Genomic DNA, 56,598 nt, shown 5'->3' on the forward strand with positions numbered 1-56,598 from the left:
TTCGCCGCTGGAGCGCCGAGGCAAACGGAATAAGAAGAAACTCGTCTAACTCGCTGCTTAAGGTCTGGAATTAGAATAATAAGCCGAAAAAATTCCAGCCCATGGGCTGGAATTTTTTTTAATCAGGCTCATTTGATGTAGACGCCTCCGAACGGCAGCAGCTCCCGCAGCGTCCTCCGCAGGAAGCCGTCCCGCTGCAGAGGCTCGACAAGGCCCGGATCCAGCGATCCGGTCTGCACCAGCACGGAGCCGCGCCCCTTCAGCTCCCATTGGACGTTCATATGCTGAGTAGCCAGCGGGTTGCCGTAGACGGCGAGCTTCACCTCCGCCGACTCCGGGAAAGCGACGAGCGAGGCCGTATCGACATAGAGCGGCAGCTCCTCGGACAGCTTCATGGAGGCAAGGCCGCCTGCGGTAAGGATGCCGAGTGTACCGGGGCCTGTGAAGCGCATCCGGGTCAGTTCGCGCGTGATCCAAGCGGTCTTGAGCTTGTGGATGCGCGTCTTCATCGCCATGCCGTCGCTGTAGAAGACGATATGCCGGAAATCGAACAGCAGGTCGCTGTCCTCGGGCAGCGCCACCGCTTCCAGGCCGCAGCCGGGCGGCAGGCCGAGCAGGAACTCGCTCGGTCCCTGGATCCGGGAGCGGATCCATTTGCGCTTGCGATAGACGCCGGCGACATCCATGAAGCGGTCCTCGCGGGCACCCGGCGGGCCGCGGAACGCAATGATCGCCTTCGGGTGCAGCACCTGCAGCTTGTCGGCTTCTTCAAGCTCGATCCGGACATGCCCGTGAGGCGGCGGCGCGGTCACGATCATAAGCCGGCTGCCTTTCCTTGGTCGCGCCGCTGGGCGCGGTAGACGCGGTAGCGCCACACCCGTACGGCCGCGATATAGGCCAGCAGGGCGGAAGCTCCAACGAGCACGGCGACCGCGATGCCGTGCTTCAGCGAAGCCTGCTTCTGCCTGGCGGCTGCCATGCTCGCCTCCAGCTGCCGGTTCTGCTCCGCCAGCGCTTCGTTCTGCTTGCGGAAGTCCTCGTTCTGCTGCTGCAGCTCCTGCTGCCTCGCTTCGAACTCCGCCTGCTTCTGCTCGTAATCCTGCTTCAGGCGGTCCTGCTGCTGCTCCAGCCGGGCAATCGATTCCGTATATTGCTTCTGCAGCTCGTCCACCTTGGCCGGCGTGTCATAGATGTCTTTGAGATTGTCCCAGATGCCGGCATGCGCCTGCCCGGGCCAGCCGGCTCCGGCCAAAGCGACGATGAATAGTGCGGCAGCCAGGCTTGTCCGCTTGATCCGTTTTGTCCGCTTGATCCGTTTCGACCTCATATGGACCCATCCCCCCTCGCGGCGCTCTTCACAATCTATTACCCAGTATAGCAAGAGTCGGATGCTGCTGTAAGAGACTGGGGACAATTGTCGGATTATCATGGGCTTTGGAGAGAGCTTATCCGTTTCCTGCTGCTGCGAGATGTCGTTCTAGAGCTCGAAAAGACAACGAATCGAATGGTTTGGCGCCGCTTACGACTGCTGGGCGGCATTGTCTGAACGGAGGAAATGAGGTATATTCACTGACAAAAAGGCCCAGGCCGGAAAAGAGGAGACAAAATGGCAGAAGCATCCACGTCTTATACGCTGTACATAGGCTCTTACGGTGAGGCCAAGGATCCGACCGTCCATGCATGCCGGCTCGACGGCGGCACAGGAGAGCTGTCGGTATTCCAGAAGATCGCCGGCATCGAGCAGGCTTCGTTCCTGGCTGTCCATCCCGCGGGCAGCATGCTCTATGCCGCCAGCGAAACCGGCGAGACGAGAGGGCAGTCCGGCGGCTCCGTCCATGCGCTGGCCATCGATCCGCAGAGCGGCGAGCTCGAGGTGCTTGGCGACCAGCTGACTCACGGGGAGCACCCCTGCCATGTCAGCCTGTCCTTTGACCGTCAAAGCCTGTACGTCTCCAATTACAGCGGAGGCAATGCGGCGGTCTTTCCGCTTGAGGCGGACGGACAGCTGTCGGAGCCGGCTTCGGCGCTCGTATCCGGGGAAGGCGAGCTCGGACCGGCAGCAGACCGGCAGGAGAAGCCTCATATCCACAGCGCCGGACCGGTCCCCGGCACTCCCTTTGTATACATATGCGATCTCGGCACCGACTCGGTCTATATGTACCGGCAGTCCGCCGACGGACGCTCTCTGCTCAAGGCCGGCACCGCCAGACTGGAGCCGGGCACCGGCCCCCGCCATGCAGCGATTTCAGCCGTCCGTCCTTATGTCTACGTAGCCGGAGAGCTGGATTCGTACGTAAACGTGCTTCGGATGGACAAGGAAACGGGCATCCTGGAAAGCGTGCAGCGAATATCCGGCCTCCCGAAGGAATTCGCCGGCACCAGCTGGGCGGCGGATATCCATCTTTCTCCGGACGGCCGGTTTCTGTACATGTCCAACCGGGGCCATGACAGCATCGCCGTGTTCGCCGTCAATACCGACGACGGGACGCTGACGGCGGTGGAGCACTGCCCGACCGGAGGCCGTACGCCGCGCAACTTCGCCATCTCTCCGGACGGCAGCTGGCTGCTCGCCGCCAACCAGGAGAGCGGCACGATCCATTCCTTCCGGAGAAATGCGGACAGCGGCAAGCTGGATCCTGCGCCTGCTTCCTTGCGCATTCCGGCGCCGGTATGCATCTGCTTCGCCTGAGGAGACCGACCTCTCTCTGACGCCGGATGCGCGCCGACCTTGATCAGGCGGCCGCATGCCTGCGTTCCTTCATTTGCTGACGAACACCTCCATACCATCCATCCAAGCGACGAAAGGAAGTCCTGTCCATGTCCGCTTCGCAATCGGCCCGGATCGGCGCTGCCCGCACCGGGACCATCTATGCGATTCTGATCGCCATCAGCGCCGTCCACATGCTCAACGATTCCATGCAATCCGTCATTCCCGCCCTCTATCCGATCTTCCAGGATACGCTCAATATCAGCTACACCCAGATCGGGTGGCTGACGTTCACGCTGCAGATGACTTCATCGGTCATGCAGCCGGTCGTCGGGCTCGTCTCCGACCGCAAGCCGTCGCCGTGGATGCTGCCGGTCGGCATGCTCATGAGCATGATCGGCATGGCCGGCATGGCGTTCGCCCCGAGCTTCGGCATGCTCATCTTCTTCATCGTATTCGTCGGACTCGGCTCGGCCGTCTTCCATCCGGAAGGCTCGCGCGTCGTTTATTTCGCCGCCGGGGGCAGGCGCGGCTTCGCCCAGTCCATCTACCAGGTCGGAGGCAACTTCGGCCAGTCGCTGGCGCCGCTCATGACGATCTTCATCTTCATCCCGCTCGGGCAGCGCGGCGCCGTTTGGGGCACGCTGCTGGCAGCCGCGGCGATCCTCATCCTGCTGAAGGTGGTGCCATGGTACCGCAAGCAGCTGGAGGAGCACGGCAAGCCGGTGAAAAAAGCGGCCGTGCCGAGAGGCGAGCTGTCCATCGACGCGAAGAAGCATAAAAATGTCGTCGCCTTCGCGCTGTCGGTGCTGATTCTGCTCGTGTTCGCCCGCTCCTGGTACGGTGCGGCGATCGGCACCTTCTACCAGTTCTATCTCATCCACGACTACGGCCTCAGCAAGCAGGCCGCCCAGGTGCCGCTGCTGCTGTTCATGATCGCCGGAGTCGTCGGAACGTTTTTCGGCGGGATGGTTTCGGACCGGATCGGGGCCAAGCGCACGATGCTGCTGTCCATCCTGGGAGCGGCGCCGTTCACGCTGCTGCTGCCGCATCTGCCGCTCGTCTGGATGTATCCCGTCGCCGCGCTCATCGGCCTGATCATCCAGGCGAGCTTCTCGGTCAGCGTCGTCTACGCGCAGGAGCTGATGCCGGGCCGGGTCGGCATGGCATCCGGACTCATCACCGGCTTCGCCTTCGGGATGGGCGCGCTCGGCGCCGTCGTGCTGGGCAAGCTTGGCGACATCTACGGCCTGCAGAGCGTCATGTACTGGACCAGCGTGCTGCCGGTCGCAGGCGCGCTCGCCTTCCTGCTCCCCCGCGACCGGAAGGAAGCGGCGGCATAACAGAGCAACAAAAAAAGGACTGTCCCCGTACCGTTGCTGAAACGGCGGGGCAGTCCTTTTTCAGGTTCAGCGGGCGGCGGCGCTCCGGCGGTCCCATGCCGCTAGGCATAGCGCCAGCAGCAGGGCGATGAGGGAGAATGCCGATGCCGTCCACGGCAGCACGCCGTAGTCATACGCTCCGGGAGCTGTCTCGAAAAACAGCACGATCCAGCCGCCGAAAAAGGCGCCGAAGGCGTTGCCGAAGTTCAGGACAGCGTGATTGGATGTCGAAGCCAGAGCGGGCGCATCCTTGGCCAGATTCATGATGCGGACCTGCAGCCCCGGCATCGCGGAGAAGCTAGCAGCCCCCCACAGGAAGATGAGGGCAAGCGTAGCGGGCAAGGAAACGTCCGCGAAGCCGAGCACCGCCAGAATGACCGCTTGGGCCAGGAAGGAGACGATGACCGTCGGCATCAGCTTGAGGTCGGCCAGCTTGCCTCCCAGGATGTTGCCGATCGTGACGCCGCAGCCGAACAGGACGAGAATCCAGGGCACGATGCCCTCGGCGACGCCGGTTACGCCGGTGAGCAGCGGCTTGATGTAGCTGAACAGGCTGAACAGGCTGCAGCAGCCGAAGGCGCCCGTGATCAGCACGAGAAACAGCTTGGGCTGCAGGAGAGCCTTGATCTGCCTAGCTGCGTTGGTGTCGTCCGTCTGCTTGATCGAAGGAATCATGGCGATCAGGCCGACCAGCGTGACGGCGCCCATCGCCGCGACGACGAAGAACGACATCCGCCATCCAAGCTCCTGCCCGATGAAGGTTCCGAACGGCACGCCGAGAATGTTGGCGATCGTCAGGCCGGCCATCATGACCGACACCGCTCCGGCTCGGCGTCTGGGCGAGACGAGGCTCGCCGCAAGCACGGCCCCGATGCCGAAGAAGGTGCCGTGGGCAAGCGAAGTGAAGATGCGGGCCGCCAGCAGGAGGCCGTAATTCGGAGCCAGGGCGGCCCCCAGGTTGCCGATGATGAACAGCACCATCAGCAGGGAAAGAAGCAGCTTCTTGGGGAAGCGGGCCGTTGCCAGCGCAAGCACGGGAGCGCCGATGCCGACTCCGAGCGCGTAGCCGGTAATAAGGTTGCCCGCCTTCGGCACGCTTACGCCGAGGTCCGCGGCTACTTCGGGAAGCAGGCCCATGATGACGAATTCCGTCAAGCCGATCGCGAAGGCTCCGACCGTGAGGGAGTAGAGAGAGAGCGGGTATCGTTCCTTGTCGGTTAACGAGGATGCAATCGACGGTTGATCTTGATGCATGAATGTCTGACCTTCTTTCTGAAAGCGCTGACTGTAAATAGCAGGAAATGACTTACCTTTGGAAATCAACTTCCGCCAGTATAGCAGATTTTGCGCTTCGCGAAAGAGGAAATTCACGCCTTAATCGTAATAGACCGGCATGCCCGGCTGCCGTCCGTACTGGAACATCATGCGCAGCTGGCTTTCCGTGTTGCGGCTGAGCGACAGGGGAGGCAGCTCGTCCTCGCCGAAAAACTCGACCTCGCTTGTCTCCACGCCGCCGGAAGCCTGCCCGCCCGTGATCTCGCAGTGGAAAAAAAGCTTATAGATATGATGCGCATCGGGAGGATGCCCATGCCGGATTTTGTCCATGACGGCAAGCAGCCTGACCGTCCTGGCTTCGAAGCCCGTCTCTTCCCTGATCTCCTTGATCACGCATTGACTCGGGGTCAGGCCGATATCCGCCCAGCCGCCGGGAAGGCACCAGGCGCCGTCCGATCTTTCCCGGACGAGCAGGATGCGGCCTTCCCGGAAAACGGCTCCCCGCACGTCCACCTTCGGCGTAGCATAGCCGGAATCGCCGGCGAAAGCGAGCCGGATCTCTTCCTTGCCTGCGGAGGTATGCGTCTCCATGATCTCGACGCTCAGCTCCCGCAGAGCTTCAAAGCGTTCGATGTCATAGACGTCGCGCCCGTAGGCAAGCCCGGTCTGGGCGATAGCTTGGATTTGCTTTGCCCATTCGAGCCACTTCGGTTCCATTTCCGTTCCTCCTCGCTGGAATGGCAGGTATGTGCATGAATACGGCGGTTGAAGCCGGCCGCAGGGACCATTTCTCGGTCAGCGCACCGGAATCCTGTTTCGCCCCGCGTCCAAGCGGGTAAAAATCCGTATTGTTGTTCGAGCTTCCGCGTTCCTTGCGGAAACCGGCAGCGCCGCAGGGGCATGACCGCTCTGCGGCCGGCTGCCGGTTTGTCGTCTTTAGGGACCGGCTTCAAAATGTGGACGAGGACGGGAAGGGATTTGCTTCAAAAAGTGGAATAGATTAGATAAAAGATCCGTTAAACGTTTATCGCTTTATTTCATCCATTTGACCTGAAGGGAGAGACAGGGCATGGTTGTCGAAGTCGGAAGGGGAGGCACAGTCTATGTGCCGGATACAGGGATGACGGGGGACGGAAGTCCTCGCATGGGCATCTTGACAGGGAGGCAGATCGCTGCCGGGCGAGTCAAGCCTCGGCCTGCAAGAGGCGCCGTGCTGCTTGGAGACGGCTCAGGCGCCTCTTATCATCCCTTGCAGGCCGTTCAGGAAACGATTCTCGGCGCCTTGAAGGATGATTTCGACGCGGAAGCGACGGAGGATTACAGCGTTCTCGAAAGCCCCGCTTCCGGAACAGGCCTGATAGCCGCGTATACCGACCGCTGGAAAGATCCCGTCACACCGGAGCAAGCCAAGGGCATCATCAATTTTGTCGGCCAAGGAGGAGGACTCGTTCTGATCCATTCCGGCATTTCTCTTGCAGCCGACCCCCGGCTTGAGGAAATGATCGGAGCGCGGTTTCTCGGACATCCCCCTTATCAGACCCTTTCCTTCGAACCGGTCGTAGGCAAGGGCGGAGCGCATCCGATCGTACAGAATATCGAGCCCTTCGATTCCCCCGACGAGCCTTACCGCTACTCCTTCAGCAGGTCGAAGGACCGAGAGGTCATCCTGGAGTACTGGCTGGACGGGTGCTGCTACCCCGCAGCCTGGGTGCAGCGCTACGGCGAAGGCCGAATCGCCGTCCTGATGCCGGGCCATGACCGGGCTTCGTTCGAGAGCGGGCAGGTGCAGCGGCTGATCCGATCGGCCAGTCTGTGGGCAGCGGGGCGGATATAAGCCATCTTTAGAACGATGCGGGTCTGCGGACCCGCTTTTTGTTTTCGATTTTTTGATTTTGGCCCTAAATCTCCGTCTGGAAAATGTCGATGTGTACTTACGACATGTTGTCATTTAGTTGGCATCGATATTGAAGACGGGGGAAATCAGATGGCATTCAGACAGCCGGAATCGATTCAAGCGAAAGAACAGGGCAGCCGCTCCCTGAACAGCAAGGACACGGAGGCCGACGGAAAGAATCCAAAGCAGGAGATGCCTGCAGGCCGGCCTTCCGCGGACCGGCAAAGCCTCGCCTACTCCGATCGCAGAAGGCGCAGTACGGCCGTCCTGGCCGTCCTGTCGATCTATTACGCCCTTGTTGCCGGCATGATGACTTCATTCGATACGGAAGCGGCTTACACGAAGGCTTTGTTGATTCCTGCGGGCATCGTCTTGGTCTTGTTATGGGCGGGGCATGTCCTGCGCAGGCTGGAGCCGATCATTCCGTACATGACCGTCGCGCTAGTCGGCTACATGACCATTACCTCCGTACAATACGACAGCCGGAGCGTGCTGTCCGCGCTGCCCGCATTCTTCCTCCTGGCGCTCGGCGTCATGTACAACAGCCGAATCACGCTCTTGTACGGCACTCTCAGCGGGGCGGGACTAGTCGTCTATAAGTTCGCGATGTATCCCGGCAGCAACGAAGTCGACTATGATCTCGTTTACTTCCTGTTCTACTTCTTGATCGTGTCCGGCCTGCTGATCAGCCAATCCGAGATCGGCCGCTCCATCCTGAAGCGGGTAAGCCGGTTCCAGCTCGAGGCGGAGCGCACTCTGGAGCGCGAACGGCAGCGGGACAAGGTCATGCGGGTGTCCGTGCGGACCCTCTCCGAGGGGATGGAAGGAATACGCCAGAACGGCCATGACAATGCGGCCTCCTTCCAGGAAATGAATACCGCTTTCCAGGAAATGTCCTCGGGCGTGAACAGCCAGGCCGAATCCATCTCCGACATCGCGTCCAAAGTATCGGATTCCACCAGCCAGCTCGCGACCATGATGGGTACGCTGGGAGAGATGATCGGCAACATCGAGCGGACAAGAGAGGCGTCCGTGAGCGGCAGAGAAGTCATGGAACGGCTGACGGATACGATCCAGCGCTTCCAGGACAGCTTGAAGGAGTCAAAGAGCGATTTTGAGAAGCTGAGCGAGACGATACGGGATGTCCTTCCTATGACCGCCTCCATCCAGGAGGTCGCCAGGCAGACGAACCTGCTTTCCCTCAATGCGAGCATCGAGGCTGCGCGGGCCGGGGAGCACGGTGCCGGCTTCGGCGTCGTCGCCTCCGAGATCCGCAAGCTTGCCGTAACCGCCGGCGAAGCCGCGGAGCGCATAACGGCCAGCCTCGACCTGGCGGCTGTGCGCACGGAAAGCTCGGCCTCCTCCATGGACGCCAATGTGCAGAGGATGGAGGAGAGCTTCGCGCTCGTCGACCTGACGCGCAGCGCGTTCGCCGGCATCGGGCAATCCGTCCAGCGGCTGCACGAGGACGCGAGGACGGTCGGCGGAGAGATGGACAATGTCGGCGCCTCCAGCAGGGAAGTGGAGGAGCAGGTGGAGAATTTCGCCGCTGTCATGCAGCAATCGTCGGCTACTCTGGAGGAGCTGCTGGCTACGGTCGAGACGCTGACGAGGCAGAATGCGCAGCTGCAGGAGCGCATCGAGCAATCGGAGGAAGCCTTGCGCGAGCTGGCGGCTGAGAAAGAGTCCGCTTAGCCCTCAAGGTCCGATTCCAGCCATGATGCCGGCAGGCATGGCGCCGATTGCGGCCGCATGCAAGCAGATGCCGGTTGCAGCCATATCCCGGTCAGCCGAAAGAAAAAGCGGCGGTCCGTCCGGCATTCCATGCCGGGCTGACCGCCGCTTTGCTCTGTTTCAGTATCCGTCTGTCTTGTGTCCGGAGCGCTCCGCCTTCTCGGCTCCCTCGCGCATGCCGGACGATCCGACATGCTCCATGTCGGCCTTCGCCTTGGCGAGCCCTTCCGCTACGCGGCGGCCGTAGTCGGCATCCGCCTCGGTGAAGTGGGCGATCATGTTCTGCTGAATGACGGGCGCGCTGATCTTGAGCGCATCGACGAGATTGGAGATGAGCTCCTCGCGCTCCCACTCCTCGAACTTCCGGTACGTCTCTCCGGCTTGCTGGAAGTCGTTCGGCCGGGATATCTTCTCCCGCACCAGAGCGGCATTGTACATCGGCTCATGCTCCTTGCCCGCAGGGGCCGCTTCCTTCAGTCCGCCAAGCGAGGAGGGCTCATAGTTGACATGGGGATTCTGATGCTGTCCCTTGTCGACATTGAAGGCCATCTGGCCGTCCCGCTGATTCGTCGCCACCGTCGTTTTCGGCGCGTTGATCGGCAGCTGCAAGTAGTTCGTGCCGACCCGGTAGCGCTGCGTGTCGGAATACGAGAATGTCCGGCCCTGCAGCAGCTTGTCGTCGGAGAAGTCGAGGCCGTCGACGAGCACGCCGGTTCCGAAGGCCGCCTGCTCCACCTCGGCGAAGTAGTTGTCCGGGTTGCGGTTCAGCACCATTTTGCCGACCGGAAGGAAGGGGAACTTGTCCTGGTCCCATAGCTTGGTCGGGTCGAGCGGATCGAAGTCGAGCTCGGGATGCTCGTCGTCGCTCAGAATCTGCACGTTCAGCTCCCATTCCGGATAGTCGCCGCGCTGTATCGCCTCGTACAGATCCTGGGTCGCATGGCTCGTATTTTTGGCTTGGATTTCGTCGGCTTCCTTCTGGGTAAGGTTTTTGATGCCGACCTTCAGAGGCTCCCAGTGGTACTTGACGAGATAACCCGTCCCTTCCTTGTTGACCCATTTGTAGGTATTGACGCCGGAGCCTTGCATTTGCCTGTAATTGGCCGGAATACCCCACGGAGAGAAGAGAAAGGTAATCATATGCGTCGCTTCCGGGGAATTGGAGACGAAGTCGAACATTCGCTCCGGGTTGCCCAGGCTCGTGACCGGATCGGGCTTGAACGCATGCACCATGTCCGGGAATTTGAGCGGATCGCGGATGAAGAAGATTTTCAGGTTGTTGCCGACGAGATCCCAGTTGCCGTCCTCGGTATAGAATTTGACGGCGAAGCCGCGAGGGTCGCGGAACGTCTCCGGGGAATGGCCGCCGTGCACGACAGTCGAGAAGCGGACGAATACGGGCGTCTGCTTTCCCGCCTCCTGGAACAGCTTGGCGCGGGTATACTTGGATACGGCTTCGCTGCCCGCCTTGCCATACGCTTCGAAATACCCGTGGGCACCGGCGCCTCGGGCATGCACGATCCGTTCCGGTATCTTTTCCCGGTCGAAGTGGGAAATCTTTTCAATGAAATGATAATTCTCCAGCGTGGACGGTCCGCGGTTTCCGACGGTGCGGATGTTTTGGTTGTCCGTGACGGGATGGCCTTGCCTGTTGGTCAAGATATCCTTCGGATCGTTGTTTTCGGTAGGGGAACTCATTATGTAGGACTTCCTTCCTGTGTTCATCTATTCGTTCCCGCTTACCTTTTCCATCTGACCTCTTTCTATACCAGATAAGGGAAACGTTGATCCGCCTAAAAAAAGATGAGACCAATTGCTTCTGGACATTAAAGCGTTTTTTCGATAAATTAATAATCTCTTCCCAACATGAAAAGCTGGAGGCAAATCATCCATGAGAAAGTCATCAAGCAACTCCCCCGGCGGCTCCTTGAAAAAGGCGGAGCGCTTCTCCTCGTCAGGGTTCATTCTGGCAGCGATCGGCAGCTCGGTCGGGCTGGGCAATATGTGGAAGTTTCCGTACATTACCGGAGAGCATGGAGGGGCGGCTTTCTTCCTTCTGTTCATCGTCTGCCTGATTGCGGTCGGCTTGCCTGTCCTGCTGGCGGAGATGACGATCGGACGCGGCGGCCGGGGCAACGCGGCGACGTCGCTGTTCAATCTGACCGGCAACAAGTATTGGAAATGGTTCGGCGCCCTGTCCGTTCTGACAGCGTTCCTGATTATGTCCTATTATGCCGTCGTGGCAGGCTGGACGTTCCAATATACGCTCGATTCCCTTACCGGCGGCCTTTCGCACAAGGGAATGGACTACGAAGCGCATTTCAACGATTTCGCCGGCGGCCTCATGCCGATCTTCTGGCAAGCCGCCGTCATGCTCATCTCCGGGTATGTCGTCGCCAGAGGCATCTCCGGCGGCATCGAGAAATTCAACAAAATACTGATCCCGGGCTTTCTGATCATCCTGCTGATTCTGATGGTCCGTTCGCTTACGCTGCCGGGAGCCTCCGCAGGCGTGGAGTTCTTCCTGAAGCCGGACTTCGCCAAGCTGGACAGCGAATCCGTGCTGGTCGCTCTCGGACATGCTTTCTTCTCCCTGTCTCTGGGCATGGGATGCATGCTGACCTACGGCTCTTATGTGAAAAAAGAGCAGTCCCTCGGCAAGGCGACGATCGCGATCGGCATCGGCGATCTCGGGTACGCCTTCATCGCCGGCCTGATCATCTTCCCGACCGTCTTTTCATACGGACTGCAGCCGGACAAGGGGGTCGGCCTCGCATTCATGGCGCTGCCGGCCGCCTTCTCGCAAATGCCTTTCGGCGCCTTCTTCGGGGGCTTGTTCTTCATCCTGCTGGCCATCGCGGCGCTGACGTCGGCGGTGTCCATCCTTGAAGTGCCTGTGGCCTTCGCCATGACCCAGTGGAAATGGTCCCGCCGGAAGGCCGCTGCGATCGTGGCTTCCGTCTGCTTCGTGCTCGGCATTCCGGCGGCGCTGTCCGTGACGGGCTCCCTGAGCGGCTTCCTGATCTTCGGCAAGACCGTGTTCGACTGGTTCGACTTCTCCACCGCATATCTGCTCATGCCGATCGGGGGACTCGTCGTCACCTTGTTCACCGGGTATGCCTGGAAGCGGGCCGGGGAAGAAGCCGGCCTTACGGGCTTCTGGTACAAGGCGTGGATGGTCACGCTGCGCTATGTCGCTCCTCTCCTCATCCTGGTGGTGCTGCTCTACTCGCTGTTCGTCAAGCCGGTGTAACGGCAATGAAAAAAAAGAGGCTGCGCCCTTCGTCATTCCATCGACGCAGGGCGCAGCCTCTTTATATGGGTTGGAGCTTCAGGAAAAGCAGGAGCTTGATCATCGGGAAACCAGGTGTTCATCGGGCATGAAGTTCGCTCACATGGAAGGAAGAAGCTGGGCCTTGCCGGCTTTGACCCGGTCCAAAAAGGCGCTCGCGGCCAAGTGCGCCGCTCCTCTCACCGCCGACGCATCGCCAAGCTCCGCGAACAGGACGCGCAGGCGGCTGCGGTGGTAAGGGAGCGCGCGGCTCTCCAGCTCCCGGGCGAGCGGGCCTTCGAGCCAGCGCTTGGCCCGGCTCAGCCTGTTCCCGATGAGCACGGCTTCCGGATTGAAGACATTGGCGATGGTCGCGATGCCCACTCCAAGCATGGCTCCCGTGCGCTCCAGGACGTCGACGATCGCCTTGTCGCCTGCGTTGGCCCGTTCCAGGATCCCATCCAGCGTGCGGCAGCCAAGAGGAAGAGCGTTGTCCAGCAGCGCCTGCTCGGAGGCGTACAGCTCCCAGCAGCCCCGGTTGCCGCAGCGGCAAGGCGGGCCGGCATAATCGACGGAGAGATGCCCGAGCTCGCCGGAGTGACCGGTGGAGCCGCGGTACAGCTTGCCGTCGAGCACGAGGCCCGTTCCGATGCCGATGCCCGCGCTGACGTAGACCAGATGGCGGATGCCCGAGCCCGCTCCGAACACCTGCTCGCCGAGGGCGCCGAAGTTGGCTTCGTTGTCGACCCGCACCGGCACGCCGAAGGCGGCTTCCGTCAGCCGGGCCACTTCGGTAGGCTCCCAGTCCATATTCGGGGCGAACAGGAGGGATCCCGTCTCGTCCACGATGCCGGGAAGGCCGATCCCGATGCCTACGAGGCCGTAAGGGCTGGCTTCGGCTGCAGCTGCCAGCTCCTCGATAAGCCCGAACAGCAGCTTCATGATGGATGCCGCCGACCGGGCTTCATGAGGGCGTCTGATTTCCTTGAGGACAGCGCCCTCCAGATCGGTCAGCACGCCGAGGATGTAGTTCGTCCCGACGTCGACGCCGACCGTATGTCCGGCCCGGTTGTTGAATACAAGCATGACCGGCTTGCGGCCGCCGCTCGATTGTCCCTGCCCGGTTTCGAGGACGAGCTGCTGGTCCAGCAGATCCTGCACGAGGGAGGACACCGTCGCTTTGTTGAGGCCGGTCTTCTCGGATATCGCCGCTCTGGACAAGGGGGCGTGCCTCAGAACGGCTTCAAGCGCGATGCCCGTGTTGATGCGCCGGATCATCGCCGGATCTCCGGTGGCGGTAGTCGGTTTCATAGGTGCAGCTCTCCTTCTATGTTGCGGCCTGCGGCCGGTTGCTGGTCAAGACAAGTATATATCGGATGAGAAAGGAAACAAAACCTGCCCGGATGCGAATCCGCTTAAGTATACCAAAAATAACTTAGTTTGTTTAGTAGACAAACTAAGTTGAACGATGGTAAATTAGATTCCGTAGAGCGTTTACATTTCCGCATTCGGGGAGGCAATCATTCATGGGATATTTTGATGGGATCGGCAGCATTCGCTACGAAGGCAGGGACACGGACAATCCGCTCGCTTTCCGGCATTACAACGCAAATGAAGTCGTGCTGGGCAAAACGATGGCCGAGCATCTGCGCTTCGCCGTCGCTTACTGGCATACGTACGTAGCCGACGGATCCGATCCGTTCGGCTCCGGCACGGCGGTTCGTCCATGGGACAAATTCGCCGGCCTGGACCGCGCCAAGGCGCGCGCGGAAGCGAACTTCGAGTTCATGGACAAGCTGGATCTGCCTTTCTTCTGCTTCCACGACCGGGATATCGCTCCGGAAGGCGACACGCTCCAGGAAACGAACAAAAACCTCGACGTCATCGTCGCCCTGCTGAAGGACGGCATGAAATCGAGCGGCCGCAAGCTGCTCTGGAACACCGCGAACATGTTCACCAATCCGCGCTTCACGCATGGCGCCGGCACGGCTCCGAACGCCCAGGTATATGCCTATGCGGGAGCTCAGCTGAAGAAAAGCCTGGAGATCGGCAAAGAGCTCGGAGCCCAGAACTACGTGTTCTGGGGCGGCCGCGAAGGGTACGAGACGCTCCTCAATACGGATGTGGAGCTTGAGCTCGACAACCTCGCCCGCCTGTACCAGATGGCGATCGCCTACGCCGACGAGATCGGCTTCGACGCCCAGTTCCTGATCGAGCCGAAGCCGAAGGAGCCTTCCAAGCACCAGTACGACTTCGATGCCGCCACGACGCTCTCGTTCCTGCAGAAGTACGGCCTGAAGGACCGCTTCAAGCTGAATCTGGAGGCGAACCATGCGACTCTGGCCGGCCATACGTTCGAGCATGAGGTCCGCGTCGCGGCGATCAACGGCGCGCTCGGCTCGCTGGACGCCAACCAGGGCGACCTGCTGCTCGGCTGGGACACGGACGAATTCCCGACGGATCTGTACAGCACGACGCTGACGATGTACGAGGTGCTGAAGGCAGGCGGACTCGGACGCGGCGGCGTCAACTTCGACGCCAAGGTGCGCCGCGGCTCCTTCGAGCTGGACGATCTGTTCCTCGGCCATATCGCCGGCATGGACAGCTTCGCATGGGGGCTGAAGGCGGCCGCCAAGCTGATCGAGGACAAGGTTCTCGACAAGGTCGTGGAGGATCGTTACGCCAGCTTCGGAGAAGGCATCGGCGCCGAGATCGTATCGGGGCGGGCGACGCTGGCCTCGCTGGAGCAGTACGCGCTCCAGAACAACCCGATCGTCAACGCCTCCGGACGTCTGGAAGCGATCAAAGCGAAGCTGAACGAAGCGATCTTCCGTGTCTGAGTACGTCATCGGCATCGATCTGGGAACCAGCAGCGTCAAGGCGCTGCTGGTCGACCGGGAAGGAAATGTAGCGGCAGAGGCTTCTCGCGAATATCCGCTGCACAGCCCGAAGGCCGGCTGGAGCGAGCAGGATCCGGAGCAATGGGTCGAGGGAACGCTGGCTGTGCTGGGCGAGCTCGGAGCTTCCGATGCTTTGAAGACAGGAGTTGTCGATGGCATCAGCTTCTCCGGACAGATGCACGGCCTTGTGCTGCTGGACAAGGACAATCGCCCGCTGCGGCCGGCCATTCTGTGGAACGACACGCGCACGACGGCGCAATGCCGGGAGATCGAGGCCAGGCTCGGCGGCAAGCTGCTGGACATTGCCCGCAATCCGGCCCTGGAAGGCTTCACGCTGCCCAAGATTCTGTGGGTGCGCGAGCAGGAGCCGGAAATCTTCGGGCAGGCGGCGTTGTTCCTGCTGCCGAAGGATTACGTCCGCTACCGGCTGTGCGGAACGATCCGCATGGATTACTCCGACGCCGCCGGAACGCTGCTGCTGAACGTGCCGGAGCGCGCATGGAGCGCGGAGATTCTGGAAGCATTCGGTCTGGACGCATCGCTATGCCCGCCGCTTGCGGAGTCTGCCGAGCAGACGGGAGTGCTGCTGCCGAAGCTGGCCGAAGAGGCAGGGCTTCGAGGGCCGCTGGCGATATTCGCCGGCGGCGCGGACAATGCCTGCGGCGCCATCGGCGCAGGCATTCTGCAGGAAGGGGAGGCCTTGTGCAGCATCGGCACTTCCGGCGTCATGCTGTCCTACGAATCGGATCGCGGACGCGATTACGGCGGCAAGGTCCACTTCTTCAACCATGGCGAGAAGGACGCTTATTATTCTATGGGCGTAACGCTTGCCGCCGGTTATTCCATGAGCTGGTTCCGTCGGCTGATGGGCGGCTTGCCTTACGAGGAGCTGCTCGAGGGCGCGGATCAGGTGCCGGCGGGCGCTGGCGGACTGCTGTTCGCGCCTTATCTGGCCGGCGAGCGGACCCCGCATGCGGATGCGGCCATCCGGGCCAGCTTCATCGGGCTGGACGGCTCGCATGGCCGCTCCCATATGGCGCGGGCCGTCATGGAGGGAATCACGTTCTCCTTGAACGAGACGCTTCATATGTACCGCGAGGCGGGGAAAGAGATGAGCGCCGTCATCTCCATCGGCGGAGGCGCCCGCAATCCGCTGTGGCTGCAGATCCAGGCGGACATCTTCCAGGTGCCGGTAACGGCGCTGGCCAATGAGCAGGGGCCCGGCATGGGAGCTGCGATGCTGGCTGCGGCCGGCTGCGGCTGGTACGGCGATCTGCGGGAATGCGCCGCGGCTTTCGTACGCCGAGGCCGGACATACGAGCCGAATGCCGCTGCAGCCGAAGTTTATGAGCGGCTGTTCCCGGTATACCAGCAGGTGTACGGAGCGACCCGGTCCTTGAGCGAGGCGCTCATGACGTTCAGAAGCTGAACGCGCTGGATGCGCCTATAGCCGCCGCTCTGGAAGATGCGATCTTCCAGAGCGGCGGCTTTTTGCTGCGGATCGGTATCGGGGCGAATAGCAGGCTGAACGGCCCGAGGGACCGGCCGGGCGGAGAGCTGTCCCGGCAGCATTCATATTTTCATCGCCAATTGGTTATCGTAATGCTGCCCGGCAACAACCCAAAAGGAGACCCGATCCCGATGACCGAACGCCATGACCATTCCCTGCTCTTCCGCTTCACGGATCCAGCCTCTGCTTCCGTCGCCGTATCGACGCTTCGCGAGCTTGGATACGACGCCGTCGCTGCGGACAACGCGGAACTCCGCCTGTCTCTCCACGGCAACGACCTGACGTCCGCTCTTGAGATCGCCTTCGCCCATGGAGGCGAGCTGGACGTCCCGGAAGACACGATCACCATTCCGGCGCATATGGTCAATGAAGATCTGGTCGCTTGGGAGGAGGGCTTCTCCCTGAGCTCCTCCTTGCCCGGCGGCAGCGCCGATTCCGGCCTCCGCAACCGAGACGAAGCGGCGGAAGGCGAGGAGGCATTTCCTGAACAGGACGCCTCGCTCAGCTATTTTTCGGGGGATGTCCACATCTGAGCGGATGAAGGATTCCCTGGATTAGACTTCACGTCAGGCGCAGTCAGCAAAGGCCGTCACCGATCTCTGCCCGCGAATGCGGCGGAGAGCGGAACGGCCTTTTTGGCGATTCAAGACCATCAGCGCTGCCGCAGCACCGCTTCCGCCGCGCTGCGGCCGGCATGGTACCCGGTCGTGAAGGCGGCGGTGATGTTGTAGCCTCCGGTGAAGCCATGGATGTCGAGCACTTCTCCGCAAAAGTAAAGGCCTTGCTGCAGCTTGGACTCCATCGTGGCGGGGCTGATTTCCTTCACATGGACTCCGCCGCCGGTGACGAAGGCTTCCTCGATCGAGAGCGTGCCGTCCACCATGACGGGCAGCTGCTTGAGCAGCCTCGCGAACTCCAGCCACGCCGCTCTGTTCAGGTTGTCGTAGGTCGTCATGGGATTGATGTCCGCGCAGGCAAGGGCATATTCCGCCATCCGGTCCTGCATGACGGCGGGCAGCACGTTTTTGACCGCCTTCTTCGGCTCGCTTGCCGCCAGGCCGAGCAGCTCGCCGTAAAGGGCGTCGGCGGACCGGTCCGGATACAGGTCCAGAGTCACCTTGACCGGCTGACCGGACGTTTTTTTCCTTTCCTTGACGACATACTGGCTGCAGCGGAGGGCCGCAGGACCCGACAGGCCGAAATGGGTGAAGATCATGTCGCCCTCCTGCTCGGTCAGCCGCTTGCCCTTGGCGCTCCACACCGTCATGACAATTCCGCGAAGCGAGAGCCCTTGCAGCTCCCGGCTGCGGATGAACGGCTCGGACGAGGTGAGGGGCACCTCGGTCGGATACAGCTCCGTCACGGTATGCCCGGCATCCTCTGCCCATGGATACGCGTCTCCCGTCGATCCCGTATGGGGAACGGATTTGCCCCCGGCGGCGACGATGACGGCTCTCGACCGGATGATCCGGCCATCCGTCAGCTTGACGCCCTTGACCTTGCCGTCCTTGAACAGCAGCCCGGCGACCTTCTCGTTCATGCGGACGGCGACCCCGCCTTCGCCTACATGGCGGATCAGGGCGTCGACCACCGATTTGGCTTTGTCGGATACCGGAAACATCCGGCCTCTGTCCTCTTCCTTCAGACGGATGCCGAGCCCCTCGAACATGGCAGCGATTTCCCGGCTGCCGAAGCTGGAGAGAGCGCTGTGGAGGAATTTTCCGTTGCCCGGAATATAGCGGATCAGCTCCTCCGGCTCCTTGTTGTTCGTCACGTTGCACCGGCCTCCGCCGGATATGCCGAGCTTGCGTCCGAGCTTGCTTCCCTTGTCGAGCAGCAGCGTGCCGGCTCCCGCGTGTCCGGCCGCCGCCGCGGCCATCAGTCCGGAAGGACCGCCCCCGATGACGATGACTTCATAAAATTCCTGGCTGGACATGGCTTGATGAAAGCTCCTTCTTCTCTGCCGCATGCGGACAGGGTATTCAATCTGTTCGCAGATTCTCACTGATTCTAACAGATTCCCCGATCAGTTGGAAAACAGCCCAGGGGCAGGACGGCAGTTCCTATGAAATAAGCTCCATTTTGCCTCAAATAAATGAAGCCGATGCTTCAAATCGACGGCATGAGCCAGAATCTTACAATCGTCGATTGTCAAATATCGCCACCTGTGCTTTAATCGGAGTTATCGAAGGTGCGGAAGGGGGAAACTCGTGCTCTGATGTGGGACAAACTAATTTTGCAAGCATTCGTTTCCTTGCTGCCGATATTTGTCTACCAGCTGTGGATGTACCGGATCAATCACGAACGGAAGTCTGCCGCTTACTTCTGCGCAGCCTACGGCTTGTCCCTTGCCGGATGTTTTGCCCTGTCCATCCGCACCGAATACGGATTTGACCTCGACTTGCGCTTGCTCCCTCTGTTTCTGGGATCGCTGTATGGCGGCTATCCCGCCGTCGCGGTGCTGAGCGTGATTTATGGCAGCTTGCAGATCCCCATTCTGGACAGCCCGTACGAAACGACCAGCTTCATCCTGTTCATCGGCTTGTTCATCCCGGTCATTCTCCTCACGGTCCGCCCGTTCCAGCGAGCGCGGATGAAGGACAAGCTGCGCATCGCCTTTACATTGATGGCGCTGGCTTTTCTTTATTATGCCGGCACATACATAGGGTATTTGCGGACATACGACCCGGACGGGCTGAGCAGCGGGCTCGCGACTCTCGCCGGAATCGCCTGCATATACGTCATCGTGACGGCGATGACGCTGTATACGATCAGCAGCATCGTGGAGCATCATCAGCTGCAGATCCAGCTGAGGCGGATGTCCTCCAATTATAGGAACGAAGTCCATAAGCTCCAGCAATTCGTCGACCAGATGTCCATGGGAACCGTCATCGTAGATCGTGACGGCAGGCTTTCGCATCTCAATGATGCGGCAATACGTTTCAGCGGGCAAGCAATGAAGGGCAGGGACAAGCTGGAGTTTGCGGGAATCAGCTATGAATCCTTTTTCCGCGATCACGACAGCTGCCGCAGCCTCTTCGATTCGGCTCTGGACGGAACCCCGGTTCCTTCCCAGATTCACCAGGAGAGCGAACGCGTCTACCTGCTGACAGCCTTCCCCATCCTGGACCTGCAGGCGGGAGACGCTCCGGGCGCAGCGATGATGATTCAGGACATCTCCGAGCTCAACCAGCTGCGCAACGAGCTCAGCAAGATGGAGCGGCTCAGCCTTGTCGGACAGATGGCCGCGAGCATCACGCATGAAATCCGCAATCCGATGGCCGTCATACGCGGATTCGTCCAGCTGATGCGCGAGCGCAGCCCCGACAGCCAGCAGGAATACTTCCGGATCATCATCGAGGAGCTTGACCGGGCCAATTCCATCATCAACGACTTCCTCTCGCTTGCCCAGAACCGGGTCATCGCCAAGGAGGTCGGTTCCCTGCATCATGTCATCAACGAGCTTCTTCCTCTCTTGTGGGCGGACGCCAATCTGAGGGGCCAGTCCATCGAGCTGGATTTTGCCGAGACGATTCCGCCGCTGGAGCTCAATGACAAGGAGATCAAGCAGCTGATCCTGAATCTGGCCCGCAACGGCATGGAGGCGATGGGCGAGAAAGGGGTCCTGACGCAGACGCTGAGCACCCGGCAGAGCGGCAGCAACATCGAGCTGCGGGTCGAGGATACCGGCGAAGGCATTCCGGAGGACAAGAGAGAGCGGCTGTTCGAGCCGTTCTATACGACCAAGGCCCGCGGCACCGGACTCGGTCTTCCGCTGTGCCTCAGCATCGCGGAGCGCCACAACGGCAGGATCGAGGTCCACTCCGTGCCGGGGCAAGGCACTTCCTTCATCATCACCTTCGAAATTCCCGAATCCGTCCACAGCGGCGGGGCTACGGCATAACACGGCATGCTTTGATGCATCATAAGCCGAAGGCGGCCGGCCTGAGGCGAGCTGCCCATCATGAGACGGGAGCTGAGATGCCATGAGCAAGAACGAGAACGAATCCAAGGAAAAGCTGCAGCAGGAGAGCGCTGCGGCAAAGAACCGCTCCAGCAAGTCCCCGGAAGCGGCCGGCTACGATAAAAAGCTGGACGGGCCGAACCGTCCTTCCATTTGATGCCATGACAGGCAAGGACCGGCCGGAGCTCGATCCTTACGAGCTGGAGTTCCGTCCCGAATTCAAGAGCGGCCGCGGACCTCGGGAGCCGTTCGTCAACGAGCACGGAGTCGTGATCGGGGACCACGAGTACGTGTCGGCCGCTTCTCCTCTCGAACAATGGTCGGAGGAGACGGACCCGTCCGTGATGGCGGGGGACGAATGGGTGCATCCGTTCAAGGACGTCGGTTTCCTGACGGAGGAGAACCGGGACTATTTCGAGCGGGGCATCGAGCCGCGTCCGGGCAGCTTCGGGCACCCGGAGCACAACGTTCGGAGCGGCATCGACGAGGATGCCGGCAAGGAACAATAACGCCGGAGTCCGGGATTGCCCGCCGCTTCGGAGCTGTGAGCATGGAGGCCGCCGAAGCGGCCTTTTCCTATTGGCGCCGGCAGACGCAGGCCAAGGAGCGGGTTTTCCCAATCGGCGCAGGATGCGCTATAATAGCGGAGAAGGTTATTATTCTCCGAAAGGTGGTAAACAAAGATGTCAATGTCTTTTGAAAGATACATGTTCGATATGGTTCAACCGATGCGCGACGAGCTGACCCGTCTGGGAATCCAGGAGCTGCGCACGCCCGAGGAAGTGGAGGAGAAGCTTCCGGATGCCAAGGGCACCACGCTTGTCGTCATCAACTCCGTCTGCGGCTGCGCGGCCGGACAATGCCGTCCAGGCGTTGCCGACGCTCTGAATCATGACATCACTCCGGACCACCTGTACACAGTGTTCGCCGGGCAGGACAAGGAAGCGACAGCCAAGGCCCGCGAGTACTTCGCGCCTTACCCGCCGTCCTCTCCTTCCATCGCCCTCCTCAAGGACGGCGAGCTCGTGCACTTCATCGAACGGCATCAGATCGAGAACCGCTCCGCCGCTGAAATTTCCGCGGATCTCGCCAGCGCGTTCGACCGTTTCTGCCGCTAATCCATTTCCCTTACGCCAGGAGGAATTCCCGTGAGTCTTCAGCAGGAAATCATTGCCAAGCTGGGCGTCAAGCCAAGCATCGATCCGGAACAGGAAATCCGCCGCAGGGTTGACTTTCTGAAGGATTACGTGAAAAAAGCGGGCGCTTCGGGACTGCTGATCGCCATCAGCGGCGGCATCGACAGCGCCGTCGCGGCGGGACTGTGCAAAAGAGCGACCGACGAGCTGTCGCAGGAATCCGGCCGGGAGTACATCACTCTCGGCGTGTTCCAGCCTTACGGCGAGCAAGCCGACATTTCGCACAGCTATGAGGTCGCGGATGCCTTCCAGCTCACTCACCGCATGGAGACCAACATCCAGGAAGCGGTCGACGAGATCGCGCTTGAGGTGGAGCACGGGCTCAAATCCATCGGCATGTCCCGGCATGTGAACCGCGGCGTCAAAGGCAACATCAAGGCGCGCACGCGCATGGTGGCCCAGTATGCGCTGGCGGGAGAGCTGAACCTGCTCGTCGTCGGCACGGACCATGCTTCCGAAGCGATTACCGGCTTCTATACCAAGTGGGGCGACGGAGCGGTCGACATCACGCCGCTCAGCACGCTGAACAAGCATCAGGTACGCCAGGTTGCGGCCGCGCTCGGCGTTCCGGCCAGCGTCCAGGAGAAGGCTCCTACAGCCGGACTGTGGGAAGGCCAGACGGACGAAGACGAGCTCGGCATCAAATACGACGACAACAGCGCTTACCTCGAAGGCCGGGAAGTGGCTCCCGAAGTCCGCGAGCTGCTGGAGAAGCAGTATTTGAAGACCGAGCATAAGCGCACGACGATTCCGGGAATCTAGGGACAGGCTCTGCCTCCATGATCATCGGAATCGGCCACGACCTATGCGATGTCGACCGGATCGAGGCTCTTTTGAACGGAGCGTCCGGAAGGCGCTTCGAGGAGCGGATTCTCGCTCCTGCCGAGCGGAAGCTGGCGGCGGAGCTGGCGGGCCGCAGACGCGCCGAGTTCGTCGCCGGCCGCTTCGCCGCCAAGGAAGCTGTCTCCAAGGCGCTTGGCTGCGGCATCGGCGGCATTTGCGGCTTCCGCGACATCTCCGTGCTGCGTTCCTCCGCGGGCAGGCCCGTCTGCGAGCTGTCGCCGCATACGCTGCAGGCGCTCGGACTTCAGGCACAGCCGCTGCTGCATGCGAGCATCACCCATGAGCGGGGGCTCGCCTCCGCCGTTGCCGTATTGGAGAGTGCCCAGCTTCTCCTCCGTCCTGCGTTTTAGACCGCAAACGCCTGCCGCCCCGATCGGGACGGCAGGCGTTTTTTCTCTTGCCTCATTTCTTGTCTTTCAGCCATTGGGTCAAGCTGTCGATCTGCTCCGGGGTAAGCTTGTCCTTGAAGGGGGGCATCAGGCTTCCGCCGCTGCCGATCTGCTCCGCAATCCTCTCCGGCGCAAGGCGGCTTCCCGCGTCATGAATATCCGTCTCGGGACCCATCCTGCCCTTGAGATCCGCTCCGTGGCAGGAAAGGCAATGCGACTTGTACAGCGTGATGGTCTCTTTGGGGCCCTGCAGAGCGGTGCCCGAGCTGCCGCTTCCGGAGCTCCCGCATCCGGACAACAGCAGCAGCGCGGCGGCTATGGCCGCCAGGCCGGTCAGGCGCATGGCGCATTCCTCCTTATCGGTTCCATTATAACGTCTCGAAGCACGGCCAGCCATCGCTGTCAGACGTTTCCTTTCCCAGAATGATTCCACTCCAAGGAAGATTTCCGTATAATTAGAAATGGAACAGCTTCATGGACCTGACGGCCCAACACGAGTTCCGGGAGCATCAGCAATGGACAAACCAATGAATCTAATCCTTCAAACCCGGCTTCGGCAAATGCAGGTCATCTACGCCATGGCTGCGCGAAGCGAATGGAAGCCCGGGAGCGTCATAGAAAATTCGAGCCAGGGGCATCACTGCCTTGCGTTGCCGATTACCGGCTCCGTGAGCTTGAATGCGTCCGATGGGCACTTCCAGGCCGGTCCCGGACGCATGTACTGCATCCCTCCGGGAAGCAAGCATACTTATACCGTCGACAAAGGCGGCCCATTCCGCTGTTACTGGGTGAGATTCGAGCTGGATGCCGGCAGCACGGAGTTTTTCAAGTCGCTGCAGCTTCCCTTGTCGGCAGCGGTGGACGAGCCCGATCAGCTCGAAGCGCGATACCGGCGCCTGATCTCCTTGTCCGGGAACATCACGGACGAGCTGAGGGCGAGAGCCATCATTATGGAGCTCGTCGCCGCTTATCTGCAAAGAGGGCTGGAAGGGCATTCAAGCGCCTCCGTCGCCACCGAGCTGAGCCTATTCTCCGAAATTCTCGATTATATCGAGCGGCATCCGGCCGACAATCTGTCGGTCGACGACCTCGCCAGGCAGATGTATCTGCATCCGAACTACTTCATTTCCTTGTTCCGCAGCTTCACCGGCTGCACGCCGATTCAATACGTGAACCAGCGCAAGATGGAGCATGCCCGCAGACTGCTGGACGAGAGCGCGCTGCCGGTGCGGGACATCGCCGGCGAGGTCGGCCTGACAGGCCCTTATTTCTCCCGCATGTTCAAGCAGCTGATCGGGACCTCGCCGCGGCGCTACAGGCAGCTGATGGAGGAAACCCGGATGCTGAGGATGGAAAAACCGGATGGAAACAACCAAACGGGTTGTTCCATCAAGATGGAAAACCCGGGAGAGGACAACCACACGGGTTGTTCCATCAAGATGGAAAACCCGGATGGAAACAACCAAACGGGTTGTTCCATCAAGATGGAAAACCCGGTAGAGGACAACCAAACGGGTTCTTCCATCAAGATGGAAAACCCGGATGGAAACAAGCACACGGGATCTTCCATCAAGATGGAAAACCCGGATGGAAACAGCCAAACGGGTTGTTCCATCAAGAAAGAAAACCCGAAAAGCGGACCCGTATCGGGCTGCTTCCCTTCCCTCAATGAAGAGTTCGGATGGCTGGAGGACGCGGTCGGATACGGGAGGACGGCAGCCGCCTATTCCATTTTTGACCGAAAAAGCGGAAACAGCTTCAAATAAGGAGAGACAAATCAAGAATGACAGAATACGAAGCCGCCCTCCAGGACGGAAGCGGGGCAAGTCCATCCGCCTATTTCAGCAGGGAGCTGCTGATCTGGTACCGCCAAAATCGAAGGGTGCTGCCATGGCGGCGCAATCGGGATCCCTATCGGATCTGGGTGTCGGAAATAATGCTGCAGCAGACGAGAGTGGATACGGTCATTCCGTATTACGAGAGGTTCATGAGCCGGTTCCCGACGCTTGCCGATTTGGCGGAGGCGCCGGAAGCGGATGTGCTCAAGCACTGGGAAGGCCTCGGCTACTATTCCAGAGCCCGCAATCTGCAAGCCGGGGCCAAGGAAGTCATGACCGTTCACGGAGGCTCGATTCCCGATGACAAGACAGCCGTTTCTTCGCTCAAGGGTGTAGGACCCTATACGTCCGGGGCGATCATGAGCATCGCCTTCAACCGTCCGGAGCCTGCTGTCGACGGCAATGTCATGCGCGTGCTGTCCCGCTACTTCAACCGCGACGAGGATATCGCCAAGCCTGCTACCCGTGTTGGAATGGAAAAGCTGGCCGCTTCTCTCATCCCGGATGGAGCCGCGGGCGATTTCAATCAGGGCTTGATGGAGCTGGGCGCGCTCGTATGCACCCCGAGAACGCCTGGCTGCCTGACCTGTCCCGTCATGGTCCACTGCGCGGGCCGCATCGCCGGGCGAGAGCTGGAGCTGCCGGTCAAGACGAAGGCCAAGCCGCCCAAGCCTCAAGTACGGCTGACCGCCGTCATTGAAGGCACCGGCGAGCATGCCGGCCGCGTCCTCATCCGCCAGCGCCCGGATACCGGCCTTCTTGCGAGCCTCTGGGAGCTGCCGCATGTGCTGCTGGACGAGCCCGGAGCCGGTCCCGCCAAGCGAGGCCGCAAGCCGGACCTGCTCGCGGAGCCTCCGGTGGAGCGCCAGGCGGCCGATGCCGGCGACCTGCGGCGCCTGCTGCGCGAGGAGAGCGGGCTGACGGCCGTTCCCCGCCGCTGGTGGGGAGCGGAGGAGCATACGTTCAGCCATCTTCATTGGACAATGCGCGTATATCTGGCCGAGCTGGACTCTTCCGGAAGCGCGGCGTGGCCTCGGGCAGCAAGCGCCGCCGCCGAGACGGGAGAAGCCTATGCGGCTTCCGTGGAGACGGCAGCGGCGTCGCAGAGCGCGACGGCCGGCGCGAATGCGGCAGCTGCAGGCAATTCACCTGAGCTGCCCCCGGAATACCGCTGGATCGGCCCTGGCGACATGCGCCATTATGCCTTTCCGAATTTATTTGCCAAGATCCTGTACGACTACTGGGACAAAGCCGAAGACGGGGAAAGGGCGTAAATCCGATGGCCAAGCTGCTTGATGTGCTGCTGGAGGAAAAAATCGTCGCGATATTCCGGGGTATCGGAGCGCAGGAAGCGGATGCTGCGGCAGGAGCGCTCATCCGCGGCGGCATCTCCTTGATGGAGGTTACGCTTAATACCGACGAAGCTTTGCCGATCCTTTCCCGCTGGCGAGAGCTTTATGACGGACAGGCCTATATTGGCGCCGGAACGGTACTGGATCTCAAGCAGGCGAGGGAAGCGGCTTCCGCCGGCGCGCAGTTCATCATCTCGCCGAACCTCGACGAGGAAGTGGTCGCCTTCGGCGCTGCCGAAGGCATATCCGTATGGCCGGGAGTCATGACGCCGACCGAGATCGTCCGAGCCTGGAAGGCGGGGGCGGAAGCGGTCAAAATATTCCCGATGGCCTCCCTCGGCCATCGTTACCTGCAGGAGCTGAAAGCTCCGTTGAATCTTATTCCCATGATGGCGACCGGCGGCGTCGATCTGGACAACATCGGGGATTATTTGCGGGCGGGAGCGGATGCCGTAGGCTTGGGAAGCAAGATTGTCAATCTGCAATGGGCTCGCGAGGGCCGGTTCGACCTCATGGAGGATCGGGCACGGCAGTTCGCGGAAGCGGTGCGGGCACAGCGGAGTTAACAAGGATAAAAAAAGGCAACGGATGAGGCGCATGCCCCCGCTGCCTTTTTTTTCGCTTTTATCGGAGCTTCATCCTCGACATCGCGAAGGGTCGAATCAAATCGCCCGGACTCCGAGCAGCGTTTTCAGGACGCGCTTCGGAGGGGCGCAAAGCCGGCGGCGATCATGCCGGAATGGCCCAGGCAGTTGAACGATGGATTGGGACAAGAAGCCTGCCGCTTCAAGGGGACGAAGGAGAAAAGCCTCGGCAAAAAAAAGAGGCCCGCGATTGCTCGCGGGCCCAGAGAGAATATATGAATAAGGGGGGTCTGATAGTAGTATAAAACCGGTTACTGAAACCTAGCTGAAGGAATTATTACATTTGTATTACAAGCAGAGAGGGATCGTTCTCGGCTGATACCGGAGTTCAGAGCTTGCGAAAGGCGAAGAAATAGAGGCGGAGAGAGAATGGAACGATTGAGATGCAGAATTTGTAAAATATGGTTCTATCCTGAAACAAAGCCGAGTTGAAGGCTGTTTTATATATAGATCGGCAAAATGGCCGTTTTCTTGCGAAATCTTTGGTGAAATCCAATCCGTTCGTGGAGGAGCGAAGCAATGTGAAAAAGAAGGCATTTCTTTTCTCAGGCATCGTGTTGATCCTGGCTGCAGGAGCTGGGGCTGCGTATGGGACTTACCCGGATAAAGTTCAGGGATCGCTCAAAGTTTTCGATGGCGTGATCTTCTCTGAAACCGATCAGGCAGCCCAAAAAGACATCATTGATTCCATCGATCCCGTGTCTGGTAAAGCCGCTAAAGAACATCCGTCCAAAGCTGCAAAGCTAACGGAGGCCGGCATCGAGGTGGACAAAAATAAAAAGGAGAAGACAATCGACTTTGATTTCGATGGTAAAAAGACCAAGCTGAAATTCTCTTCCGTTGCAAATGGGAAGAAAGAAGTCGTGCTGCCGAATAGCGAAGAAGGCTACCAGCTCACCCCGATCGCAAATCAAAGCGGATATGTGCTGGATTACAATGGCTCCTTGTATGGACTGGATATCGCGGAGGGCAAGATTGCGAAGATGCTGTCCGACACTGTCGGTGAGTATGACAGGGAAACCTTGGAAAAGAAACAGATCGAGAATCTCCCTCTCGTTTGGGGCGGTCGCGCTCGTGTCAACCCCAAGGGAGAATTCATGATTTTCTTCTCCAACCGCGAAGCCGTTGAAAATGGCCGGGGCGATGGACAGCTTTGGGTGAAAAACTTTAAGACTCAAGAACAATTCCCGGCATTCTCCGGCGGTTATGAATTCATTGGATGGGGGGAAGGCAATCAGGCCTTTATCCGTTCTCAGGACACCATCTTCGGCATCGATCTCGAAAATCGCAAGCAGTCCATTGTCCAAGACCACGTAAGCCCAGAGAGCGTAGTTTCCTATCCGTACCTGGTCATTCCTGAGCTTAAGAGCGTCAAAGTAGCCAGTCTTACTTCGAAGAAAGAGCTGTCGCTGGTTGAAGGCATAGGCAGGGTCGATATGATTCTGGCCGATATTGCGTCCCCTAAATTTGCGATGCTGAATTTCCCCGATCCGACCTCTTTCAATACGAACATTATTGTTGTCACCGATCCCGAGAATGCCGCAACCAAGGTTATTTCCCCTGACGCAGGATCTGTTATCGAGACCTTCTCCTGGATCGATTCAGAGAATCTCCTGGTTGTTGCCTTGAAAAAGGGCACGACTGCTCAAGTATCCTACGTTGTAAACATCAATAAATTACATCCTCCGGATTAAACGTGTCCATGGTATGACGTGCCGTCAAGACATCTATAATGTAATAGCAAGTTATCGTTAAAAAGAGAGGAGCCCAATCTGGGCTTCTCTCTTTTGCTATCTTGCTAAGGATTGCTTTCTTTCCTATCCCATTTTACAACAGCAATTCTTTCAACACAGAAACAACCATGGAGTGATCTTCCTCGCCAGGCAGTCCCGATACCGTTATGGTGCCAACGATTCCTTCCTTTTCCAAGCGCAGCGGGAAGGCGCCGCCTTCAGCCTTGTAATCATCCGGATTGAGACCGTAGGCTTTCACCGTTGAACCGGTCGATTTCATCAGGATGTGCATATAGTAGGAACTATGGCCGAAATGATGGACAACGTTATTTTTCCATGACACCCATTCATCGTTATGAGAAGATGTGCCTTCCATTCTGCTGTAAAATAACAGCTCGCCGTTTTTTCGAATATCGACGACGATCGATTTGTTCTCCAGCAACGCTTTTTCTATCATGCTGGTTCCAACCTTGTATGCGGTTTCGTTCGTGAAAAGGGAGAACTGAAGGTCCGTCTCTTCTTGCAGCAATGGTTGTAATAAAGCGTCGTGTCGGTTCACAGGGAGCACTCCCGTTTCTTGTGAATTAGTATTTCTTGGTCGTTATTATACATGCTTGCGATGGTTTTATCGAGGCGTACAGAGCAGTAGGCGAATGAATCAGTAACACCAGCGGAGCTTTTTTCATACGTATATGTCATGAACGTTTGTCGGCATAGGACCAGTTGGATTGTTCTCCTTTCATTTCCTTTTTTGTGCGTGCCGATGATCTTCACATGAACATATAACGGAGGCTACTAAGATGAATGAATTTAAGAACGATCTTCAAAATTTGAATATGGATGCGTTCAAAGCGAGCGGCATAACTCCGAATGCGGGTCAAGGTCAAGTGGATCCTAATAATGCTCGTCTTTGTATCGGCGTTTGCATCGGCTTTTGTATCGGTTTTTGCGGCGGCTGCGGTGGATGCGGCGGCTGCGGAGGCTGCGCAGGATGTGCCCGCTGTGCCCGCTGCGGAGGCTGCGCCCGCTGCGGAGGCTGCGCCCGTTGCCGGTAATAAGGCGGCTATAGCGTTAAATGAAGGTTCAAGACATCTCTGCAAACGCTTTTGGGTTGCAGGGGTGTCTTATTTCTATGCATGTGCTGGCATGACGGACAAATAGCCTTACATACCCTTATAAAGGACCTCATTTCTTATGAAAAGTTGGATTTCATCCTAAGGAGGAATGAAATTTGGATCCTTCTACGCGCCTTAAAGTGAGAGGAGATACTTTTTTTCTCCCCAGCTCGGACGGAAGCGTCTATTTCCGCAACAATATCGGTTCATTTCGGATGGAAGGCAGCACGATTGGTCAATGGATTGAAAAATTGATGCCTGTATTCAACGGTGAGCATACGATGCATGATTTAACGGACGGATTGCCGGAACAATACCGCAATCATGTTTATGAGATTGCAAAAGTATTGTATGCGAACGGTTATGTCCAAGATGTAAGTCAGGATCGCCCCCATCAGCTGGAAGAGCGTATTGTGAAGAACTATGGTTCTCAAATTGAATTTTTGGACAGCTTTGACGGGTCAGGCGCATATCGATTTCAATTGTATCGTCAGTCCAGCGTGCTTGTTGTTGGAGCTGGCACTTTTTTGGTTTCGCTTGTCAAATCATTATTCGAGTCCGGATTGCCGCAATTCGGCTTGCTGAGCCTGAACTCGGAAACGGCGGACCGAAAACGGATTTTGGAGCTGGAGCAGCATTATCGCAAGTTGGATTCAGAGGTCAAGGTGGACGAGATCAGCTTGCCGAAGGACGGGGGGGTGGATTGGTCTTCGATTGTAGAGCCTTATGATGCGGTATTGTTCGTCTCGGATCAAGAAGGAGAGCCGGAGCTGAGATTGCTTAATGAAAGTTGCAGACAAAAAAACAAGGTGCTGCTGCCGGCTGTTATTTTTGGGCAGGCTGGTCTGGCGGTTCCGCTCTCGTATTCGAATTCGGAGGGTGATTGGGAATCGGCATGGCGCAGAGTCCATCATTCTGCCGTTTATAAGGATGCAAATATTCACGCTGCTTCGTCCATTGCGGAATCGCTGCTCGCTAACGTTATCGTCTTCGAATGGTTGAAAACAGCAGCAGAAGTAACAAAACCGGAGAAAAACAATAAGCTGTTTCTACTTAATCTAGAAACGCTGGAAGGGAATTGGCATTCGTTTCTTCCTCATCCATTGGCTGATGGTCGACGATTCATCGAGAGGATCGAAGCTGTCGAGCTGCAAGCAGGAGCGGATCCAGAGAAACGGGGTTCTAGTGAACTGCTGCCTTTCTTCAGTCAGCTGACATCAACGGAAACAGGCCTCTTCCATCTATGGGAGGAAGGGGAGCTGAGGCAGCTTCCGCTATCGCAGTGCCGTGTACAGCCTGTCGATCCGCTGTCCGTCGGCCCTGCGCTTCTTCTTCCTGAAAAGATTTGTAACGGTTATACGCATGAAGAGGCTCGCAGGGAAGCGGGTCTCAGCGGAATCGAAGCTTATGTGTCGCGTATGGCGGCGAATGTGCAGACCGATCAGGCTTATGAGGAAAGCGGACTATCCGACGTTCCAGGCTTCGATAAGATCACAAGCGTAGGTGCCGGCGAGACGATGGAGGAGGGCGTTTGCCGCGCCTTGCAAAAGTATTTGATGAATGCCCGGATCAAGGCATACGAAGCTCGCACACCGTCTATAAAGCTGGTGAAGCTGAGCCAGGTAGAGGATGAGCGATGCCGTTACTATATCAACGCCTTGACTGCGATGCAAGAATCGCCAACGTTCGGACTGGGCGAGGCAGTATCCGGTTTTCCTGTTGTGTGGCTGCAAGCCAACGGCCGCTGGTACGATGCCGCTGATCTCAATGTAACCCGGGCGCTGCGGAGCGTGCTGATGACTGCCCTGCTGGATGCTCAAAACAAAGCGGATCCATTGGCGGGGAAAGGGCATCATATGTCTTCCATACATGTAAAGGAAGCTGCAATGGACTCGATTTCAATCCCTGCCTGCGACCCATTGAAGCATCGGGAGGTTTTGCAGGCTGCTGTGCGGCATTTGAACCGCAGCCGCAAGCTTCTGCTCGTATTTGACTTGACTCCAGAGCCTTTTTTGAAAGAGAAGCTGGCCGGAGTATACGGCATCTCGCTTCGAGAGGAGGTTGAAGCGTGAGCGCTACTGTGGCGGTTGTTGGCGCGGGTCAGCTTGCGGACTATGTAAACGATCTATTGTCTGCAAGCTGTCAGCTTGCAAGAGTGAACAATATGGATTCCGAGCTGCCCGAAACGGCTGATCTTGCGCTCGTGCTTAGCGACGGCTGCGATTCAGCCTCGCATCTTAAGGCAGAGGAACTATTCAAGCAATCCGGTATACCGTGGCTGCGCGGTTTTGTAGCCTTTGGCGAAGGCGTCATCGGCCCGCTTGTCGTTCCTGGGAAAGCAGGCTGCTCGCAATGCGCTGATTTGCGGCTTTTAATGGCTGGGAACGATCGGAAGGACATGTGGGAGCTGCAGCACTTTATTAGGCAAGGGGAAGTTTTCTCCGATATATGGTCTTCTCGCAGCGGGCTATGGCATATGGCTCATCTGATTGCAGCAGAAGTCCATACCTTTCTTGCCTCAAATACGGCTCAAGTTGAGAATCATATCAAGCTCGTCCATTTGCAATCGCTCCATAGCTCAGCTCATTTTTATTTGCCGGATCCGCTGTGTGCCGTATGCGGGGGAATACCGGATGACTCTGCCACAGCTTCGCGAATAAAGCTGCAGTCCAGCCCGAAAATCAGCGGGAACAGCTACCGCACCCGTTCGATGGAGGAATTGAAGGCCGTGCTTTCCCATGATTATCTGGACAATCGCAGCGGTTTTTTGAATGCAAAAATGATCGACCTCATCTCGCCATTTGCTGACGCCAGCATTGTTTTACCAATGTTTTCAGGGGATGAAGGCTGCGCAGGGCGCACACATTCTTTTGCGGACAGTGAAATGACGGCGATATTGGAAGGTTTGGAACGTTATTGCGGCATATCGCCGCGAGGAAAGAAGACGGCGGTTCATGACAGCTTCAATCAGTTAACAGAGTCGGCGCTGAACCCCGCTCGAGTAGGATTCCATGACGCGGCGCAGTATGAGCGGCCCGATTTTCCGTTTCAACCCTTCGATCCAGACCGGAAGATCGACTGGGTGTGGGGATATTCGTTCCTTCAGGAGAAGCCTATTCTCGTGCCGGAACGGCTCGCTTATTACAGCTCCGGCTGCGGCCACGGATTTGTATATGAAACCTCCAACGGCTGCGCTTTGGGAGGAAGCTTGGAGGAAGCCATCTTTTACGGCATCCTGGAGGTTATCGAGCGGGATTCGTTTCTGATGACGTGGTACGCGCAGCTGCCGCTCGTTCCGCTGGATCCCTGTTCCACAGGGGATTTGGAAATGAATCTGATGGTGGAGCGGCTGCGCGATGTTTTCGGGTATGAGGTGCATCTGTTCGATTCGACGATGGAGCACGGCATTCCAAGCGTGTGGGCGCTTGCCAAAAACAGGACGGATCAAGGCGTAAATATGATTTGCGCCGCCGGCGCGCATCCTGATCCTGTGAGGGCGGCAAAGGGCGCCATTCATGAGATTGCGGGCATGCTGCTTGCTTTCAACGAAAAGCTGGAGGCGAACCGCGAGCAGTACGAGCAAATGCTGCATGATCCTTTTCTCGTTCGGCAAATGGAAGACCACTCCATGCTGTACAGCTTGAAGGAAGCAGAAGAACGTCTGAATTTCCTGCTCGATCCTGATCGTCCCGTGATCTCCTTCCAAGAAGCGTTTAAACCAAAAGCATGGCATGCAGATTTGACCGATGAATTGAATCTTATTCTGCAAACATTCAGCGAGCTGAATCTCGAGGTGATCGTTGTCGATCAAACGACGCCGGAAACGCTGAGAAACGGACTTCATTGTGTGAAGGTGCTCATTCCCGGCATGCTTCCCATGACGTTCGGCCATCATCTTGTCCGCTTGACTGGCCTGGAACGGGTGCTGCGAATACCGGCAGAGCTCGGTTATGTAAAGGAACCGCTTCAGCAGGAGCAGCTTAATGGTTATCCGCATCCGTTTCCATAAGAAGCTTCTTCTCGTATGCGTTGGTTTCCTCGTGCTGGGAATTAGGAGGAGGAGAAATGAGCCTGAAGGCATTTTTGCACCAATTGCAATGCGAGCCTGACAAAACCAAGCCGCAGGATGCGGAGGTTGATTGGGAGAACGCGCCTCTGCCGTATAAGCTGTATCGTCATTTGCCCGTATTTCCGCTCGCTTCGAATGTGCCGCTGAGGCTAACGGGCAACCAAGGCGATGGGAAGCCGACAATGCGGGATATCGGGTGTCTTCTATGGTATACCTTCGGTCTGGCACAGCTTAGTCAATCTGTTGTTGAGCAATATACGGGGGAACAATGGGAAAGCTCCTTGCAGCTTTGCAGACGGTTTGTCCCTTCAGGCGGAGGGCTGTATCCGAGCGAAATTTACCTGTATTTGAAGCTGGAGGAAATTCCGGACGGTATTTATCATTATGATGCGGCTCATCATCGGTTGATTTTATTGCGTGAAGGTCGATTTGATTCCTATGTAGGCAACGCTCTAGGCGATCGTTGCGACGTAACGGGCTGCTTCGCAGCTGTTTTTGTATCGACTTTATTTTGGAAAAACTTTTATAAATACGATAATTTCTCGTATCGTCTGCAGGGACTGGACGCAGGTCTGGTAATAGGCCAGCTGCTCGAGGTGGCGAAGCGCTTCGACTTTGAGACGGGAGTGTATTTTCAGTTTCTTGACCGTGCCGTCAACCATTTGCTTGGACTGTCGGAGGCAGAGGAGAGTGTATACGCTGTAATTCCGCTTGCGGCAGATTCAACCATGGAATGGTTCCGCCATGACATCAGCACTAATAATCGGATGTCTTCAGCCGAATTATGCAGCGAGCTTCCCATCCTTAAGCACGATCACTATGTACGTTCAAAAAAAGTATCGGACTATCCCATGCTGACCAAGCTGAACGAAGCATCCATAATGGATTCCGCCCTTTTGTTCAAACAGCTGGGAAGAGAGCAACAGGCCGTCCATCAAGACGAGGGTCATTTTTTGCCTCAAGCAGATAGGCTCACGTATGATTTGGCAGAGGCTTGCAGGCAGCGTTACTCGCCGGAAAATGAATTTGTATTGAAACCAGTGAGTCAGTCTGATTTGGCGGCACTATTGCAAGAGACCATGAGCTCCTATCGCTATCGAAACGATCTGGACGGTTCAATCCAGAGTCCGATGTCCCGCGTACAGCTGTATGGCTGCTTTTATGGCGTTGAAGGAATTCGCGATGGTTCCTATCATTATGATGGCATGACGCATGCGTTGCAGCTTGTTAAGGCTGGAGATCAAAGGCCGCGGCTTCAGGATGCGATGTCTTTGGATAACGTGAACTTATTCCAGGTTCCGCTGAGCTTTCATGTGGCGGGCGATCGGGGACATCTTCATGCCGAGCTTGGCTATCGCGGCTATCGGATTCTGCAAATGGAAGCGGGAATGCTGGTTCAGCGCTTGCTGCTCGCTGCTTGTGCATCCGGAATGGAGGGGCGTCCGCTGCTAGGGTTTGATGTCAATTCCATGAATGAGCTTTATGGATTGGCCCCGCTCGGACAAACGAGCCTGATCCAAATCCCGATCGGCCCATGCAGGAGCCGTTCGAGGCTTGAGGGCAGTCTGGCACCATAATGGATGTTGAGATAAAAAGGGCAGATTGAATGTCATTGCCAGTCAAACTGCCTTTTTTAGTTTAACTTAGGGTTGTTGATAGGCCGCCTTCTTCTGCGATTCGCCAGCCGGTTGGCAAGGAACGGGGACACAGAAGTGATGAGGATGAGGATGTATATACGTCATAGGATGCAGCCAAGCATGATGATAATCGTAGGATTCGAACTCCCATCCATCGTAAAGAGGATGGTAGTAATCGTGGAACATATGCTCATCCCACATTTCATCCATCATCGGGTGGTAATCATGCATCGGGTGGCATCCGTCCATCATCGGGTGGTAATCATACATCGGGTGGCATCCGTCCATCATGGGGTAATAGCCATCCATCATGGGGTGACAGCCATACATCGGGTGGAAATCATGCATGGGGTGATAGTCGTGCATGTGGTGATAGTCGTGCATGTAAGGAAGGGATTGAATTTGACCAGAATCAACGCTGTTATGATAGGGGGAAGGAGCAGGCTGCTCATAAGCTTGAGGTCCCAAATTAGCCTGGCTCGGGCTTGATTGCATCTGTTGGTAATGCTCAGGCATAACAGCCGATTGTGGCATATAAGATTGATTGTGTAGCATGGTGTGCCTCCTTTTTGTCATACTCTACAATATGCTTTGAATGATAAAAGGGCACCTGTCCATATAAAATAGGCTGCAGTCTCCTTGTCGTCGACATGATCGCGTGATTTGAAAGCCAAATCCCCCAACCAGCCTAAAAAGAACTAAACAAGCTGGGATGGAATGGGGGCGCTTCGGGATTCGAGTCCCAAGGGCAGTTGCGTTCGCTCCCTGGCAGCCGTATTTATAAATCTACTAGACCCACCCTAGCATCAGCACAAATATACTACCCGTCCAAACATCTCAACGATTAGATTCATAAAGTAGGGTAGAATCAACGAGAGGGGGTATGAACAATGTCTGAAGCTGGATATGGCGATGCATTCAAAAGCCCAGCTGCCGTTTTGGTCCTGTTCATTCTGCTGGTCATCATCACAAAATCTTTCTGGTCCTAATTTAAGGTTATCCACGCAAAGAAAGATGCGGAACGATAGGTTCGCATCTTTTTCCTTCTTACTGGGGGAAAACGGAAAATCCGTTGACGCCGGCTGCATGCCGCGTATAAGATAATTTCAACCGCATAGGCGATGGAGTTCGCCTTTAAACGCCCAAGGGCTGATGACTCCTACCAGCGCTGCTTGCTGGTAGGGGTCTATTTTATTGCACTCGTTCAACATCTGGTCGACGAAAGAAGGAGAAGATCGAGATGATTTATATGCTGATGGGCATAGGAGGCACGCTTGGAGCGCTGCTGCGTTATAGCCTGGGCCAATGGGTCGGAACGGGGGGCAGCTCCCTCTTCCCATTCGGCACGTTGGCCGTGAATTTCGCGGGATGTTTCGTGCTCGCCTTCTTTTATACGGCGACGACGACCCGGTTCATCGTCCATCCGCATTTCCGTTCTTCGTTCGGAACCGGGTTTATCGGCTCCTTCACGACGTTCTCCGCCTTTTCCCGGGAAATGACGGAGCTGATGGGAACAGGACATTTGTGGACCGCCGCCTTGTATGCGGGTGGGAGTCTGCTGGGAGGCTTCCTGGTGACGATGGCCGGGGTGAAGCTGGGAACGTTCGAAAGAAATCAAGCGGGAGAGGAGCGAGGCCAATGACGTGGATGTATATCGGAATCGGAGGTTTCGCGGGAGCGATTCTGCGATTCGTACTGATCGAGCTTGTCCGCAAGAGGAGCTCGTCCGGCTTTCCTTACGGAACGCTGCTGGTCAATCTGTCCGGCTCGTTTCTGATCGGCCTGCTGTACGGCGCTACCTCGGACTCGCGTCTGATCCTGCTGCTGGGCACCGGCTTCCTGGGAGCCTATACGACCTTCTCTACGTTCCAGTATGAGCTGGCCGGTTATGGGCGGATGAAGCAGTGGATGCCGCTGTTCGGGTATTTGGCCGTCAGCGTCGCGCTCGGCTTGCTGCTCGCCGCAGCCGGCCATTCGGCCGGCATGCTGCTGCGGTAGCCAGGCTGCGGGGGGGACAAGAAAAGCGGAGAAATGGCGGAAAGCGGAGAAGGGATTGACCTTCCCCCGGCGGCAATGTTTTAGAATGGATGTCGAGGCTCCCTATTGAATGGAGGTCAAAGCCATGCTTACGATCAGGCAGATGGCCGGCATCTTCGACGTGTCGGCAAAGACGCTTCGCCATTACGATTCCATCGGCTTGTTCAGTCCGCTTGCCGTCGGAGAGGACAACCGCTACCGCTATTACGGGTTCGAGCAGCTCGGCATGCTGCGGCGGATCATGTGGCTGCGCTCGCTCGGGGTCGGCCTGGACACGATTCAAGCTCTCAAAGACAGCGGAGACCTGCATGAAGATGAGTCCTTGGAGCCGCTGCTGAAGGAGCGTGAAGCAGCTATCCGAGGGCAAATGGAAGAGCTCGGCAAGCTGCTGGGCAAAGTCGAGGCGATGAGTGAAAGACTGCAGCAGAGCCGTAAACTCCGGGACGGGCCGAGAATCGTCGTCAAGGATGCCTTTACGGTCGTGGGGCTGGATTGGGATGCCCGGCAGCTGACGGAAGAGAATGGAATTCCACAGCTTTGGGAGCGCTTTTTGCGGCGTGCCCACGAGATTGCGGGCAGGGTGAATCCGAACGAGCTGATCGGATCCGGCGGCCCGCGCGAATCCGGGGTGTTCGGGTATATCGCGGGATTTGAGACCGCGGATGCCGGAGCGGTTCCGCAGGGGTTGACGGCTGTGGCCGTTCCGGCCTGTACCTACGCGGTATTTGAACTGGAGGATCTCGGGAAGATCTGGGAGATGAGGGAAGCGATCTATACCAGGCTGCTGCCCGGACTCGGCCTCTCGCCGGCGAATGGAATCATGTACGAGAAGTACGACGACCGGTTCGGCGGAGCGGACGGGCAAATCGAGTTGATGATCCCTCTGCATGCGGCGGGGGAGAAAAAGGATGGGGCGGAATGACTGGAATGCTGCAACGGATTGAATGGCGCCAAACCACTCCGGAATGGGACGAGCTGCTTCTCGATCCGGCCGGAACTCAGCCGTTCCCGATGGAATCCGGATTCGAGGCCGAGGTGGCAGGAGTCGCGCGGGGGAGCTTGCGATATGTCGTGAAGACGTGGAGCAAGCATGCCAGGCCAGACGCCGGTGTCCAATATCGGCTGCTGGAGTGGATGAAGGGACTCGGAATGTCCGTTCCAACGCCGGTAGCCTGGGGGCAGAGCGAAGGGGAGGGAGAAGGAAGGGATTGGCCCGTACTGGTGACCGTCCACGGAGGGGAGGCCATCGTCAAGGCGGACGCGGAGACGGTGGCCGCAAGCGCCAGGCTGATGGCCGGCTTTCACCGGGCTTCCGCAGCTGCGGACATGCCCGATTTCATTCCCAGGCCGGAGCTGGAGAATCATGCGTATTTCTATGCCGGCATCAGGGACGAGCCTGAGCTTCACGACCTGCTCCGGGTGCTCGTTGAATCCGCGGGGGTTTGCAATGAATGCGTCATTCATATGGACCTGCATCTGGCCAATATCGTCGTGCGGGAGGGGCGTTATATGGCGTTGGATTGGACCAACGGCCAGCTTGGAGACCGGAGGATCGACTATGCCCGGACGCTGGTCTACTACAGCACTTTCTTCGCCGACCCATGGAGAGCCTCGGCATTCCGTTCCGCCTACTTGAGCGAGTATCCGATGACCGAAAAAGAGGAGAGCCTGTTCGAGGCGATTGTTCTCGTCGGCCTGCTGCTTCAGGAGCGGCGCGGGCAGCCGCTGAGCTTGCGTGCGCGCAGACTCGTTCGGCGGAACGAAGCGCTGCGGGAAGCGGGACTGGGAACGGCACCGAGAAGCTCAAAGAGGAGAAAAATAGACGAGGTGCCTGGGACAGCGAAAGTACAGGCACAGGCTTCTAAAATAGGCGGAATGAATTTGACTGCCGCATTCGGTGATTTTCCTTGGCTCGGCGGAAGCTCAGTGGAGCTGGCCAAGATCGAGCCCTTCCATGCGGAAGCGCTTCATGCCCTCATCAACCGGGACCGCAGGCAAAGCCTGAACGCGGTACGCAACATCGTCGGGCATTTGGAACGGGACTACTACAAGCGGAAAAGCGTATCGTGGGGAATCGTCGCCCCGGATGAACCGGAAGCTCTTGCCGGATGGATGACGGTGCATTTCGATAAAAAAACGCGGACCGCGCTGCTTGCCGCCGTCTTGCCGGATCGGCCGGAGGAGCGGGAAGCGGCGGCGGCATGGATGGCTCTGACGGGCGGCGCTGTTCGGGCGTTGGGAGCGTATTTGTTCCATCATGTCCACGTGGAGGAAATTCGAGCGGAGCTGCCTCTGGCAAAGGAAGGGGCCATCGGCCTGTTGTCGGATTGCGGCTTCAGGATGATCGAGACCGTTCGGCGGGAGAGCGTCTGGCAGAACGGGGTCAAAGAGCCGGCCGACATGGCTGTTCTGGCGTGGCGGAACCCTGGCGAATGATGCGGGCCGCAACCTTGTGCAGCGGCAACAAGTGAAACCGTCAAGCTGAATCGATGGATTTCTTCCCTTTCCCTTTTCAGCTGAATGGCAATTTAGCTGAATGGCAATTTAAGCGATCCTGCATATGCAGGACCGCTTTTTTATTTGTCTACCTGCCAGGAACCTAAAAAGGATTAGGACCATGAGCACTTATTTCTTTTCCAAACTAGCTCTTTATCTTCATTTTCATGACGAATAGCACTAAATAAGAAGGAATTGGATAAAAAATCGTCGAAAGCCAGATGATCAGTATCGAAAGTAATTATTGAAATTCAAATAAATGTATATGATAGCAATAATACACATTTTATAGAGACTTTAATTAGGTAAGTAGAGATTTCAATCCAGGAAAAAAATAACGGTTTAAGTCGTTTTAACTAGTTCTAGAGCGGTTATAGGTAAATAATCACATATTTGTTTTTCTGCTTTAAAGGATTTCTTTCCAAACATAGCTGATTGCATATAACGAAAGAAATGCGGCGAGAACGAAGGGCGCGAATGGGACCGAAACGATCCGGCGTTTCATTCCGACTCGGACCAGAGCCGCGCAGGCAAGCGCCAAAAGACAGGCGGCCAGGAATACATACAGATTCAGCAGCCATCCTGCAGCTGCGCCCGTCGCGGCCAGCAGCTTGATGTCGCCTGCGCCGACGCGCCCCAGCCAGGAGCGCAGCAGCAGCAGCGGCAAGGAAGGCAGCAGGATGCCAGGCAAGGATTCCAGAGGCGTTCCGGACAGGAACTGGCGGCCTATGCCTGCCAGAAGCAGCAAGAGAAGCCATTTGTTTGGAATCCGCCTCCATCTGATATCCGCTACGGAACATAGAAGAAGCAGCAATAGGATGAATCCATCCATGAATACATAAGGCATGCCTTTGCCACCTTCAGGTCTAGAAATATTGAAGCTTGCTTTGGAAAAGAACGGCGCTATTCTCTCATATTGGCTGGTCAAGGTCAATGATAGAGATTTGCATAAAGATAGAATTCTATGACGCCAGGTGATTCGATTGAAAGTATTGCTCGTATCCGGTCTCTCGCACCGGTTTGCCGCGGCCTACGCGCCGAAACCCAAAGATATTCTCAACGTCGAAGAGCTCTTGCTGGGCAGCGTCCTGAATGGCCTCGAAGAAGCGAGACCTGACGTCGACGGCCTGTTGGTGACAGACGACGCCTTGACCGGAGATTCCGGCACAGACCGCCATCATCTGGAAAGAATCGCCGCCTGGATGTCCCGCAACCGGCCATCGGGGTTCCGATTGGTGCTTTTGCTCCGTCATGAGAGGCGGCTGAAGGGGATGGAACATCTTCTCCGCGCGTATTCAGGGCAGATCGTCACGCTCTCATGCCCATATCCCCGCATCCCGGCTTATATGTACCGGCAGGCTTTCGAGGCGCTCTCGGACATCAGGAACAACAAAGAAGCCGCCCGATCCGATCGGGAGCCTGCCGCTCAGCGGCGCCGGGAAGCCGAGTCGGAGCCCGACCGCAAAAAATCATTCCTGGACCGGTTCCGGCCCAAACCGAGGGAAGAGGCGCCGCTTGAAGCGACGGATCCTCTCGCCAGAGCGTTCGACGGCATCGGGAGAGGCATCAGCCGGGCTGTCGCTGTGACCGGACACCGCGGCAGCGGAGTGACGAGTACCGCTGTCAATCTCGTCTCCGAGGCGGAGAAGCGGGGACTAAGCGCCTTCCTGATCGACCTCGATCTGGAGTACCGCAGCTCAAACATGTATTTCAGCCGCTTCCACGACGAGACCAAGAGGGACGAGGAACTTAATGCATCTTTGATCCGAACTCTCGCGAGGCCTCAGGATTACATGACGACCGCCTTTCCGGTCAAGGACAACCTCTGGCTGGCGGCGCTCGGTTATTCGTTCCAGGACCGCAAGCTGATCGAGCAGTTCTGCACCAGCTCCAAGCTGGTCGGATTGCTGTCGATGCTGCGGAACCGGTTCAATCTCATCGTGCTGGATCTGCCGATGGATCTGCTGCCCGCGTTCCGGGATGCGATGATTCATGTCGATGCCTTCGGGCTGTGCGTGCCCAACAATATCCACGCCGTGCTCAGCACGGCGCGCAATGCGGAGGTCGCGCTGAGCCGGGATGACGCGCTGTATATGAACGCCAAGTCCAAGGTCATCGTCACGAAATACAACGACCGCTCCAGGCTGCAGGGGGAGCCGTTCACGCCGGACAAGACGGCCGAGCTTCTCTCCTCCGGGCTCAGCGAAAGCTTCGGCTATGAGATGAAGACGGCCGGCTGCATTCCTTTCAGCCATGAGTTCGACACCCAGATTGAAACCGATATAACGGCGGTCCATTCCGGCAAGGAATACGAGAGAGCGTTCGGAGACCTGCTGCTGCGACTGATGGAGGGAGCCAAGTAAGATGGATTTGAGCACGATCAAGAGCGTTTCGCCCAACCGCAATACGTTCAAGAAAATCATGGCGCTGCTGTTCAGCCTCGCTGTCATCGCCGATTCGTTCGTCGTCATCACCAATGCCAACAAGGCTGCCAAGGATACGGTCGACGTGCTGCGGGTCAGCGATAGCGGAGGCATTCCGGCCCATACCGTCCTGACGGAAAAGCAGCTGCAGAAATATGCGATCATCCGCAAGGAGTATACCGACGATATGGTGCTGGCTGAGCATATGGACGAGGCTGTCGGCAAATTCAGCAAGTATTACCTGCGCGGCAACGGCGTTCTCTACAAGGATCAGCTGGCCGCCGAGGTGCCGAAGAAAAACGAATGGCTGTACAAGCTGGACGACAAGCAGGAGGTGCTGACGCTCCCCTACAACTTTCTCGAAGCCGGCGGCGACATCCTGATGCCGGGCGACCGCGTCCGGATCCGGGTATCCTATGAGGTCGACAAGCCTGCGGCCAGCAATCCCAACGACATCTACAGCGTGTCCCAGGGCAAGACGACCAAGACCGAGGTGCTGTTCGACAGCATTGTCGTCAAGGATATGCTGAACGGCAACAGCCACTCCATTTACGAAGTGTACAAGGAAGTGCTGAAGCTGAGCGAGGACAAGCGCCAGACCGTCATGAAAAGCGAGGATTTCCTCAAGAACATCCAGCCGAGAGCCTTGCTCCTGGAAGGCTCCAGCGACCAGATCAACTACTATGCGAAGTTCAAGAGCATGGAGAACAAGTCCCTGCTGATCACGATCCTCAGCCGCAGCGACAGCCAGGCGATCGTAGACCAGCTGCCGACGCTGCAGAACGAGGTGGAGTCGTGGATCGACAAGCAGAACGGAAATTAGGAGGCATCTTTCAAAAGCTCAGCCCGACCGATCTCGTCGGAGCGGAGCTGCAGGACAGCCGGCTGATCTACAGCGTCGTCGGCTTCATGCCGGCGAGCGATTTTACGGACAACGCGCTGCTCATCAGCAATCTGGCTTATCTGCTGTCGCAGAAGGGGCTCAATACCTGCGTGGTCGATCTCAAGGTGTTCTATCCGAATCTCTATCAATACTTCGATGTCAAGCCGAACAAGCGGGGCGGCGGGCTGATCCGGGTGCTCAAGAGCGACAAGGCCGACTTCCGCGACGAGCTGATCCAGACCAGGCACGAGCGGCTGTACCTGCTGTCGCCCAGCCCTTACGACCTGATCGAAGAATATTTCGACTTCGAGTTCGAGCATCTGGAGCGGGTCATCGAGACGCTTAAGGGAATGTTCGACATCATCCTGCTGGATATCCCGAACATCCCGGCTCTGGAGCTCAGCGTGGGCGCGATGAAGTATTGCCATGTCGGCTTCTTCACCGGCTCGGAGCGGGTCGACGTCGCGGGCAACATCATGAAGATGCTCGACTATGTCTCCTCGATCGGCATCAGCACGGCCAAGTTCACAAGCGTGATCCTCATGAACCTGCAGAACCTGCCGTTCGATCACAAAGTGCTGGGCGACTTCGGGCTCAAGATCGCAGCGGCGCTGCCGCTCGTCAAAGGCGCTGCCGGCGGGGTGCTGGAGGGCAAGCTGTACGTGAAGGATACGACACTGATGAACAAATATTTCCTGCGCGAGATGCGCAAGCTGGCCGATCTGCTCGGAAGCCAATAGAGGGGGAGGAAAGTCATGCTTACGCGGGCCAAGGTCAGCGAGCTGCAGCAGAGAGTGTCCCATCAGGCGCAGAGCGCCGAGGATATGGAGGACCTGAAAAGCAAGTATACGACGATCACCTTCGACGAGGTGCTCGAGCTGTGCCAGAAGTACATCACCAAGATCGCGACGCATGCTTTCCGCCGCGAGAGCGATCCCGGGCGCAAGCGGGAGATGACGAAGTCCTACATCAACGAGTTCGTCGATTCCCAGCGTCCAACGGTCGAGGGCCACTACGATCTGCTTTCGCTCAAGCAGGCGCTTGTCGACGAGATCACCCACTATGGGCCGATCACCAAGGCGATGGAGGATCCGGCGATCGACGAGATCCGGGCGAACGGCCCGGAGCAGATCTTTGTCGAGAGCGGAGGCAAGTCGCTCGCCTGGGATCAGCATTTCAGCGACCGGGAGCATATGGAGCGGATCATATCCAAGCTGATCGGCGTCTCCAAGGTGAGGCTGACTCCGAAGATTCCGATGGTCAACGCCCGCACGATCGAGGGTTACCGGGTCAACGCGACCCATGCGGAAATCTCGCCTTACGACATGCCGGCCTTTGTCATCCGGAAGTTCAGCAAGAAGTCGGTCACGCCGGAGATGATGATCCAGAACGAATCGTTCTCGGCCAACATGTTCAAGCTGCTGTCGCTCATCCCCAAGGCGGATCTCTCCTGGATCACGGTCGGGCCGACAGGCAGCGGCAAGACGACTCTGAACGAGGTGCTGATCAAGGAGATCAATCCGCTGTCGCGCATCATTACGATCGAGAATCCTTCGGAGATGAGGCTGCTGCGCAGAGAAGGCGGCACCGATCACGGACGTGTCATCAACGACGTGCTCCAGTACGAATCGGTGCCGGACGAGGATGACTCCAGCCCGGCGACGATGGAGAATCTGCTCATCAACGCGATGCGGCAGTCGCCGCACTGGATCGGTCCGGGCGAGCTGCGGACGCCGGGCGAGTTCGCGACTGCGCTGCGTGCCGCGCAGACGGGACACTACTTCTTCACCACGCTGCATGCCGAGGGCGACAGGGAAGCGATCTACCGGTTCCTGACCGCTTACCTCATGGCCTCCAACGAGCCGGCGGAGCTGGCGCTGAGGAATATATGCACGGCGGTCAAGTTTGTCATCTTCCAAGAGAAGCTGGCCGACGGCACGCGCAAGGTGACCTCCATATCCGAGATTCTCGGCTCCGAGGGTCTGGAGCCGATCGTGAACCCGATCTACAAGTTCATCTCGGAGGATGTGCTGGAGGAGAAGGGCACGCACCGGGTGCTCAAGATCGTCGGCAAGCATAAGCGCGTCGGCATGCTGTCGGAGAAGGTGCAGCAGTCCATGCTCAAGGCGGGCATCAAGCGCAGCCGCTTCGACTTCCTGACCCGGATGCCGGACGACAACGAGACAGAGAGGTATGTGCCGGATGAATACGACGCTTCTCGTTAGCCTGTTTCTCGGCATCGGCGCCTTCGTGCTCTTCAATGCGGTGTTCGAGGTCCGCTTCTTCCAGGGTGCCGGCCGGTTCATCCTGAATCTGGTCGACACGCTGGCGGAGCATCTCGGCCGCTACAACACCAGGCGTTATGTGGAGCGGATCAAGCGGGAGCGGATCGTGCGGCGCAAGGAGAACGTGTTCACCAAATACAACCGGCTGGCAGAGGAGCTGATCCTCGACTTCCGGCTGCCGCTGACGCTGGAGAGCTTCACCTCCCTCCTCTGCATCCTGTTCGCCCTGACGGCGCTCCTGATCGTGTTCTTCATGCAGAATGTGACGCTGTCGGTCGTCGTCACGATCTCGATCTTCATCGGGCTGCTGACCTACTTCGTCATGCAGTCCAAGTCGATCAAGGCGGAGCGGCTGGAGGCGATCATGGACGCCGAGGACATCATCTGTCCGCTGGCGCGCGACGGGGTGCTGGTCGCGATCAAGAAGGTGATGGCGACGGAAGAATACATACGCCCTGCTCTCCGGCCTTACTTCCAGCAGTTCATCGACAACTGCGAGAACAACGGCTATTCGTTCAAGCAGGCCATCCTGCTGCTGAACCGGCAGCTTGGCCCCAAGTTCGACAACTTCACGAAGAAGGCCATCACATTCGAGTACAACGAGCGCAAGGGGATGGCGGATATCTTCCTCGACATCGTCGACGAAAACGCCGTGCTGCGCGAGATCAACGTCCGCAAGGATCGAATCTTCCGCAAGATGAACCGCGATTTCCTGCTCAAGACGCTGATCATCGTCCTGTTCTTCTTTTACGCTCTGTCGGTGCCCGACTTCCGGGAATTCATGCTCCATACGACAGCAGGCAAAGTGATCAACTCCCTGCTCGTCAGCGTCATCTGCATCAGCTTCGCCCGCTGCCAGGCGCTGCAGGGCAATCTCGGGCCGGGAGGCGGTGGGGCCAAATGATCGCAATCGCCAAAATAAGCGCGCTGATCTCGGTGCTGTACATTGTCAAAGCGTTCTTGTATCCGATGTTCCGGCCGGTCAACCGGCGGCAGAAGCAGCGCGCCCGCCGGCTGCTCAAGGAACGGCGGAGCGAGGCGAGGCGCGCCCGGTTCCAGCAGTTCAAGAGCGGAACGGCCGCCAGATATGCCGACCGTCTGATGGGCTCGCCGGAGCGGCTGCGGCTGCAGAAGCTGATCGATCGGCTCGATCTGGCGAAGAAGCCGGCGGAGATCCGGGTGGAGCAGCTGCTGTATTCGGGTGGAGCGGTGCTGATTACGCTGCTGGCGCTGAGCGCCAACCGGCTGATCGGGTGCGTGGCGGCCGTGCTGATCTTCCTCGGCTGGCTGTACCCGGCCTCCGAGCTGGAAAAGAAGATCGAGCGCAAGAACCGCAACATCGCGCTCGATTTCCCGGGATTCTACAGCATGGCGTATTACCAGTACGCCAAGTCCGTCAACATTTATCTCGCGGACGTCATCCGGGACTATCTGCCGAGCGCCAATCCGGATATGGCCGAGGAGCTTGGAGTCATGCTCGACAATATCGAGTACGGCGAGGAATACGCGCTCAAGCAGTTCAAGAAGCGGGTGCCGCTGCACTACATCATCAAGTTCTGCGACATCATGGAGACCCGGCTCAAAGGGTACGACAACATCTCGCAGATGGAGTACCTCAAGAACGAGGTCGACGAGTTCCGCGTCGTCGCGCTGGAAGACGATCTAAAGCGGCGCGAGCGGAGCAATTCCCGCCTGCAGCTGGTGCTGATCGCGGTGCTGATCGTGTACATCGCCATATACTATCTGTTCACGGTTCTGGATTCGATCAAGATGTTCCAGTAATTCAGGAGTCCATCATATAAACATTCCACCTGCGCGAGGCCGCTTATTGGCTGCATTCGCGGAGCATTGTTCCAATCGCTGTTGTCCCCGAATTTCTGCCTCCACCTGAGCAGCGGTCTTTGTACAATTTTCAAGCTCATCTATTACATCATTCATTTCACTGGGGGAAACGGTCATGGATAAGAAACCGGTCAAGAAACAATCGTTCTGGAGCGAGGAGTCGGGTGACTTCGGCATCAAGGGCATTGCGATCACAGTGGCGGTCATCGTCATCATCGGCGCCGTCGTCGCCATCATCAACCAGAACCTGAACACCTGGGTGACGGACGTGTGGGACATGTTCATCAAGAAGATCGATGATCTGATCAAATAAAGGCGGGTGAGTCCATGCGCGGCATAGCCAAAGCCCTGCTGGCGACGATGCTGGTGTCGGTGGCCATCATGCTGTTCACGAATCTCGTCTTCTTCTTTCCCTGGTATACGACGCTCATCGTAGAGACGTTCAATCTGTCCCAGGTGGCGGCAGGCGACAACTATGTCAAGCGCAGCTATTACGACGATGCTCTCGACCGGCTCAAGAACAGGCCGATCTACAGAGAAAAGGCGAACGACATCAAGCTGACAGTCGTCAACGCGGACGACTACGACGCCGTCGGCTCCGACGACGAGGCCAGCTACGAGAACGCGACCGAGATTCAGAAGCCGTACAGGCAGAGAGGCAAGCCGGTCAAGGTGACGCTGAGCGCCGTCTACCCGCTGAGCATCACGGTTTGGGGCAGGAAGATCGAGGAGGAGGTGCCGGTGAGCTTCTCGCTTACGACAGTCGGCCTCAAGCATTACAAGGACTTGACCTACTATTTCGATTAGACGGGACTGAGGGGAATGCGTACGATCGCGATCGGACTGCTGCTGGTTATCCTCGCATCCATCCTGATCGAGCCGTTGGTGGAGATCAGCCTCGTGATGAAGGACAAGATTGCTCTGGGCACCTCGCTCAGCAATGCAGCCCGGTCCGCCAAGGACCGCAGCCTGCAGTACGAGGCGATGCGCGGCCTGGACGCCAAGGTCGATCCCGAACGGTTCAAGGATTACTTCTCGGAGGCATTCGGCGCGGCGATGAACGCCTCGCTCGATTCCAGATCCGGAGACACGCTCCGCTTCCGCTCCAACAACGGCAAGTGGAACGATATCGTCGTCACTCTGGACATCGCGGAGAACGAGGATCCCTCGACGGAGCGGACGGTGACGAAGGTGGAGGTATCGGCCGAATCGGATTACCGGTTCAAAACGAAGTACCTGAGAGCGGCAAGCGGGGCAGGAACGACTTCTCCCTTCCGGATGAAGATGGACCGCGAGCTGCTGCTGTCGGTGAAGAATTGACGGAAAGGAAGCTTCTGCATGGACTACATCATGGTGACCTTCCAGGCGGATAGGCGCCCTGCCGTGGATCTGAAGATCCCGGCCTTCGTTACGGCCGGCGAGCTGCTCGCCATGCTGGACGAAGCGCTGAATCTGGAGCTGGATGCCGGGCAGGGAGGCAGGCTGCAGGCGGAGCCGCTGGGGCGCATTCTGGACGGGCGCCGCACGCTGGAGGAAGAAGGAGTCGGACACGGAGCTCTGCTCACGCTGATATAGGGAGGTGACGAGGTGCAGGGAAATCTGGCGAATGGAGGACTCGTCCTGCAGGCGGGGAACGGAGTCTGGATCAGCGATGTCGACCGCTACTCAGGGACGCTCTGCCTCGATCCGTCCGGCGGCGTCTCCCGGATCGACGGCCTGCTCTGGTTCATGAACGCCGGAGCGGATGCCGTGTACGGCAGCGACCAGCTGCGCGGCGGCGCGTTATGCGCGTACGATCCCGCGAGCGGCCGCGGCCGGCTGCTGTCCGAGACTCCCTGCAGCGGTCTGACGCTGCGGGGGGAATGGCTTTATTACTTAAGCGAGAAGGATCTGCGGCTGTACCGCTGCCATACCGACGGCAGCGGAGAAACACGGCTGACGGACGAGCAGGCGCGCGGCTTCCTTGTGGACGAGGACCGGATCTACTTCAGTGCGGATGCAGGAATCCATGTCATCCGGACGGGCGGGAAGCAGCGGGAGCGGCTGTCGGCTTGCCGCTGCGGGGCGATCGTTCCGATCGGCGGCTGGCTTGCGTTCGGCGATCCCGACAACCGCGGTACGCTGACGCTGATCGATAAGGAAAGCGGAGCCGTGGCGGAGGCTTTCGAGGATATCGAAGCGGGCAGCATCGTCGCCGACGGACGTTATCTGTATGTCGCCAATCTTCGCAACGGCGGCACGATCTATCGGATCGATCCCATCCAGGGCCGGACCATCCGCATCTGCGGCGAACGGGCCGAGAGCCTGCATATAATCGGAGGCGATCTGTTCTTCCGGGACGGCTCCGGCTGGAGCCGGATGTCGCTGCTCGGGGGACAAGCCTCTCGGGTCGAGCTGCAGGATGGAGGGATGGCATGATGAAGACCAGCCAGCATGCCTTCAGCCGCCAGCCTCGTTTCATGCCTGACATGCCGGGTGGAGAGGTCGCCATTCCCGATCCGCCGTATTCCCAGGAGAAGCCCGACATCGCCTGGTTCACGATTCTCGCGCCGCCGGCGGTCATGCTCGTCATCACGTTCATGCTGGCGCTGACGTCGCAGTCGATGTTCCTGCTGATCTCGATCGCGACGACCGCCATTACGCTCGTCACCTCGCTGACGGGGGCCGCATCGCAGATCCGCCGGTACAAGAACCGCAAGAAGGAGCGCGAGAGCAAGTACCTGCAGTTCATCGCGGACCGGCGCAGCGAGCTGGCGATCGCCCGCGAGCAGCAGGCCAAGGCGATGAACGAGCTCCATCCGGAGCCGGCCGTCTGCCTCCAGCGGATCGCCAGCCTGGACGGCAAGCTGTGGGAGAGGACGTCCTCGTACCCGGACTTTCTGGCTCTGCGCCTCGGCCTCGGCAACGTGCCGCTCTCGATGACGATCAAGCACAGCCCGCAGGCAATCCTGCTTGAGAGCGATCCGCTGCAGATGGAGCCGCAGCGGCTGGCGCTCGAATTCGAGCGTGTTCCGGACGTGCCGGTGGCGGTCGATCTTGCCGGCTCGGAGATTTGCGGAATCGCAGGCGAGGATGGCAAGACGGCGGAGCTGGCGAGGCTCATGCTGCTGCAGCTCATCACCCATCACGGCTACGACGACGTCCGCGTCGTCGTGCTGGCCGCCGACGACGGCGCCGCCAAGTGGGATTGGCTGAAGTTTCTGCCGCATCTGTGGGATGACGCCATGGAGACGAGATATCTGCTGTGCGGCAAGGCGGTCGCCCATCAGGCGCTCGGCGACCTGTACGCCGTCCTGAAGGACCGGGAGTTCCGCACGGTAGGCGGTTCGACGCTGCCGCATTATGTCTTCGTTGTTGAGGACGCATCCCTCCTCGATTACGAGCCGATCAACAAATACGTGTTCAACCGCTGCGGGCACCTGGGCGTCTCCTCGGTGTTCCTTGCCGGCAACCAGGCTTACCTGCCGATGAACTGCCGGACCGTCATTACGCTGCAGGGCAAGACCGGCGAGCTGGCGGACCGGGAGAGCGGCGGCAAGATTCTGTTCCGCCCGGACAAGCTCGACTTCAAGAGCCTGCAGCAGACAGTCAGGCGGCTCGGACCGCTGCGGCTGCGGGAGAACGGCGCGAGCTTCTCCCTGCCCGCCTCCGTCACGCTGCTCGATCTGCTCCGTGTCCGTACGGTCGGCGAGGTCGAGCTGGCGGAGCGCTGGAGCCGCAACCGCACGTTCAAGGGCATCAGCGTGCCGATCGGCGTGAAAGGCGGCGGCTCGCTGTTCAGCCTCGATCTGCATGAGACGGGGCACGGTCCGCACGGCCTCGTCGCCGGCACGACGGGATCGGGCAAGAGCGAGCTGCTGCAGAGCATCATCATCTCGCTGGCGGTGAACTATCATCCCCATGACATTGTCTTCGTCCTGATCGACTACAAGGGCGGCGGCATGGCGGATGTATTCAAGGGCATGCCGCATCTTGTCGGCACGATCACGAACCTTGGAGGCAATCAGACGACGCGGGCGCTGCTATCGATCAAGAGCGAGCTGCAGCGGCGGCAGCGGCTCTTCTCCCGGTACGGAGTCAACAATATCGACCGCTACCAGAAGCTCTATTACAGCCTCGACGACCGGGGAGACATGCCTCCGATTCCGCATCTGGTCATGATCGCCGACGAGTTCGCCGAGCTGAAGCAGGACCAGCCTGAGTTCATGAAGGAGCTCGTCAGCGCGGCTCGCGTCGGCCGAAGCCTCGGGGTCCATTTGATTCTGGCCACCCAGAAGCCGGCCGGCGTCGTGGACGACCAGATCTGGAGCAACTCGAAGTTCAAGATCTGCCTCAAGGTCCAGGACGAGGCCGACAGCAAGGATGTCATCAAGCGTCCGGATGCGGCCCTGATCAAGGAGCCGGGCCGGGCTTACATCCAGGTCGGCAACGACGAGATCTTCGAGCTCTTCCAGTCTGCCTACTCCGGAGCCGACTATGATCCCGAGGGCGAGATGCTGCGCAGCGAGAACCGCGTCAAGCGGATCTACGAGCTGGGGCCGGGAGGCAGGGCGGAGCAGATCTATCCCGCGGAGGAAGAGAAGATCGCGGCGAGGGAGCTGCCGAGCCAGCTCAAGGCGATGGTCGATCATATCGCGTCGACGGCAAGGGACGGCGGCATCCTGCCGCTGGAAGGTCCGTGGATGCCGCCGCTGCCGGAGCAGCTCGACCTGAAGGGCATGCTGCCGGAGGCGGCGCTGGCTTCCTGCGAGAGCGGCATCTGGCCGGCGGACAAGCCGATCTTCGCCGTCTCCGCCGGCATGCTCGACGATCCGCGCGGCCAGCTGCAGGAGCCGCTTGTCATCGATTTTGCCGCTGAAGGCAATCTGTTCGTGTACGGGGCGCCGGGAACGGGCAAGACGGTGCTGCTGAGGACGCTCTGCCTGTCGATCGCCATGTCCTATTCGCCGGACGAAGCCCGGATTTACGTCATGGACTTCGGCGGTTCTTCCTTCAAGGCGATGGAGAAGCTTCCCCATTGCGGCGGCGTGATGACGCTGGAGCAGGAGAGCCGGATCAGCCAGTTCATGCTCTACATCTTCCGCCTGATGGAAGAGCGCAAGCGGCTCTTCGAGCAATCCGGCAGCGACGGCTTCGCCGACTACCGCGGCAAGGGCGGCAGGCTGCCCGCCGTCGCCGTCGTCATCGACAATTACTTCGCGCTGTCGGAAACCTATGAGGCGGTGGACGACAAAATGATCGTGCTCGCCCGGGAAGGCTTCAAGTACGGCATCTACATGGTCGTCACCGCGACCAACTCGGCGCTCGTCCGGTACAAGTTCGCCGTCAACTTCAAGATGGCCGTCAGCCTGCAGCTGACGGACAAAAGCGAGTATGACGGCATCGTCGGCCGGACGGAAGGGCTCGTGCCTGCCCGCGTGCCGGGACGGGCGCTCGTGCGCGGAACGCCGCCTCTGGAATTCCAGACGGCGCTTCCGGAATGGGACGGGCTTGGCAGCGATGTCCTGATCGGCAAGTTCAGCAGGCTTGCCGAGGACGGCCTGATCAGCCGGGCGGAGCCGATTCCGATGATGCCGGAGCGGATCTTCATCGACGAGCTCAATGACGGCGGAGCCGATGTCCCGGCAGGCGGCCGGATCGCGATCGGCCTCGCCGACCGCGATCTGCAGCCGGTGAGCCTAGAGCTGGCCGCGACCCCGGTCGTCATGGTCGCCGGAGATCCGATGGCGGGCAAGAGCACGCTGCTCGTGTCCTGGGTCGAGATGCTCCGCCGCCGCCTCGGAGATGACGGCATGCAAGTGTATGTGCAGGATTCCAGCTCGATGGGATTGTACCCGCTGCTCGTCAAGCCGGGGGCGGAAGATTTGTCCAGGATCGAGGATATGTATGCGTTCACGGAGGAGCTCAAGGAGGAGCTGGCCGCACGCAGGTCCCAGCTGCTAGCCGTCCGCCGCTCCGGCGGAGATGCGGACGCTCTCATGGCTTCATGGAAGCAGCTGGTCTTCGTCATCGACCGCCTCTCGGAGTTCACGGCAGGCGATCAATACGCGCTCAAGGAGCTGCTGGAGCGGATCGTCAAGCAGGAGCGCGGCATGAAGGTCGCCGTGCTCGCCGCCGATACGACCTCGGAGCTCGCGAACAACTGGGACAGCCTCGGCAAGGCGATCCGAGAGGAGCAGACGGGCATTCTGCTCGGCAGCCTCAAGGATCAGAACCTCTACAACGCAAGACTTCCTTACGGCAGCCAGGAGAAGGAATTCGAGCAGGGCGACGGGTATCTGGTCGTGAAAAACAAATTCACCGGACTCAGGACGGCGATCCTGTCCGGGAGGTAAAGGAGGCGCCGCACATGCCCACACCGTCGGAAATCCGCGGCAACGCCGCTGCCGTGAATGCGGCCGCGGACGAAATCAGGCGGGCTGAAGCCCGCTACAGAACGGAGGTATCCGCCGCAGCCTCGTGGTGGCAGGGGGAAGCGGGCAAGGCATTCGCGGATTCCTACAAGGAAATCCAGGCGGATATCAACCGTCTGCTGTCCAAGATGGACGGCCTGGAGAGCAGCCTCAAAGGGCTGGCCGGAGATGTCCAGCGCGCCGACGACGAGCGCCGCCGCAAGCTCGAGGAGGAGCGGCGACGGGCTCAGGAGCAGGAGCAGCGGCGCCGCGAGGAAGAAGCGCGCAAGTCGGCGGGACGCCGCTAGAAGCCCACCGGCACAGCCCCGGCTGCTGATCTGAGGAAGGCACGGCATTTCTTTTGAAAGGAGGTGAATCCAAATGGCAAACCAGACATTCAGCCCCGAACAGGCGAGAAGCGTAGCAAGCTCCATCAAGAACAAGGGCCAGAACGCGAAAAGCGTCGTTGATCAGCTCGACCGCGAGATCAAATCCGTGGAAGGCTGGTGGCAGGGCGAATCCGCCAAGGCCTTCGTCGACGAATTCAACCAGTTGAAGCCAAGCCTCGACAAGCTCGTCGAGTGTGTGAACAACATCAGCACTTCCCTGCAGAAGGTCGCGGATATCAAGGAACAAAGCGACCGCGATATCGCCAGCCAGCTTCGCAAGTAATCATGCTCTTCATCGGCGTGCTGAGGGAGCCCGTCTCCCTCCAACACGCTTTTCCTCCGAAAACGACAGAACGGAGCCATGACGGCGAATTCGATCACATATAGATATGTCAGCTTGTGGAAAGGAGTGCAGGCTTGTGATTCTGAAGGTGAATCCCGACAGCGTATCCAAATTGGCCGCAGGCATGAAAAGCCTGGAGAAGCCGTTCGAGCCGGTAGCGGCAGGCTTGTCCCGGTCCGTCGGCGGCATGATCGCCAGCACGAAGTCGGCGTATCCCGAATCCTATGTCCAGTCTGGCGCCAGAAGCGCGGAATCGGCTCTGGCGGAGATCGGCCGTATGGCCAGCTCTATCGGCGATCGGCTGACAGACAAGATGAATACGCTCAGGGAGATCGCGGCCGAATACAAAAAGGCCGAGGAGCGGTCGAAGGGATACGCGACGGCGAAGGAAACCGTGAAGATGTACAAGAACGCCTGGGGATTGTTCGACAAAGTCGTCATCGGCGCATACTCCGTCATGCAGGGCTACCATTTTCAGATCAAGGGCGATTATGTGCATGTATACGGCTCTAAAACTCCCAAAGGGTTCTTGGGCAGCCAATACATCAAATGGCGCAAAAAAGACAATCTGATGGGGACCCGATACCGCTATGACAATGGCAAAGTCGGAAAGTATATGGACCCTAAAACAGCCATTAAAGGCGATTTGTCGAGCAGCTACAATATCTTGAAGAAAAGCGCCTGGAAAAACTCCCTTAAAGGCGGAGGCATCCTTGGAGCCGCCTTCACTGTCGGAGGAAGCGTCTACAGCTACGGCTGGGGCGAGAACAAGAACCACGGTCTGGCCAGCACCGAGTTCGCTTCCGATCTCGTCGTGGAGTCGGCGGTCATGGTCGGAACGACCGCGCTTAGCGCCGCGGCGGGCGCAGGAGCCGGCGCTCTGGCCGGCGCGGCCTTCGGCAGCGTTGTTCCTGGACTTGGGACCGCAGTCGGCTTCTTCGTCGGATTGGGCGTCGGCGTATTCATGAGCTCCGATACGGGCAAGGCGATCAAGGATTGGACCAAAGACAAGCTCAATAAGGGCATCGAAGGAACCGTCGCAGGCGTGAAGGCAGCCGGAAAAGCGTTGAAGCAAGGCGCGGAGTTCACCGGGAAAGCGATCAGCGCCGCTGCAGGTGCCGTCCACAGCACGATTGAGACAGGCGTCAAAAAAGCGAAGCAGGCCGCCGACGAGATTCTTGAAAAAGGTTCTCAAGCGGCTGATCTGATCGGGAAGGCGGCCGGCTCGCTCGTCGGCGGACTCAAATCACTCTTTTAGCAAGGAGGCGTATCGATGCCGCGCGAAGCTAGGCCTGCCCGAAGCTCAAATGCCTTGTACGCTGCTTTTTTTGTGCCTCTTGTCGGCGCCGTGCTCATGTCCGTCATTCCGGCCTGGTCGCCACGGACGGCCTGGTTCGCCATTACGGCAGGCGTGCTGAACATGGCGTTTGTTTTGATCATGAGGAGAACACGGACGCTGGAGAAATCCCGCAAGCGGAAAGTGATTTTCGGCATCTCCCAATTCAATCTCTTTGTCCTTTTCATGCTGGGGATCGTCTGGAGGGTTTGGGACGGGGGGCTGCTGCTGGCAGCGGGACTTTTGCTGCTGAACGTCGTTTGCGCTTTTGTCGGCTTGAGATTCCGGAGGTTCATTTTTCAGGAAGCCGCGAATCCTCAGACAAAAACCGGCAGAATCATTTATACGATCGGGCTCGCAGGCGCAGGCGCCGCAGGCATTCTCGGCTATTCGCTGGGAAATCTTCTGGGAGAGAGGTTCGCCGGCAAGCTGCCTCTCTTTCTCACCCTCGCCTTTGTTCCCGTTTCCATGTATGTGCTGCTGGTGATTTATTCCGCTTGGAGCAAGGTAGATGATCCCGACTGGGATCCGATGGATGCGAAGGGCAGCTTCAGGTCAGGCGCCTAGCATCCCATGATGACGACAGGAGCGTGAAGAAATGACGGCTACACCGCAGACATCCATTCCCATTGATTTGAACGATCCCATGGAAATGGAAGCATTCTCGAACAAGCTGTTGATCGAATATGGGGACGGAGGCTCCAGCCTGAAGCCGGAGC

55 protein-coding genes and 1 riboswitch (1 of these 56 only partly in view) are annotated in these 56,598 nt (G+C 58.5%); of the genes, 44 read left to right on the forward strand and 11 right to left on the reverse strand.

The window, feature by feature from the left end:
* Window positions 1-128 precede the first annotated feature (128 nt).
* Window positions 129-818, reverse strand: a complete 690-nt coding sequence (locus PHU01S_RS13555) for an AIM24 family protein (protein WP_127508014.1) — start codon at window positions 816-818, stop codon at window positions 129-131.
* Window positions 815-1,327, reverse strand: coding sequence for an SH3 domain-containing protein (locus PHU01S_RS13560; RefSeq protein WP_048749855.1), 513 nt, complete (start codon window positions 1,325-1,327; stop codon window positions 815-817). The genes PHU01S_RS13555 and PHU01S_RS13560 overlap by 4 nt, the downstream gene beginning before the upstream one ends.
* A gap of 279 nt (window positions 1,328-1,606) precedes the next feature.
* On the opposite strand from PHU01S_RS13560, the gene PHU01S_RS13565 reads away from it, so the two are divergent.
* Together PHU01S_RS13565 and PHU01S_RS13570 are read left to right on the forward strand one after the other, a co-directional pair.
* Window positions 1,607-2,689, forward strand: coding sequence for a lactonase family protein (locus tag PHU01S_RS13565; protein WP_021878810.1), 1,083 nt, complete (start codon window positions 1,607-1,609; stop codon window positions 2,687-2,689).
* 128 nt (window positions 2,690-2,817) lie between these two features.
* Window positions 2,818-4,050, forward strand: coding sequence for an MFS transporter (locus PHU01S_RS13570; RefSeq protein ID WP_049869128.1), 1,233 nt, complete (start codon window positions 2,818-2,820; stop codon window positions 4,048-4,050).
* Window positions 4,051-4,116: 66 nt separating this feature from the next.
* On the opposite strand, the gene PHU01S_RS13575 is transcribed toward PHU01S_RS13570, so the two are convergent.
* Window positions 4,117-5,343 (reverse strand): MFS transporter, encoded by a 1,227-nt coding sequence (locus tag PHU01S_RS13575; RefSeq protein WP_048749487.1) that lies wholly within the window; start codon window positions 5,341-5,343, stop codon window positions 4,117-4,119.
* Window positions 5,344-5,463: 120 nt separating this feature from the next.
* Window positions 5,464-6,081 (reverse strand): NUDIX hydrolase, encoded by a 618-nt coding sequence (locus PHU01S_RS13580; protein WP_048749484.1) that lies wholly within the window; start codon window positions 6,079-6,081, stop codon window positions 5,464-5,466.
* A gap of 352 nt (window positions 6,082-6,433) precedes the next feature.
* On the opposite strand from PHU01S_RS13580, the gene PHU01S_RS13585 reads away from it, so the two are divergent.
* Together PHU01S_RS13585 and PHU01S_RS13590 are read left to right on the forward strand one after the other, a co-directional pair.
* Window positions 6,434-7,198: a ThuA domain-containing protein gene (locus tag PHU01S_RS13585; protein WP_021878806.1), complete on the forward strand. Its 765-nt coding sequence runs from the start codon at window positions 6,434-6,436 to the stop codon at window positions 7,196-7,198.
* A gap of 150 nt (window positions 7,199-7,348) precedes the next feature.
* Window positions 7,349-8,953 carry a methyl-accepting chemotaxis protein gene (locus PHU01S_RS13590; protein WP_164763067.1) on the forward strand — a complete coding sequence of 535 codons (1,605 nt, stop codon included), beginning with the start codon at window positions 7,349-7,351 and terminating at the stop codon, window positions 8,951-8,953.
* A 159-nt stretch (window positions 8,954-9,112) separates the two neighbouring features.
* On the opposite strand, the gene PHU01S_RS13595 is transcribed toward PHU01S_RS13590, so the two are convergent.
* Window positions 9,113-10,717, reverse strand: a complete 1,605-nt coding sequence (locus PHU01S_RS13595) for a catalase (protein WP_373864540.1) — start codon at window positions 10,715-10,717, stop codon at window positions 9,113-9,115.
* Between the two features lie 166 nt (window positions 10,718-10,883).
* On the opposite strand from PHU01S_RS13595, the gene PHU01S_RS13600 reads away from it, so the two are divergent.
* Entirely contained in the window at window positions 10,884-12,245 is a 1,362-nt protein-coding gene (locus PHU01S_RS13600; RefSeq protein ID WP_127508018.1) for a sodium-dependent transporter, read from the forward strand.
* Window positions 12,246-12,383: 138 nt separating this feature from the next.
* Here the strand turns inward: PHU01S_RS13600 and PHU01S_RS13605 are convergent, their stop codons facing one another.
* On the reverse strand, window positions 12,384-13,574 hold the full coding sequence (locus PHU01S_RS13605) for an ROK family transcriptional regulator (protein ID WP_127508020.1): 1,191 nt from the start codon (window positions 13,572-13,574) through the stop codon (window positions 12,384-12,386).
* A gap of 215 nt (window positions 13,575-13,789) precedes the next feature.
* Between PHU01S_RS13605 and xylA the strand changes: the two genes are divergently transcribed.
* The 3 genes from xylA to PHU01S_RS13620 all read left to right on the forward strand — a co-directional run bounded on the left by xylA (window position 13,790) and on the right by PHU01S_RS13620 (window position 17,206).
* Complete coding sequence (gene xylA, locus PHU01S_RS13610) at window positions 13,790-15,103, forward strand: xylose isomerase (protein WP_127508022.1); 1,314 nt, start codon at window positions 13,790-13,792, stop codon at window positions 15,101-15,103.
* The gene (gene xylB / locus PHU01S_RS13615) at window positions 15,096-16,592 is read left to right on the forward strand and encodes a xylulokinase (RefSeq protein ID WP_127508024.1); all 1,497 of its coding nucleotides are present in this window, start codon (window positions 15,096-15,098) and stop codon (window positions 16,590-16,592) included. The genes xylA and xylB overlap by 8 nt, the downstream gene beginning before the upstream one ends.
* 212 nt (window positions 16,593-16,804) lie before the next feature.
* Window positions 16,805-17,206, forward strand: coding sequence for a hypothetical protein (locus PHU01S_RS13620; RefSeq protein WP_076359894.1), 402 nt, complete (start codon window positions 16,805-16,807; stop codon window positions 17,204-17,206).
* 119 nt (window positions 17,207-17,325) lie between these two features.
* On the opposite strand, the gene PHU01S_RS13625 is transcribed toward PHU01S_RS13620, so the two are convergent.
* A complete protein-coding gene (locus tag PHU01S_RS13625) occupies window positions 17,326-18,609 on the reverse strand; it encodes a BaiN/RdsA family NAD(P)/FAD-dependent oxidoreductase (RefSeq protein WP_127508026.1) in 1,284 nt (427 codons plus the stop codon).
* Window positions 18,610-18,927: 318 nt separating this feature from the next.
* Here PHU01S_RS13625 and PHU01S_RS13630 point away from each other — a divergent pair, with 318 nt between their 5' ends.
* From PHU01S_RS13630 to acpS, 6 genes are all read left to right on the forward strand, one after another.
* Window positions 18,928-20,577 carry a two-component system sensor histidine kinase NtrB gene (locus PHU01S_RS13630; protein ID WP_218032451.1) on the forward strand — a complete coding sequence of 550 codons (1,650 nt, stop codon included), beginning with the start codon at window positions 18,928-18,930 and terminating at the stop codon, window positions 20,575-20,577.
* 82 nt (window positions 20,578-20,659) lie between these two features.
* On the forward strand, window positions 20,660-20,794 hold the full coding sequence (locus PHU01S_RS26900) for a hypothetical protein (RefSeq protein WP_268802156.1): 135 nt from the start codon (window positions 20,660-20,662) through the stop codon (window positions 20,792-20,794).
* Between the two features lie 4 nt (window positions 20,795-20,798).
* Complete coding sequence (locus tag PHU01S_RS13635; RefSeq protein ID WP_076359806.1) at window positions 20,799-21,146, forward strand: DUF3905 domain-containing protein; 348 nt, start codon at window positions 20,799-20,801, stop codon at window positions 21,144-21,146.
* Between the two features lie 174 nt (window positions 21,147-21,320).
* On the forward strand, window positions 21,321-21,755 hold the full coding sequence (locus PHU01S_RS13640) for a BrxA/BrxB family bacilliredoxin (protein WP_021878793.1): 435 nt from the start codon (window positions 21,321-21,323) through the stop codon (window positions 21,753-21,755).
* Window positions 21,756-21,785: 30 nt separating this feature from the next.
* Entirely contained in the window at window positions 21,786-22,595 is an 810-nt protein-coding gene (gene nadE / locus PHU01S_RS13645; RefSeq protein ID WP_076359808.1) for an NAD(+) synthase, read from the forward strand.
* Between the two features lie 17 nt (window positions 22,596-22,612).
* Entirely contained in the window at window positions 22,613-23,026 is a 414-nt protein-coding gene (gene acpS, locus PHU01S_RS13650; protein ID WP_127508030.1) for a holo-ACP synthase, read from the forward strand.
* 52 nt (window positions 23,027-23,078) lie between these two features.
* Here acpS and PHU01S_RS13655 read toward each other — a convergent pair whose 3' ends face one another.
* A complete protein-coding gene (locus PHU01S_RS13655) occupies window positions 23,079-23,408 on the reverse strand; it encodes a c-type cytochrome (protein WP_076359812.1) in 330 nt (109 codons plus the stop codon).
* 172 nt (window positions 23,409-23,580) lie between these two features.
* Between PHU01S_RS13655 and PHU01S_RS13660 the strand changes: the two genes are divergently transcribed.
* The 4 genes from PHU01S_RS13660 to PHU01S_RS13675 all read left to right on the forward strand — a co-directional run bounded on the left by PHU01S_RS13660 (window position 23,581) and on the right by PHU01S_RS13675 (window position 28,593).
* Window positions 23,581-24,831 (forward strand): AraC family transcriptional regulator, encoded by a 1,251-nt coding sequence (locus PHU01S_RS13660; RefSeq protein ID WP_164763068.1) that lies wholly within the window; start codon window positions 23,581-23,583, stop codon window positions 24,829-24,831.
* A gap of 17 nt (window positions 24,832-24,848) precedes the next feature.
* Entirely contained in the window at window positions 24,849-26,177 is a 1,329-nt protein-coding gene (mutY, locus tag PHU01S_RS13665; RefSeq protein ID WP_049869139.1) for an A/G-specific adenine glycosylase, read from the forward strand.
* Window positions 26,178-26,182: 5 nt separating this feature from the next.
* Window positions 26,183-26,821, forward strand: coding sequence for a bifunctional 4-hydroxy-2-oxoglutarate aldolase/2-dehydro-3-deoxy-phosphogluconate aldolase (locus tag PHU01S_RS13670; RefSeq protein ID WP_048748883.1), 639 nt, complete (start codon window positions 26,183-26,185; stop codon window positions 26,819-26,821).
* Between the two features lie 599 nt (window positions 26,822-27,420).
* Complete coding sequence (locus tag PHU01S_RS13675) at window positions 27,421-28,593, forward strand: hypothetical protein (RefSeq protein WP_127508034.1); 1,173 nt, start codon at window positions 27,421-27,423, stop codon at window positions 28,591-28,593.
* A gap of 133 nt (window positions 28,594-28,726) precedes the next feature.
* Here PHU01S_RS13675 and PHU01S_RS13680 read toward each other — a convergent pair whose 3' ends face one another.
* On the reverse strand, window positions 28,727-29,191 hold the full coding sequence (locus tag PHU01S_RS13680; protein ID WP_048748891.1) for a heme-degrading domain-containing protein: 465 nt from the start codon (window positions 29,189-29,191) through the stop codon (window positions 28,727-28,729).
* 241 nt (window positions 29,192-29,432) lie between these two features.
* Between PHU01S_RS13680 and PHU01S_RS13685 the strand changes: the two genes are divergently transcribed.
* The 4 genes from PHU01S_RS13685 (at window position 29,433) to PHU01S_RS13700 (ending at window position 35,393) form a co-directional block, all read left to right on the forward strand.
* On the forward strand, window positions 29,433-29,687 hold the full coding sequence (locus tag PHU01S_RS13685; protein ID WP_084781624.1) for a heterocycloanthracin/sonorensin family bacteriocin: 255 nt from the start codon (window positions 29,433-29,435) through the stop codon (window positions 29,685-29,687).
* A 176-nt stretch (window positions 29,688-29,863) separates the two neighbouring features.
* Window positions 29,864-31,819, forward strand: a complete 1,956-nt coding sequence (locus PHU01S_RS13690; protein WP_127508036.1) for a putative thiazole-containing bacteriocin maturation protein — start codon at window positions 29,864-29,866, stop codon at window positions 31,817-31,819.
* Window positions 31,816-33,756, forward strand: a complete 1,941-nt coding sequence (locus PHU01S_RS13695; RefSeq protein WP_127508038.1) for a TOMM precursor leader peptide-binding protein — start codon at window positions 31,816-31,818, stop codon at window positions 33,754-33,756. The genes PHU01S_RS13690 and PHU01S_RS13695 overlap by 4 nt, the downstream gene beginning before the upstream one ends.
* 56 nt (window positions 33,757-33,812) lie before the next feature.
* Entirely contained in the window at window positions 33,813-35,393 is a 1,581-nt protein-coding gene (locus PHU01S_RS13700; protein ID WP_127508040.1) for a SagB family peptide dehydrogenase, read from the forward strand.
* Between the two features lie 66 nt (window positions 35,394-35,459).
* Here PHU01S_RS13700 and PHU01S_RS13705 read toward each other — a convergent pair whose 3' ends face one another.
* Window positions 35,460-36,008 carry a hypothetical protein gene (locus PHU01S_RS13705; protein WP_127508042.1) on the reverse strand — a complete coding sequence of 183 codons (549 nt, stop codon included), beginning with the start codon at window positions 36,006-36,008 and terminating at the stop codon, window positions 35,460-35,462.
* A 335-nt stretch (window positions 36,009-36,343) separates the two neighbouring features.
* Here PHU01S_RS13705 and PHU01S_RS26675 point away from each other — a divergent pair, with 335 nt between their 5' ends.
* From PHU01S_RS26675 to PHU01S_RS13725, 5 genes are all read left to right on the forward strand, one after another.
* On the forward strand, window positions 36,344-36,442 hold the full coding sequence (locus tag PHU01S_RS26675) for a YjcZ family sporulation protein (RefSeq protein ID WP_232312936.1): 99 nt from the start codon (window positions 36,344-36,346) through the stop codon (window positions 36,440-36,442).
* A gap of 119 nt (window positions 36,443-36,561) precedes the next feature.
* Window positions 36,562-36,622, forward strand: a riboswitch (Fluoride riboswitch).
* A 71-nt stretch (window positions 36,623-36,693) separates the two neighbouring features.
* The gene (locus PHU01S_RS13710) at window positions 36,694-37,095 is read left to right on the forward strand and encodes a fluoride efflux transporter FluC (protein WP_048745653.1); all 402 of its coding nucleotides are present in this window, start codon (window positions 36,694-36,696) and stop codon (window positions 37,093-37,095) included.
* Window positions 37,092-37,451, forward strand: a complete 360-nt coding sequence (locus PHU01S_RS13715) for a fluoride efflux transporter FluC (RefSeq protein WP_049869152.1) — start codon at window positions 37,092-37,094, stop codon at window positions 37,449-37,451. Before PHU01S_RS13710 ends, PHU01S_RS13715 begins: the two co-directional genes overlap by 4 nt.
* 124 nt (window positions 37,452-37,575) lie before the next feature.
* On the forward strand, window positions 37,576-38,412 hold the full coding sequence (locus PHU01S_RS13720) for an effector binding domain-containing protein (RefSeq protein ID WP_164763069.1): 837 nt from the start codon (window positions 37,576-37,578) through the stop codon (window positions 38,410-38,412).
* Entirely contained in the window at window positions 38,409-39,926 is a 1,518-nt protein-coding gene (locus PHU01S_RS13725) for an aminoglycoside phosphotransferase family protein (RefSeq protein ID WP_127508046.1), read from the forward strand. Before PHU01S_RS13720 ends, PHU01S_RS13725 begins: the two co-directional genes overlap by 4 nt.
* 466 nt (window positions 39,927-40,392) lie before the next feature.
* Here PHU01S_RS13725 and PHU01S_RS13730 read toward each other — a convergent pair whose 3' ends face one another.
* Window positions 40,393-40,833, reverse strand: coding sequence for a prepilin peptidase (locus PHU01S_RS13730; RefSeq protein ID WP_049869157.1), 441 nt, complete (start codon window positions 40,831-40,833; stop codon window positions 40,393-40,395).
* Between the two features lie 136 nt (window positions 40,834-40,969).
* On the opposite strand from PHU01S_RS13730, the gene PHU01S_RS13735 reads away from it, so the two are divergent.
* From PHU01S_RS13735 to PHU01S_RS13815, 17 genes are all read left to right on the forward strand, one after another.
* Entirely contained in the window at window positions 40,970-42,349 is a 1,380-nt protein-coding gene (locus PHU01S_RS13735; RefSeq protein ID WP_049869158.1) for a CpaE/TadZ family protein, read from the forward strand.
* A 1-nt stretch (window position 42,350) separates the two neighbouring features.
* Complete coding sequence (locus tag PHU01S_RS13740; protein ID WP_127508048.1) at window positions 42,351-43,232, forward strand: flagellar biosynthesis protein FlgA; 882 nt, start codon at window positions 42,351-42,353, stop codon at window positions 43,230-43,232.
* A complete protein-coding gene (locus PHU01S_RS13745) occupies window positions 43,205-44,032 on the forward strand; it encodes a CpaE/TadZ family protein (RefSeq protein WP_021878927.1) in 828 nt (275 codons plus the stop codon). Before PHU01S_RS13740 ends, PHU01S_RS13745 begins: the two co-directional genes overlap by 28 nt.
* A gap of 15 nt (window positions 44,033-44,047) precedes the next feature.
* Window positions 44,048-45,517, forward strand: a complete 1,470-nt coding sequence (locus PHU01S_RS13750) for an ATPase, T2SS/T4P/T4SS family (RefSeq protein ID WP_021878928.1) — start codon at window positions 44,048-44,050, stop codon at window positions 45,515-45,517.
* On the forward strand, window positions 45,495-46,481 hold the full coding sequence (locus tag PHU01S_RS13755) for a hypothetical protein (RefSeq protein ID WP_049869162.1): 987 nt from the start codon (window positions 45,495-45,497) through the stop codon (window positions 46,479-46,481). Before PHU01S_RS13750 ends, PHU01S_RS13755 begins: the two co-directional genes overlap by 23 nt.
* Entirely contained in the window at window positions 46,478-47,359 is an 882-nt protein-coding gene (locus PHU01S_RS13760) for a hypothetical protein (protein WP_049869163.1), read from the forward strand. Before PHU01S_RS13755 ends, PHU01S_RS13760 begins: the two co-directional genes overlap by 4 nt.
* 175 nt (window positions 47,360-47,534) lie before the next feature.
* Window positions 47,535-47,732 carry a hypothetical protein gene (locus tag PHU01S_RS13765; protein WP_048749319.1) on the forward strand — a complete coding sequence of 66 codons (198 nt, stop codon included), beginning with the start codon at window positions 47,535-47,537 and terminating at the stop codon, window positions 47,730-47,732.
* A gap of 14 nt (window positions 47,733-47,746) precedes the next feature.
* Window positions 47,747-48,226 (forward strand): hypothetical protein, encoded by a 480-nt coding sequence (locus PHU01S_RS13770; RefSeq protein ID WP_049869165.1) that lies wholly within the window; start codon window positions 47,747-47,749, stop codon window positions 48,224-48,226.
* Window positions 48,227-48,241: 15 nt separating this feature from the next.
* The gene (locus PHU01S_RS13775) at window positions 48,242-48,739 is read left to right on the forward strand and encodes a hypothetical protein (protein WP_048749321.1); all 498 of its coding nucleotides are present in this window, start codon (window positions 48,242-48,244) and stop codon (window positions 48,737-48,739) included.
* A gap of 18 nt (window positions 48,740-48,757) precedes the next feature.
* The gene (locus PHU01S_RS13780; RefSeq protein WP_048749324.1) at window positions 48,758-48,994 is read left to right on the forward strand and encodes an EsaB/YukD family protein; all 237 of its coding nucleotides are present in this window, start codon (window positions 48,758-48,760) and stop codon (window positions 48,992-48,994) included.
* 12 nt (window positions 48,995-49,006) lie between these two features.
* Window positions 49,007-49,837, forward strand: a complete 831-nt coding sequence (locus PHU01S_RS13785) for a DUF5050 domain-containing protein (RefSeq protein WP_049869167.1) — start codon at window positions 49,007-49,009, stop codon at window positions 49,835-49,837.
* A complete protein-coding gene (gene essC, locus PHU01S_RS13790) occupies window positions 49,834-53,754 on the forward strand; it encodes a type VII secretion protein EssC (protein ID WP_084781626.1) in 3,921 nt (1,306 codons plus the stop codon). Before PHU01S_RS13785 ends, essC begins: the two co-directional genes overlap by 4 nt.
* Before the next feature lie 14 nt (window positions 53,755-53,768).
* Complete coding sequence (locus tag PHU01S_RS13795; protein ID WP_021878936.1) at window positions 53,769-54,119, forward strand: WXG100 family type VII secretion target; 351 nt, start codon at window positions 53,769-53,771, stop codon at window positions 54,117-54,119.
* A 73-nt stretch (window positions 54,120-54,192) separates the two neighbouring features.
* The gene (locus PHU01S_RS13800) at window positions 54,193-54,483 is read left to right on the forward strand and encodes a WXG100 family type VII secretion target (protein ID WP_048749331.1); all 291 of its coding nucleotides are present in this window, start codon (window positions 54,193-54,195) and stop codon (window positions 54,481-54,483) included.
* Between the two features lie 136 nt (window positions 54,484-54,619).
* The gene (locus tag PHU01S_RS13805) at window positions 54,620-55,801 is read left to right on the forward strand and encodes a hypothetical protein (protein WP_049869169.1); all 1,182 of its coding nucleotides are present in this window, start codon (window positions 54,620-54,622) and stop codon (window positions 55,799-55,801) included.
* 15 nt (window positions 55,802-55,816) lie between these two features.
* The gene (locus PHU01S_RS13810) at window positions 55,817-56,446 is read left to right on the forward strand and encodes a hypothetical protein (RefSeq protein ID WP_021880429.1); all 630 of its coding nucleotides are present in this window, start codon (window positions 55,817-55,819) and stop codon (window positions 56,444-56,446) included.
* Window positions 56,447-56,477: 31 nt separating this feature from the next.
* Window positions 56,478-56,598 carry the 5' portion of a hypothetical protein gene (locus PHU01S_RS13815; protein WP_048745732.1) on the forward strand. Its footprint extends 629 nt past the window's final position, so only the first 121 of its 750 coding nucleotides appear in the window; the start codon lies at window positions 56,478-56,480; its stop codon lies beyond the right edge, outside the window.

It is taken from the genome of Paenibacillus humicus NBRC 102415 (assembly GCF_004000905.1).
GTDB classification, from domain to species: Bacteria; Bacillota; Bacilli; order Paenibacillales; family Paenibacillaceae; genus Paenibacillus_O; species Paenibacillus_O humicus.

Bases quoted from the DNA above. Each gene is read 5' to 3' on its own strand.
- PHU01S_RS13555 (WP_127508014.1), bottom strand. From the start codon at position 818: ATGATCGTGACCGCGCCGCCGCCTCACGGGCATGTCCGGATCGAGCTT.
- PHU01S_RS13560 (WP_048749855.1), bottom strand. From the start codon at position 1,327: ATGAGGTCGAAACGGATCAAGCGGACAAAACGGATCAAGCGGACAAGC.
- PHU01S_RS13565 (WP_021878810.1), top strand. From the start codon at position 1,607: ATGGCAGAAGCATCCACGTCTTATACGCTGTACATAGGCTCTTACGGT.
- PHU01S_RS13570 (WP_049869128.1), top strand. From the start codon at position 2,818: ATGTCCGCTTCGCAATCGGCCCGGATCGGCGCTGCCCGCACCGGGACC.
- PHU01S_RS13575 (WP_048749487.1), bottom strand. From the start codon at position 5,343: ATGCATCAAGATCAACCGTCGATTGCATCCTCGTTAACCGACAAGGAA.
- PHU01S_RS13580 (WP_048749484.1), bottom strand. From the start codon at position 6,081: ATGGAACCGAAGTGGCTCGAATGGGCAAAGCAAATCCAAGCTATCGCC.
- PHU01S_RS13585 (WP_021878806.1), top strand. From the start codon at position 6,434: ATGGTTGTCGAAGTCGGAAGGGGAGGCACAGTCTATGTGCCGGATACA.
- PHU01S_RS13590 (WP_164763067.1), top strand. From the start codon at position 7,349: ATGGCATTCAGACAGCCGGAATCGATTCAAGCGAAAGAACAGGGCAGC.
- PHU01S_RS13595 (WP_373864540.1), bottom strand. From the start codon at position 10,717: ATGAACACAGGAAGGAAGTCCTACATAATGAGTTCCCCTACCGAAAAC.
- PHU01S_RS13600 (WP_127508018.1), top strand. From the start codon at position 10,884: ATGAGAAAGTCATCAAGCAACTCCCCCGGCGGCTCCTTGAAAAAGGCG.
- PHU01S_RS13605 (WP_127508020.1), bottom strand. From the start codon at position 13,574: ATGAAACCGACTACCGCCACCGGAGATCCGGCGATGATCCGGCGCATC.
- xylA (WP_127508022.1), top strand. From the start codon at position 13,790: ATGGGATATTTTGATGGGATCGGCAGCATTCGCTACGAAGGCAGGGAC.
- PHU01S_RS13620 (WP_076359894.1), top strand. From the start codon at position 16,805: ATGACCGAACGCCATGACCATTCCCTGCTCTTCCGCTTCACGGATCCA.
- PHU01S_RS13625 (WP_127508026.1), bottom strand. From the start codon at position 18,609: ATGTCCAGCCAGGAATTTTATGAAGTCATCGTCATCGGGGGCGGTCCT.
- PHU01S_RS26900 (WP_268802156.1), top strand. From the start codon at position 20,660: ATGAGCAAGAACGAGAACGAATCCAAGGAAAAGCTGCAGCAGGAGAGC.
- PHU01S_RS13635 (WP_076359806.1), top strand. From the start codon at position 20,799: ATGACAGGCAAGGACCGGCCGGAGCTCGATCCTTACGAGCTGGAGTTC.
- PHU01S_RS13640 (WP_021878793.1), top strand. From the start codon at position 21,321: ATGTCAATGTCTTTTGAAAGATACATGTTCGATATGGTTCAACCGATG.
- acpS (WP_127508030.1), top strand. From the start codon at position 22,613: ATGATCATCGGAATCGGCCACGACCTATGCGATGTCGACCGGATCGAG.
- PHU01S_RS13655 (WP_076359812.1), bottom strand. From the start codon at position 23,408: ATGCGCCTGACCGGCCTGGCGGCCATAGCCGCCGCGCTGCTGCTGTTG.
- PHU01S_RS13660 (WP_164763068.1), top strand. From the start codon at position 23,581: ATGGACAAACCAATGAATCTAATCCTTCAAACCCGGCTTCGGCAAATG.
- mutY (WP_049869139.1), top strand. From the start codon at position 24,849: ATGACAGAATACGAAGCCGCCCTCCAGGACGGAAGCGGGGCAAGTCCA.
- PHU01S_RS13670 (WP_048748883.1), top strand. From the start codon at position 26,183: ATGGCCAAGCTGCTTGATGTGCTGCTGGAGGAAAAAATCGTCGCGATA.
- PHU01S_RS13685 (WP_084781624.1), top strand. From the start codon at position 29,433: ATGAATGAATTTAAGAACGATCTTCAAAATTTGAATATGGATGCGTTC.
- PHU01S_RS13700 (WP_127508040.1), top strand. From the start codon at position 33,813: ATGAGCCTGAAGGCATTTTTGCACCAATTGCAATGCGAGCCTGACAAA.
- PHU01S_RS13705 (WP_127508042.1), bottom strand. From the start codon at position 36,008: ATGCTACACAATCAATCTTATATGCCACAATCGGCTGTTATGCCTGAG.
- PHU01S_RS26675 (WP_232312936.1), top strand. From the start codon at position 36,344: ATGTCTGAAGCTGGATATGGCGATGCATTCAAAAGCCCAGCTGCCGTT.
- PHU01S_RS13710 (WP_048745653.1), top strand. From the start codon at position 36,694: ATGATTTATATGCTGATGGGCATAGGAGGCACGCTTGGAGCGCTGCTG.
- PHU01S_RS13715 (WP_049869152.1), top strand. From the start codon at position 37,092: ATGACGTGGATGTATATCGGAATCGGAGGTTTCGCGGGAGCGATTCTG.
- PHU01S_RS13720 (WP_164763069.1), top strand. From the start codon at position 37,576: ATGCTTACGATCAGGCAGATGGCCGGCATCTTCGACGTGTCGGCAAAG.
- PHU01S_RS13725 (WP_127508046.1), top strand. From the start codon at position 38,409: ATGACTGGAATGCTGCAACGGATTGAATGGCGCCAAACCACTCCGGAA.
- PHU01S_RS13730 (WP_049869157.1), bottom strand. From the start codon at position 40,833: ATGCCTTATGTATTCATGGATGGATTCATCCTATTGCTGCTTCTTCTA.
- PHU01S_RS13740 (WP_127508048.1), top strand. From the start codon at position 42,351: ATGGATTTGAGCACGATCAAGAGCGTTTCGCCCAACCGCAATACGTTC.
- PHU01S_RS13750 (WP_021878928.1), top strand. From the start codon at position 44,048: ATGCTTACGCGGGCCAAGGTCAGCGAGCTGCAGCAGAGAGTGTCCCAT.
- PHU01S_RS13755 (WP_049869162.1), top strand. From the start codon at position 45,495: ATGAATACGACGCTTCTCGTTAGCCTGTTTCTCGGCATCGGCGCCTTC.
- PHU01S_RS13760 (WP_049869163.1), top strand. From the start codon at position 46,478: ATGATCGCAATCGCCAAAATAAGCGCGCTGATCTCGGTGCTGTACATT.
- PHU01S_RS13765 (WP_048749319.1), top strand. From the start codon at position 47,535: ATGGATAAGAAACCGGTCAAGAAACAATCGTTCTGGAGCGAGGAGTCG.
- PHU01S_RS13770 (WP_049869165.1), top strand. From the start codon at position 47,747: ATGCGCGGCATAGCCAAAGCCCTGCTGGCGACGATGCTGGTGTCGGTG.
- PHU01S_RS13775 (WP_048749321.1), top strand. From the start codon at position 48,242: ATGCGTACGATCGCGATCGGACTGCTGCTGGTTATCCTCGCATCCATC.
- PHU01S_RS13780 (WP_048749324.1), top strand. From the start codon at position 48,758: ATGGACTACATCATGGTGACCTTCCAGGCGGATAGGCGCCCTGCCGTG.
- essC (WP_084781626.1), top strand. From the start codon at position 49,834: ATGATGAAGACCAGCCAGCATGCCTTCAGCCGCCAGCCTCGTTTCATG.
- PHU01S_RS13795 (WP_021878936.1), top strand. From the start codon at position 53,769: ATGCCCACACCGTCGGAAATCCGCGGCAACGCCGCTGCCGTGAATGCG.
- PHU01S_RS13800 (WP_048749331.1), top strand. From the start codon at position 54,193: ATGGCAAACCAGACATTCAGCCCCGAACAGGCGAGAAGCGTAGCAAGC.
- PHU01S_RS13810 (WP_021880429.1), top strand. From the start codon at position 55,817: ATGCCGCGCGAAGCTAGGCCTGCCCGAAGCTCAAATGCCTTGTACGCT.